The organism is Paraburkholderia rhynchosiae (assembly GCF_002879865.1).
GTDB classification, from domain to species: domain Bacteria; phylum Pseudomonadota; class Gammaproteobacteria; order Burkholderiales; family Burkholderiaceae; genus Paraburkholderia; species Paraburkholderia rhynchosiae.
The window spans coordinates 168,760-224,771 of record NZ_PNXY01000003.1 but is presented as its reverse complement, the minus strand read 5'-3'; the positions used below and the strand labels follow the sequence as shown (position 1 = coordinate 224,771).

Here is a 56,012-nt window from a genome sequence, read left to right as displayed (position 1 = left end):
GCGATATGCCGGGATTATACCGGCCACCCTTCGCGCGAACACCCTGGCCGAACGGCATAGGAACACATAAGACGCGCGAAAAAACGCACGAAAACACCGTTACTTCGCGGCCTCTTCCTCGGGCTGTGCGATGCCGAAGACCTGACGCAGATATGCGAGATACGCCTTGTCCTCGCACATGTTCTTGCCTGGCGAATCCGACAGCTTCGCCACAGGTTGACCGTTGCAGCGGACCATCTTGATCACGATCTGCAGCGGGTTATAGCCGAGGTCGTTGGTCAGATTGGTGCCCACGCCGAACGCCAGCTTGCAGCGGCCGCGGAATCGCTCATACAGTTGCAGCACCTTGGGAATGTCGAGCGCATCGGAGAACACAAGTATCTTCGTGCGCGCATCGCAACGGTTCGCCTCGTAGTGGCTGAGCAGACGCTCGCCCCAGTCAAACGGATCGCCAGAGTCGTGACGCGCGCCGTCGAACAGCTTGCAGAAATACATATCGAAGTCGCGCAAAAACGCCTGCATGCCGTAGACATCAGAGAGTGCGATACCCAGGTCGCCGCGATATTCCTTCGCCCACATTTCGAAGCCGAAAGTCTGCGAATCGCGCAGCCGCGGACCGAGCGCCTGGCAGGCCTGCAGATACTCGTGCGCCATGGTGCCGAGGGGCGTGAGGCTGTGCTTCATCGCGTAAAAGACGTTGCTGGTGCCGGCGAACTGCTCGCCCAGACCGTCCTTCAGCGTGAGGATCACTTCTTCATGCCATTGCTTCGAGAAGCGGCGCCGCGTACCGTAGTCGGCGATCTTGCAGTCGGCGAATTCCGGTCGCGCGCCCAGAAGTTTCATCTTTTCGACGAGGCGTCCGCGCCCTTCGCTGTAGTCCGGTTCCTGCTGCGTATTGCGGAAATACACTTCGTTGACGATCGCGAGCATCGGGATCTCGAACAGGATCGTATGCAGCCACGGACCTTTGATCTCGATGTCGATTTCGCCATTGTTCTTCGGCGACGGCTCGATCGAAATGTACTTTTCGTTGAGATGAAAGAGCGCCAGAAACTCGATGAAATCGCCCTTGATGAAGCGCATGCGCCGCAAGTAGTCGAGTTCGTCCTCGGTGAAGCGCAGCTTGCAGAGCTTGCGCACTTCGGCGCGTATTTCGCCGATGTACGGCACGAGGTCCACGTTCGGCGTGCGGCAACGGAAGCGGTACTCGACGTTGGCCGCAGGAAAATGATGCAGAACCACTTGCATCATCGTGAACTTGTACAGATCGGTGTCGAGCAGCGAAGTAATAATCATGATGGTGCGAACTGGACGGCAGCAAGTACGGAAGGCCTGACTCAACCCATGCATCCGGCGCGCCCCGTGCGCACCGGCTTGACGCATGTTACCCGAATGCGCCCGGCTTAAGCGCGGCCGGCGCCCGTGCCGCGTGCGTCGAAGGAAGTCCCCCTTCAGCACGCAATAAACTAATCACGAAAACATATAAAAGGGCGTTGCGCGATGCTGCATGCGCCTCTTGACGTTACGTTACAATAGCGCTTTTGGCGTTTGCGCCTTCTCTGATTACGCATGCAGGAGCTGCCTGAATGACTCACGTTGTGACCGAAAGCTGCATCAAGTGCCGCTATACCGACTGCGTCGATGTGTGCCCGGTGGACTGCTTTCGCGAAGGTCCCAACTTCCTCGCGATCGACCCCGATGAATGCATCGACTGCGCAGTGTGCGTGGCCGAGTGCCCGGTGAACGCCATTTACGCTGAGGAAGACGTGCCGGGCGACCAGCAGAACTTCATCGAGCTGAATGCCGATCTGGCAAAGAACTGGCCGAGCATCACCAAGACCAAGGCGCCGCTGCCGGAAGCCGAAGAGTTCAAGGACGTGAAGGAAAAGCTCGAGCTGCTCGCGCGCTGAGTGTTGCCAGCCTGTCTTGTGCCCCGCCCGCTCGAATCAAATCGAGATGAGCATGAGGTATTGACAGGCGCGTGAGCTGATTCTACAATTTCGTTTCTCTGCTGTTGTTGTTCTGTTCCTCGATAGCTCAGTCGGTAGAGCGCCGGACTGTTAATCCGTAGGTCCCTGGTTCGAGCCCAGGTCGAGGAGCCAAGAATTGCAAAAGCCCGTTAACCAAGACGGGCTTTTTTATGTAGATCAAGTTGTACTGCTGTTCCTCGATAGCTCAGTCGGTAGAGCGCCGGACTGTTAATCCGTAGGTCCCTGGTTCGAGCCCAGGTCGAGGAGCCAAAATTTTGAAAGGCCCGCATTCGTGCGGGCCTTTTTGTTTTGGCTCGTTTACGGCAGTTTTCGCGGCGCTCATCTGCCAGCGGCATTGTCGATCATCTCCCGAATCCTTCGCCGGTATACGATGACGGCTTTCCGGCGCGCGCACCGCGCGCCCAACGCACCCTGCTCAATCGGGCAATCTTATGAAACCCACCTCATTGCGCCTCGCGCTTGCAGTCTGCGCCGCTCTCCTCGTACCGTGTGCGCACAGCGAAGAAGTCGGCAGCGTCAATACGAACTTTCATATCACGGGTTCCGACCGGGTTGTCGTCGAGGCCTATGACGATCCTCTTGTGCAAGGCGTGACATGCTACGTGTCGCGTGCGCGGACCGGTGGCGTGAAGGGCACGCTGGGAATCGCCGAAGATCCCACCGAGGCGTCGATCGCGTGCCGTCAGGTCGGCGCGATTCATTTCACGGGTCCGCTGAAGCAGCAAGCCGATGTGTTCTCGGTGAGCATGTCGTTGATCTTCAAGGCGTTACACGTGGTGCGCGTGGTCGATACCAAGCGCAATGCGCTCGTGTATCTCACCTACAGCGACCGGGTCGTCAGCGGCAGCGCGAAAAACAGCGTTAGTGCCGTACCGATGCCGGCCGGCACGACCATCCCGGTCAAGTGAGCCGCGTCCTACGAAAAAGCGCATTGAGCAAGGTATTGAACAATGCGCGGACGAGGCGCGCCGATGCGCCCGCAGCCGCCAAGCCGCGCTAAACTGAGTGGCTGTGTCAGAGCGATTCCATGACCGCCGCCCACCGTTTCCACGACTCCGCCCGTTATTGGCGCACGCCGCTTTTGCCCGGCGCGGATCTGCTCACGGCCGAATATCACGATCACGAGTTCGCGCCGCATTGGCACGACGCCTACACGATTCCGGTGATCGTCGCGGGCGCGGAGGGTTATCGGTATCGCGGTTCGGACTATGTCGCGGAAGCCGGCAGCGTGCCGATCATCAACCCCGGCGAGTTGCACACGGGTTCGAAGGCGGTCGAGGCCGGCTGGCGGTATCGCGTGATGTACGCGCCCGTGCAATTCATCCACGAACTCGCCGATGAGGTCGCCGGCAAGCGCCAAGGCTCACCGTGGTTCGCGCCCGGCGTGATTCGCGATCCCGATCTGGCCGCTCGGCTCGCTAACGCACATCGTCTGCTCGAAGCCGGCGGCAACGCGCTCGCCGCCGAAGCCGCCATGCTCGACGCGCTGTCCACGCTGCTCGTGCGCTACGCACAGACACAGCCGGAGCCTTTTCGCCTGGTACCCGACGACGCCCGCGTCGACGTCATGAAAGAACGTCTGACGGGCAATCTGCTCGAGCCAGTTACGCTCGCCGAAGTGGCGCGGGCGGCAGGACTTTCCCCGTTTCACGCAGCGCGCCTTTTCAACCGCGCGACGGGACTGCCGCCTCATGCATGGCGCAATCAGGTGCGCCTGCAACGCGCGCTCGCGCCGTTGCGCGCAGGTGTCCCGGTAACGGACGTCGCGGCCGCCAGCGGCTTCACGGATCAGAGTCATTTCACGCGGCATTTCCGACGCATGTTCGGCGTTCCGCCGGGACGCTGGCAGGGACCTTGACGGTCCGCAAGAACGTACAAGCCGCGCCCAGCTTCGCCCGCTATGCTTCCCCGCTCAAGGAGGCAAGTTTTGACCCACTCACGCACCGGCCAATCCGCCCAGACAGGCCATTTAAAGGAATTCACCGCGGGCGCCCGCGACATCATCTCGATGATGGTCGGCTCAGCGCCCTTCGGTGTCATCTTCGGAACGCTCGTCGCGTCGGGCCCGTTGCACTTGTGGCATGGCCAGTTGATGTCGCTGGTCGTGTTCGCCGGCTCGGCGCAGTTCATCGCGCTCGGGCTGATCGCCGGTCACGCGAGTTTCGCCGTGATATGGGCCACGACGCTCGTCGTCAATCTGCGCCACGTTTTGTACAGCGCGACGCTCGCGCCGCACGTCGCGCATCTGCCGGCGCGCTGGCGCTGGGCGCTCGGCGCGCTGCTCACCGACGAAGTGTTCGCGGTTGCCTGGGAGCACTATCGGAACCGTGAGCCAGGCACCGTCGGCCCGCATTACTTCTTCGGCGCCGGTTTGGCGATGTACATGAACTGGCAGCTCTGGACCGTCGCCGGCTTGCTGTTCGGCGCGGCCTTTCCGGGGCTGCAATCGCTCGGACTCGATTTCGCGATGGTCGCCACCTTCATTGCGATCGTCGTGCCGCAACTCGTGGCCTTGCGCTACATCGCGGCGGCCGCGACCGCCGGCGCGCTGGCCTTTTTCTGGCAGGCCTGGCCGTACAAGCTGGGCTTGCTCGGCGCAGTGTTCGTGGGCGTCGCCGTGGGTGTCCTGCTTTCCACGTCCGGGCTCGGCTTGCGGCGGGCCCGCCAGTCGGCGGAGGGATCGCGATGAACTACGTCGTTCTGATACTCGGCATGGCGCTCATCACGTGGGTGATCCGCGCCGCCGTCTTCGTGCTCGGCGACCGGCTGGTGTTTCCGCCGCTCGTGCGCACCGCCCTCGGCTTCGTGCCGGTCACCGTGCTGACGGCGATCATCGTGCCGATGACCGTCTCGCCGCATGGCGCGGACGTCGGCGCCGAGTTGAGCTGGCGCAACCCGCAACTGGTCGGCGCGCTGGCCGCCGTCGTGACCAGCGCGCTGACGCGACGGCCGCTCGTCACCATCGGGGTCGGCCTGACCGTGTTTTTCGTCTGGCAATGCGTGGTGCTCAGATAAGGGCTCAGGCAGATGCTCACGTAAGGACTCACTCACGCGCTCCACCGCCGCAGCGGCTGCATCCGCGAAGGTTCGGCAGCTGCGGCGTACATCCGCGAGCCCGGCGAGGCACAGCTCTAAAGCCGCGTCCAGGCCGAGAAAACCCTTAAGTTTCCCGTCAATCCGCCGATATGCAGTCGAGGTCCGCTCATCGGGATACGTCCCGCCAATGACGCGGCAACAGGCTGGAATCAGACGCGCAGCCAGCAGGCGTTGAGTCTTCCCAGGTCAACTAGCGGCCGGAGAACACGACGAGGCCGCGCGGCAGGACCAAACGGGATATCACATGGGTCAAATCACCCTCACGCTCAAGGACGAGACCATTGCGACGCTGCGCAAGGACTTCGACGCTTTTCTGCGGGTATCGCTGAAGCTCGATCCGCAGTTCGCAACGCCGTCTTTCGAGGACTTTTTGCGCGCCAAGCTGCTCGACAACATGGTACCGTTGACCGAACACGCGGTTCAGCGGATGTTGCAAGGCGGCCAGTACGCATGGGCGAAACGCACACTGGACAAGGAGTTCCCGGACGTCGTCGCGATTCTGATGCAGCAGGCGGGCGAGTTCGGCTTCGGCTTCGCGGCCCGCTCGGAATGGACGCCGGAAGAGCTGGCCAAGCAATGCCGCGACTGGGCGGCGGCGATCGTCAAGGAAGCGGAAGGCGACGCCGTGCTGGTCGACCCGCTCGCGGCGCAGATCAAGGGCGCGGTGCAAGACATTCAGGCGCTCGAGGAAATCATGCAGACGCCGGCATGGCGGCTCGTCGAATCGCTGCGTCAGCGCGTGTATGAGGCAAAGGTGGCGTGCGAAACGAACGTCGGCAGCATTGCGCGCGAAAAGCTCGGCGAACTGCGCGGGCTGTTGCGCCTGGGCATTTCACACGGCTCGTTCCAGAAGCAGGAAGCGCAACAGATCATGGAATATCTGCGCCTGCTCAAGCCGGAAATTTTCGTCGAAGAACCATACGATGTGTTCTCGCGGATGGCGGCATGGCTGCGCAATTTCTTCGTGCCGCCGCGCCCGGCCCCGCAACAGCAGCAACGGCAGTCGCGCTAGCCGCTTCACAGCGCGCGGCCGGTCGCCTTCTGAGCGGGCCGCGAGCGGCCCGCTCAATCCCACATCTTCCTGAGCCGCGCTCCGATTTCAATCTTCGCCTGCGCTGCCGCGGCTAGCCCCGCCGCCGTCGGCGCACTCGGCACCGGCACGCGCGGCCACGCATAGGCGTCGAACAGCGGCATCAGATGCGCGGGGATAAAGCGCGTGCGCGACGCCCACACGTGACGGTCGCCCATATGCGCCTGGTTATGCACGTAGAAGCGCTGCGGCACGACGATATGCAGGTCTTCCTTCGCGCGCGTCATCGCCACGTAGAGCAGGCGGCGCTCCTCGTCGATTTCCTCTTCGCTGCCCGTGCCCAGATCCGACGGGATGCAGCCGTCGACGCCATTCAGCACGAACACGTTGCGCCACTCCTGTCCCTTCGCCGAATGGATGGTGGACAGGATCAGATAGTCCTCGTCGATGAGCGGGACGCCGGATTCGTCGCTAGTGGCGTCGGGCGGATCGAGCGTCAGCTCGGTCAAAAAGCGCTCGCGCGACGCATACGTACCCGCGATGCTTTCCATCTGCAGCACGTCGGCGTGACGGACGGCGGCGTCTTCATGATTGCGCTCCAGGTGCGGCTCGTACCAGCGCCGCACCATCTCGAACTCGGCGGGCCACGGCGTCTGCCGCCCATACACGCTCGACATCAGCTTGACGAACGGATGCCAGTCCTCCTGCGCGCGAGCCGGCGGCGCAAAGGCGGCGAGCGCGCCGCCTGCGGTATCGGCGGGATTGCCGGCGCCCGCGCGCGCCACGATGTCGTCGAGGACTTTCGCGGCAGTAGCCGGACCGACGCCGGGCAGCAGCTGCACGACGCGAAAACCGGCCACGCGGTCGCGCGGATTCTCGGCCCAGCGCAGCACAGCGAGCACGTCTTTTACGTGGACAGAATCGAGAAACTTCAGGCCGCCGAACTTCACGAACGGAATGTTGCGCCGCGTGAGTTCGATTTCGAGCGCGGCGCTGTGGTGCGCGGCGCGAAACAGCACCGCCTGGGACTTCAGCTTCATGCCCTGCTCGCGCGCTTCGAGCACCTGCTCGACGACGTACCGCGCCTGGTCGGCCTCGTCGGCGACCGTCACGAGACGCGGCCGTTGCGCCGACGCTTTGTCGGTCCACAGATTCTTCGTGTAGCGCTCGCTGGCCAGTTCGATCACCGCGTTCGACGCAGCCAGGATCGGTTCAGTCGAGCGGTAATTGCGTTCCAGCGTGACCTGGGTGGCCGGCGGATCGAATTGCGCGGGAAAGTCGAGAATGTTGCGCACGGTCGCGCCGCGAAACGAATAGATGGACTGCGCGTCGTCGCCGACCACGGTCAGGCCGCGGCCATCCGGCTTCAGCGCGAGCAGGATCGACGCCTGCAAGCGGTTGGTGTCCTGATATTCGTCGACCAGTACGTGATCGAAGCGCCCCGACAGATCGGCCGCGATAGCCGGCTCGGCGCCCATATGCGACCAGTAAAGCAGCAGGTCGTCGTAATCGAGCACGCTCTGCTTCTGCTTGGCGTCGACGTACGCGGCGAACAGCATCCGCAGATCGGCCTCCCACTCGCGGCACCACGGGAACGCGCTATCGAGCACCTGGCCGAGCGACGCGCCGGTGTTCACGACGCGCGAGTAGGTCGCAAAGCATGTGCCTTTTGCCGGAAAGCGCCGCTCTTTCGCGGACAAGCCGAGTTCGTGGCGCACCAGATTCATCAGGTCGGCGGAATCTTCGCGGTCGTTGATCGTGAAGGCGGGCGCGAGGCCGATAAGCTCGGCGTATTCGCGCAACAGCCGCGCGCCGACGCTATGGAAAGTGCCCGACCACGTCAGTCCTTGCGCGAGCGCGGCGCGCGCGCCGAGCGCCGCGCTCGCGATGCGTGTGACGCGACGGGTCATCTCCAGTGCCGCGCGGCGCGAAAACGTCAGCAGGAGAATCCGGCGTGGATCGGCGCCCTTCACTACCAGGTTGGCGACCCGGTGCGCGAGCGTGTTCGTCTTGCCGGAGCCCGCGCCCGCGATGACCAGCAACGCGCCGGGCGGCGCATGAGGCGTGTCGGCACCATATTCGACGGCCTCGCGCTGAGCGTCATTGAGCTTCGCGAGCCAGGCGGCGGCATCGGACGGCGGCGGGGATTCGGCGACGGAAAGCACGGTCGTTGTTCAGGGCGTTGGATGGATCGGGAACGGCGACGCATACTGTATATCCATACAACCCGAGCGCACAAGCGACCCTTTTAACGACAGCATCGGTCGCGTCGCTCGGTACCCAGACCTGCCACCAGTTCGGTAGCCACTCGGTGGCCATACTCAGCCCGTCAAAAACAACGGCCCGTGCGCATTTGCGAACGGGCCGTTGTTGTCGAACAAGACTCGCTTGCTTTGCGCCAGAAGCCTGAGGCTACTGCTTCTTCGCGTCCTTCAGATTGGCCTCGGCGTTCGCCTTGTCGGCTTCGGCCTGGGCCTCGGTTTTTTCTTGTCGGCCTTGGCTTGCGCCACAGCTGCTTTCTTGTCCGCGTTCGCCTGTTCCTTCGCTGCCTTCTTGTCGGCGTGCGTAACAGGCGCAGCGGCGGGATCGGTTGCCTGCGCGAACGCGGCCGACGACAGGCAACCCGCGATCAGCGCCGCGCAAACCCGGCCCGTGGTAGTCGCCATCATGGACTTCGTAGATCGAGTGATACGAGTGACAGTCATGCGATACCTCCTTACGTAAGGCCAAATCGAACCGTCAGCCCGATGGCCCGGGCTTCAAAGCCCGGGCTCGAACCGACGATTAATGCTTGACCTCGCCGTCGGCTTGTTCGCCGGCCTGGCCCTGCATATTCATCTTCATTTCATTGTTGGCGGCCTGCTTATCCGCCTTCCTGTTGATGCTGGCGTCGCGCACCTCCTCCTTGTATTCGGACCTGGCGGCCTTCTGCTGCGCCTTCAGTTCAGCCTTGGATGCCTTCTTCGACGCGCGATACTCGGCGTTGGCCTTCGCATTGGCTTCACGCTTTTGCACCAGCGGATCGGTGGAGCCGGAAGCCGTCAGACGGGCCGGCGCCGGTGTCACAGGCTGCACGCCCTGCGCGGCGGGAGCTGCCGGCGCGACGTCGGCGCCCGGCGTTTGAATTTGCGTCTGGACCTGTGCTTGCGTGCCGGCGCCGACAGCCGGCTGGGCCGTCTGCGGCATCTGCGTGGTTTGCGCCACAGCCGCGGTGGTGGCAAATGCGGTCAAGGCGGTACCGATCAGGAGCGTACGAATATGGGTCATGGCAAATACCTCTCTCTAAAGTTGTTGTGACGCGGTCGGGTCGTCCGGCATCGCGCTGCGGCGCATGGTGGACGCCTATCCGGTCTGCTCACAGCTGAACATGATCCGGCAAGCTTTCCTACAGAGACGGACTTTACGAGTGAAGTCCTTGCGTGGCGACCGGTGTTACGCGACATTTCACTTTCTGACAAGCACATAACAACTGCTTGCATTCGCTTGCGAGGCGTCCGCGAATACCGGAGTGAGACGCCGCGCCTTCTTCGGAGCAAGCTTGTGGCTTATGATGCGAACCCTTTGCCTGAAGGCGCAAACCCCATGCCAAACCTCGATTTCACGCTCACCGGCGACTATGTCGAACTCCACAATCTCCTGAAGATAACGGGGCTCGCGGACAGTGGTGGCTCGGCAAAAATGATGGTGGCCGACGGCGCGGTGACCGTGGATGGCCGCGTCGAAACGCGTAAGACGTGCAAGATCCGCGCGGGGCAGGTGGTGCTGCTCGGCGATACACGGATTGCCGTCCACGAAGCCTGACCCGCGCCGCTCTCCGAACCACGAGAATCCGCAGCAGGAGCGCGCACCAAAAACGTGCTTCTGCCATCGACATTGCCGCGGTCACGCAATAAGCTGTCAGTTCTCCCTGACAAACCATTGGCTGACATCGCCGGCTGCCGGCTCGGCGAGAAATTCGCGCTAAGCGCGCTACCTCGCGCCATCGTGAGGCCCGCGAGCCGCCGCATCGGGCCGCGCCCGCGTCTGTCGCGCCTGGCATGCCTCTCGCGCCTGTCGCAGCGGCCGTCACGATGTCGCCATTCCGTCAACTAGCACGCGCTCCATGACTCAATCCGGCTTCACCCGGGTGGCCACCCGTCCGCCGACTTTATCCCGCCACGCCGCCGACACCGCCCGGCTCGCGGCGCCGCTCGCCATCGCGCAACTGTCGCAAATGGCGATGGGCGTCACCGACACGATCCTGCTCGGCTCCCTCGGCCCCGACGCGCTCGCGGCTGGTGGTCTGGGCGCCAATCTGTTCTTCGTCGTCGTAACGCTGCTTCAGGGCGTGCTGACGTCCGTCAGCGTGAGCGTCTCGCATGCGCGCGGCGCGCAGGACGAAAGCCGCGTGCCGCACATTTACTGGACGGGCTTTGTGCTCTCGGTGCTGCTGTCGGTGCCGGCGTTCGCGCTGCTGTCGTTCGCGACGCCGATCCTGCTTGCGTTCGGCGAACCCGCGCTGCTCGCGCACAACGTCGGCGAATACGCGGCGGTGCTGCGCTGGGGCGCGCTCGGCAGCCTGATCGGCGTGGGCCTGATGCGTTCGTTTCTGCCAGCGATCGGCGCGGCGCGGCGGCTCCTCGGCGTGTCGCTTGCAAGCGTCGGCGTGAACGGCTTTCTGAACTACGGACTGATTCACGGCGCCTACGGCCTGCCGCGGCTCGGCTTTCTGGGCTCCGCGGCCGCGACTTCCATCACCGTTTGGCTCACCGCGCTCGTGCTGATGGCGCTTTTGCACCTGCGGCCGCGCTATCGCCACTTCGTTGTCGCCACGCGCCCCAATGTGCCGTTGATGGGCGAACTGTTCGGCATCGGCTGGCCGGTCGCGATCACCTACGGCGTCGAGTCCACGCTCTTTCTCGCGACCGGCCTGATGGTCGGCCTGCTCGGCGAGTCGCAACTGGCTGCGCATCAGATCGCGCTGAATGTCGCGTCGGTGGCGTTCATGGTGCCGCTCGCGATCGGCCAGGCGGCGAATGTGAGAGTCAGCTTCTGGTCCGGCGCGGGTCAGCCGCTCGCCGCGCGCCACGCGGGCTTCGTCGCGCTCGCGCTCGGCGTGGGCTTCATGACGCTGTCGGGGATCGTGCTGATTGCCGCGCCGCATTGGATCGTCGGCCTGTACTTGCATCTCGACGACCCGGCCAACGCGGCAACCGTGGCGCTCGCCAGTTCGCTGCTCGGCGTGGCCGCGATTTTCCAGATCGTCGACGGCATGCAGACGGTCGGCTCAGGCTGCCTGCGAGGCCTGAAAGACACCCGCATACCGATGATCGCCGCCGCGTTCGGCTACTGGGTGATCGGCTTTCCGACCGGCTATACGCTCGCGTTTCATTTCGGGCTCGGCGCTCGCGGGTTGTGGTGGGGACTCGCGGCTGGCCTCGCGAGTGTCGCGCTGCTGATGACGCTGCGCTTTCACAAGCTGAGCTTGCGGCGCGTGCCGGCGACGGCGGACGCGCCGCCTGCGGCGTCGGTTTGACCGCCGCCGCTCACCTGTCCGGCACTCGCTCCCGAGCGAAACTCGACCCTCGTTTCTCACCATAAACACAACCAGGGACGTTGCCTCATGCTTGCCCGCATCGCCCGTCTGTTCCCATTCTGGGCCGTGTTCGTTTCGGTCGCCGCATACTTCTTGCCGGCTTCGTTTGCCGGCATCGCTCCACACGTCACGACGCTACTCACCATCATCATGCTGGCGATGGGGGTCACGCCGTCCGTCGCTGACTTTCAGCGCGTCTTCACGCGACCCGCGCCCGTGATTGCGGGCATCGTGCTGCATTACCTCGTGATGCCGCTCGCCGCCTGGGTGATCGCGAAGGCGTTGCGCATGCCGCCCGATCTGACTGCCGGCATGGTGCTGGTCGGCAGCGTCGCAAGCGGCACGGCGTCGAACGTGATGATCTATCTGGCGCGCGGCGACGTCGCGTTGTCGGTGACGATCAGTGCGTTGTCCACGCTCGTTGGCGTGTTCGCGACGCCGCTGCTCACGCGTCTTTACGTTGACGCGTCGATTGCCGTCGACGTCCACGGCATGTTGATGAGCATCCTGCAGATCGTCGCGCTACCGATCGTCGTCGGCCTCGTGGTCAATCATGTGTTCGGCAAGGTAGTACGCAAGATCGAACCGGCGCTGCCGCTCGTTTCGATGGTCGCTATTGTGCTGATCATCGGCGCGGTGGTGGGCGGCACGCAAAAGAGCATCGCGTCCGTTGGTCTTGTGGTGATGCTCGGCGTGGTGCTGCATACAGGCATCGGCCTCGTCGGTGGCTATTGGGGCGGCCGTCTGCTCGGTTTCGACGAAGCCGTGTGCCGCACGCTCGCCATCGAAGTCGACATGCAGAACTCTGGGCTCGCCGCGACGCTCGGCAAGGTTGACTTCACGCCGATCGCCGCGTTGCCGGGCGCCTTTTTCGGTCTGGCACAACCTGTCGGGTTCGCTGCTCGCCGGATTCTGGGCCGGACGCCCGCCGAACGGCTCGACCCATGCCGACAGCGAACTTGTGCTGAACACTGAGCGCGTCTGACGGCTTTCGACCGCTCCCAACGGCGTCACGCTGCGGTGATTGCCACGGTGCCGGAACGGCAGCAGCACCTGTTCCATAGCCGACGTACCCGCTTGACGATTCATCGCACGAGAGCCAAGCGAGCCGTAAAACCAGCGACGCCGCCCTCATGCCGCGAGGGAGAGCCCAGCGGCCCGATTCCCCTTAGAATGGATTTCTCGGCAGCGCGCGCGCGAAAGCATCCGCGCTGCCGGGAAGAAGCCTGAACAATAAGGGGAAAGAGCGTGCAGTGGCATAGTAAACATCAGCAGACCGCGACGCAGCGAACGCGGGCAATCCGCTTCGCGAGACAATTCTTCCTGCTGTGCTGCGCCTCAGCACTTATGACCGCCTGCGCGGACAAACCGCCCGCTACCGCGTTCGACCGCCCGGTCACTCACGCGCTGCCCGCCACGGAAAACACGCCGCTTCGCGCGGCCCTTGAACCTCTTCAGGCCGCGCATCCCGGCGAGTCCGGCTTTCGCGTGCTCTCGAGCGGCACCGACGCATTGCAGATGCGCATTGCGCTCGCCCGTGCGGCGACGAAAACGCTCGACATGCAGTACTACATCGCCAACGAGGACACCACCGGCAAACTGCTGCTCGGCGCCGCGCTCTATGCGGCGGATCATGGCGTGCGCGTGCGCATGCTGGTCGACGACCTGAATTTCAAGGACATCGACAGCATCATGGCGGGCCTCAATTCACACAAGAACATCGAGATTCGCGTTTTCAATCCGTTCGGCAGCGCGCACGAAGACGTGTTCGAGCGCACCACGAACCTTTTCACGCAGATCGGCCACTTCACGCGCCGCATGCATAACAAGGCGATGATCGCGGACAACCAGGTGGCGATTATCGGCGGCCGCAATCTCGGCGACGAATACTTCAGCGCGAGCGAAGTGCTGCAATTCCGCGACATCGACGTGCTGGCCGCCGGCCCGATCACCGCCGACATCTCCGCAAGCTTCGACGAGTTCTGGAACAGCAAGGTCGCCTATCCGCTGCGCGCGCTGAACACCCAGAAGTTCGACGCGAAGGAACTCGACCAGACTCGCGACGATTTGCGTCAGCACTGGCGCACGAACGCCGATCCGTACAATGCCAGGCCGCTGAACGCGACACCACTCGCCGCGCAGATCGCGGCGAGGCAACTCGGCCTGACGTGGGCGCACGCGGAGTTCAAGGTGGACGAGCCGGAGAAGATAGAAAATCCGTCGCCGGATTACGTAAGTCCGCCGATGAAGCGGCTCGGCGAACTGATGAAAGATGCGCACAAGGATCTACTGGTCGTTTCGCCCTACTTCGTTCCGCACGATACGGGCGTCAAGGCGCTCGGCGCGCTCACGCACCGAGGCGTGCGCGTAGCTATCCTCACGAATTCGCTTGCCGCCACCGACGCGGTCGCCGTGCAAGCGGGCTATAGCCCGTTTCGCGTGCCGCTGCTGCAACAGGGCGTCGAGTTATATGAGTTCAGGCCGCGGCAGGAGACGCCGCCGGCGGGTTTCGCAGGATCGCGTTCGCGCGCGAGCCTGCATGCCAAGACCTATGTGATCGACCGGCGCATCCTGGTGATCGGCTCGATGAACCTTGATCCGCGCTCGACGCATCTGAATACCGAACTCGCGCTCGTGATTCACAGTCCGCAGCTCGCGGCGCAGGTCGCGGACATTTTCGATCGCGCCACGGCGCCGCAGGAAAGCTATCGCGTCACGCTCGCGGACGCGGCGCAGCTGGCCTATCTTCGTTCGATCGGTGCGCCGCTGTCGCCGCTCGTGTGGACCGATGTCGAAGACGGCACGCGCCGCACCTATATTTTCGATCCGCAGGCAGGGTTATACCGGAACGCCCTAACGGCGCTATTCTCCCTGTTGCCGGTCAACGCACAACTTTAAAGCGGAGTTGAACCATGACTGAAGACGTACGAATGGAGCGCGACACGTTCGGTGAAATCGCCGTGCCGAACGCTCGCCTATGGGGCGCGCAGACGCAGCGCTCGCTGCAGAATTTCCGCATTTCCACCGAGAAGCAATCGCCGGAACTGATCACCGCGCTCGCCGTGATCAAGCGCGCCGCGGCCGAGGTGAACCTGGGTCTCGGCGTGCTGGACGAAACGAAAGCCCGCGCGATCATGCAGGCAGCCGACGAGATCATCGACGGCAAGCATTCCGAAGAATTTCCGCTTGCGGTCTGGCAAACCGGCTCCGGCACGCAGACCAACATGAACCTGAACGAGGTGATCGCGAATCGCGCCAGCGAACTGCTCGGCGGCGAGCGCGGCGAAGCGCGCAAAGTGCATCCGAACGACGACGTGAATCGCGGCCAGTCGTCGAACGACGTGTTTCCCACGGCCATGCATGTGGCCGCCGCGTACGGCATCGTCAAGCATCTGCTGCCCGCGCTGAAGACGCTGCGCGACACGCTCGACGGCAAGGCCAAAGCCTTCGTCGATATCGTCAAGATCGGCCGCACACACTTGCAGGATGCAACGCCGCTCACGCTCGGCCAGGAGTTTTCAGGCTACGTCGCGCAACTCGATCATGGCGTTCGCCATGTGGAGTCGACACTACCGCATCTGTATGAACTCGCGCAGGGCGGCACGGCGGTCGGCACCGGTTTGAACGCGCATCCGCAGTTCGCGGAGAAGGTCGCGGCCGCGATCGCCAAGCTGAGCGGCGTGCCGTTCGTTTCCGCACCCAACAAATTCGAAGTAATGGCCGCGGCCGATGCGCTGGTGTTCGCCCATGGCGCGCTGAAGACGGTGGCTGCGAGCCTGAACAAGATCGCCAACGACATCCGCTGGCTCGCGAGCGGCCCGCGCTGCGGCCTCGGCGAGCTGTCGATTCCGGAGAACGAACCGGGCAGCTCGATCATGCCGGGCAAGGTCAATCCCACGCAGTCCGAAGCCTTGACGATGTTGTGTTCGCAAGTGTTCGGCAACGACGTCGCGGTGAATATCGGCGGCGCGAGCGGTAACTTCGAGCTCAACGTATTCCGGCCGATGATCGCGCACAACGTGCTGCAATCGATCCGCCTGCTCACCGACGGCGTTCATAGTTTCAACGAGAACTGTGCGGTCGGCATCGAGCCGAATCGCGAGCGCATCGACACGCTGCTCAACGAATCGCTCATGCTCGTGACGGCGCTCAATCCGCACATCGGCTATGACAAGGCCGCGCAGATCGCAAAGAAGGCGCACAAGGAAGGCACCACATTGAAGGCCGCGGCGCTTGCGCTCGGCTATGTGACCGAGCAGCAGTTCGACGAATGGGTGCGGCCGAACGACATGGTCGGACACTCGACGCCGTGAACGGCGCTTAGCCGCTCGGACGCTTCGCGACTTTGGGCGACTCGCGGTGAGTCGCCCGGTTTGATCCGATATCGGCAGCCGGGAGAATGCCCTCATCGGCCAGTGCTTCGCGGCGACTGCTTTCTGCGCTCTGCTTCGCGGCCACCGATTCGCCGGCTATGATTCGCCGCCTCCGTTCACCGCGCCCAGGTCAACGCCGGCAAGCGCCGCTCAGACCTTGCCCTGCGCCACTTCTTCGGGCTTCAGTTCGACGATCGCGTCGAGCGCTTCCTTGACGTCCATCGCGTACTTCGCGAGGCGTTTCTGTTCGTCGGTTTCCGGAACGAACGCGGGCACCGGCACCGGGTGCCCGTTCTCGTTGACCGCGACCATCACCACGAGACAATCGGTGGTTTGCAGCAACTCGCCGCCCTTCGGATCGCCGGCCTGCACCGACACATGAATGTGCATGCTGGTGCGGCCCGTCGTCACGACGCGCGCACGCAATTCGACGAGATTGCCGACCAGAATCGGTCGACGGAAACGGATATTGCCGACGCTGACCGTCACGCAATAGCGCCCCGACCACACCGCCGCGCAAGCATAGGCGGTTTCGTCGATCCACTTCATCAGCGCGCCGCCGTGCACCTTGCCGCCGAAGTTGACCGAGCTGGGTTCCGCTAGAAAACGGAAGGTGGTTTCGGAACGGTCCAGCGGCGCTGAGGGATGGGTGCTCATCTTGACTCCGGTCAATCGGATGCATTGAAAGGAGGCAATTATACGAGCGCAATATTGACGGCGTCGGCAATTGTCCGGCATGGCAGCGCGGAATGATTTGTCGGAATGGAGTGATTCTCGGGCGGCGCTGTCGTTCGGCGAGGGAAGTGGACGGCGTAGCAAATCTCGTCCCGTCACGGTGGCGTGCCAGCATTGCTCACCGCGGCGATTCTCCCACGCGCTCCCGTTCAGCGGGCCTGGTAGCCGGCGTCCACCATCGCATGGGCCCCGCTCGCGGACGGCGGCGCGACCGCCGACATGAACCGCTCGCGATAGTCGAGCGGCAGCACGCCGAAGCGCCGCACAAACGCCCGCCGCAAGTTCTGCTCGCTGCCGAAACCGCACTCGAGCGCGATCCGCTTGAGCGGCCGGCGCGATTCGGCCAGCGCCCGCGAAGCCGCTTCGAGCCGCAGCGCCGACACGGTCCTGGCCGGCGTGCGGCCCACTTCGTCGACATAACGGCGCGCGAAGGTCCGCGGCGTCATCCGCGCGCGCTCGGCGAGACGCTCGACCGAAAGGTCGTCGCGTAAATGTGCGGCCATCCAGCTATGCAAGGCCTCGAACGGCCCGCCCGCCGACGCCTGCGCCGCCAACGCCGCGCTGAACTGCGACTGGCCGCCCGGCCGCTTCATGAAGACGACGAGGCGCCGCGCGGCCTGCATCGCGACGGCATGACCGAGGTCTTCTTCGATCAGCGCCAGTGCGAGGTCGATGCCCGCCGTCACGCCTGCTGAAGTCCAGACCACGCCTTCGCCTTCGCCCTCGCTTCTCGCTCTGTCAAGGCTCGCATCGCGGATGAAGATCGGATCGGCATCCACCTGGACGTTGGGGAAACGGCGCGCGAGATGCGGCGCGTCGCGCCAGTGCGTGGTCGCGCGGCGGCCGTCCAGGAGCCCCGCCGCGGCCAGATAGAACGCGCCCGTGCAAACCGAGCACACGCGGCGTGCGCGCGGCGCATTGCGCCTGATCCACGCGACCAGCTCCGGCTGCAGCGTGCAATTCTCATCGACCGGAATGCCGGGCACGATGAGCGTGTCGATCGGCTCGGCGTCCAGCGAGTCGAGCCGTTCTGTCACGACCGGCAGGCCCGGAAAGGTCTGCAAGACACCACCTTCGATCGAGGCAACCGTCGTGCGGTAGGCCACCGGCCGCGTAGACGTAGGAGTAGACGAAGGCGTGGCCGCAGCAGAATCGCTCGCGGCCATCGTCAGTTCGGCGCGCCAGAACGCTTCGAGCGGGCCGCACGCGTCGAGCAATACAAGACCGGGCGCGACGGCAAACACGACATGACGCACGCTCATCACACAAGCCCTCCGGCCGCGCGCCGCTTCAACGACCACGCGTAGGCCAGCGTGGCGAGCGCCGCCGCGCCCAGCAGCGGGAAAATCGCCGCATTGATCGTCGCCCAGCCGAAGCGGGTCAACAATTGCCCGGCGAACAGGGAACCGAGTGCGGAACAGGCAAACGTCGTGAATTCGCTGGTGGCTTGTGTCTTGGCCCGCTCGGACGGCCTGTACGACTGCGCGAGCAGCGTCGAGCCGCCGACGAACATGAAATTCCAGCCGACGCCCAGGCACGCAAGCGCCGCGTAGAAATGCGGCAGATCGGTCGAACGCAACGCGAATACGCCGCACAGCGCCGACAGAACGATCCCCGCGCCGATCACCGGCAGCACGCCGAAGCGTTTGATGAGCCGCGCGGAAAACAGCGACGGCGCGAACATGCCGACCAGGTGCCACTGGATGATCGCCGCGCCGTCGCCGATGCTGTGCCCGCAAGCGACGGCCGCGATCGGCGTCGCCGTCATCACGAACGTCATCACGGCATAGCCGAGCGCGTTATTGGCAAGCGCCGCCGCGAAGATCGGCTGCCGGACGATTTCGCCGAGCGGCCGGGCGGCTTCGTGCGGTCTGGCCGCAGCCACGGCGGGCGTCACGTGGCGATAGAGCAGCATCAACAGAACAATCGACGCGAGTCCGAGTCCGGTGACGAGCGCGTACGACCCGGCAAAGGCCACTGGCGCGAGCCAGTCCTTGCTCCATGCGGCGAGAAGCGGGCCGCACACGGCCGCGACCACGCCGCCCGTGAGCACCGTCGAAATAGCGCGGCTTTTGCCTTCGAGGCCAACGGCGTCCGCCGCGGCGAGCCGGTAGTACTGGGCGAATGCCTGAAACACCCCGACCGTCGATGTGCCCGCACAAAACGCCCAGAAGTCGTGATGGAAGATCGCCCACACGGAAACCGCGCCGCCCAGCGCGCCGACGCCCGCGCCGAGCATGAAACCCGCGCGACGGCCGATGCGCGCCATCAGGAACGACGCGAAGATCGTCGTCAGCGCGGCGGCCACTGTGATCAGCGAGAAGGGCAGCGTCGCGAGCGCCTTGTCGTCGGCGAGCGTGTAGCCGACCAGACCAGTCAGCGTGAGATCGATCGACACCGACGACGTATACAGCGCCTGGCATACGGCGAGCACCCGCGCGGCGCGGCGGCTGTGAGGATCGGAGCCGTGCAGGTCTGACGGACGAGCTGAGAGCGTGGAAGCAGCGGCGGGAACGGAAGGCGCAGCGCCGGTAGAAACGCTGGAGATAGCGGTGGAGAAAGCGGCAGGCGGCATGCAATGTTCCGGGCGGCGAAAGTGGCGACGGCTTTATCGTCACATGGGTGCGCGTGGCAGCAATGCCAATGATGCATCGCTTTCTGCCAGTTGCCACTCTTCTTGTGAACCGCTCGACCGTCGAGTCGACGCGCTTACTTGTGGAACGTGACCCCTTCGTCGATCGTGCCGTACATGGTGATGCTGCCGGCGCCCGACGCGGAGCCGGCACCGCCCTGTGCGCAAGCGCCGAATAACAGGACAGATGCAAGGACGGCAAAAACAGTTTTCATGACTGCGTTTCCTGCGAAGACAGGCGTCGATTCTAGCCTGGCGTCGCAAGCGCACACAGAACCGACGCCCCGGGCCTGCGCGCCGGTTGGCGCCGCCTTCGCCGGACTTTCGTAGCTGCTGCAATCGACTGTTCACGCTAAGCTGAAACATCGAATGCATCTGCCACGTACAGTGGAATACATGACTCGGTGCGCGGCTCGCGCATCGGGGACGATCAGAACCTTGGGAGACGCCCGATGCCCGCCATCCTCGCAGACGAACACAATCATTTCCCCGGCTTGAGCCGGATCGGGGCGCTGCTCGCCGATCCGGGCCGCGCCGCCATGCTGTGGGCGCTGATGGACGGTAGCGCCCGCCCCGCCGGCGAGTTGACGATGATCGCGGGGCTCTCGCCGTCCGCAGCCAGCGCTCATCTCGCGCGTCTCACCGACGGCGGCCTGCTCGCGCTCGAAGTGCGCGGCCGGCATCGCTATTTCCGGATTGCGTCGGCGGATATTGCGGCGTCGATCGAAGCGCTCGCCAACGTCGCGCAAGTCAGTGCGCCGCAGCGTCCAGTGCCGCGCCCGGTGCGCACGGTGCCGACGGAGATGCGCTACGCGCGCACCTGTTATGACCATATGGCCGGCGAACTGTCGGTGCGGGTCTTCGAGCGGCTCGTCCAGCGCGGGCTGCTGACGCTGCAAGGCGCGTCGCTCGAAGCCACGTCCGACGGCGCCGCCCGCTTTGCCGACTGGGGCATCGACCTGTCCGCGCAGCGCACGCGCCGGCGCCGCTTTGCTTGCACATGTCCGGACTGGAGCGAGCGGCGCCCGCATCTTGGCGGGGCGCTCGGCGCGGCCTTGCTGGATTCGTGGACGACCCACGGCTGGATCGAACGCACTGAGCGCCCGCGGATCTTGCGCATCACGCCGGCCGGCCATCAGCATTTCGACGCGTTTCTCGCCGGGTGAACGACGGCGAAAGCCGCGTGCAACGGCCGGTTTCAGCCACGGCGCAACCTGTCGCCAGCTCACGAGAAACCTGGTCGAGACCTTTTGTTACCGGTCGTGAGCCGGCCTTACAAAAGTGAGGGCCTTGAAACAAACGGTACAGGTACAGTGGTTCACGGATGCTGCACGTGCATCGTCCGTCGGAGAATGAATCATGAAAACCATGACGCCACACCTACCGTCAAGACATCGCACCATCGGCTACACGCTGATCGCCACGGCGGCTTTTCTGTTCGCAACGCAAGCCGCGCTCGCACAGCAAGCCGCCCCCGCGCCCCAAGGCCTCGCCACACAGAATACCGATCCGCCCGGGCGCGTCGCGCGCCTGAACTACATGGCCGGAACCGTAACCACCGAGCCCGCCGGCGCTAGCGACTGGTCATACGCGCAGATCAACCGGCCGCTCACCACGGGCGACCAGTTGTGGACCGATCAGAACGCGCGCTCGGAGTTGCATATCGGCTCGACGGCCGTGCGTCTCGGGCAGTCCACAAGCCTGGACCTTCTCAATCTCGACGACAACAGCGCGCAGTTGAAGGTCGCGCAGGGCACCTTGTCGGCGCACGTGCGCGAACTGCCGCCGGGCTCGTCGTATGAAATCGATACGCCGAATCTCGCGCTCGGCCTGAACGGTCCAGGCGACTACCGCGTCGACGTCGCGCCGGACGGCAGCAGCACTACCGTCACCGTGCGCAGCGGCAGCGCGACAGCGTATGGCGACGGCGGCCAGGTGCCGGTCGCGGCCGGTCAGCAGATGCGCTTTGCCGGGACCAACCTGCAAGCACTCGCGGACGATGGCGCGCCGGGCCTCGACGGCTTCGATCAATGGGCCGCGAGCCGCGACGCCGCGGAAGACCGCTCGGTGTCGGCGCGGTATGTGTCACGCGAAATTCCTGGCTATCAGGACCTCGACGCCAACGGTACGTGGCGCAGCAGTCCGCAATATGGCGAAGTGTGGGTGCCGCGCGCGACGCCCGCAGGCTGGGCGCCCTATCACGACGGCCATTGGGTATGGCAGGCGCCGTGGGGCTGGACCTGGGTCGACGACGCGCCGTGGGGCTTCGCGCCTTACCACTATGGCCGCTGGGCTTACGTCGACGATTCGTGGGCGTGGGTGCCCGGCCCGGTGGTGGTCAGCGCACCGCCGGTTTATGCACCGGCGCTGGTGGCTTTCGTCGGCGGTGGGGGCGGCGGAGTCGACTGGGGCGTGAACCTTGCGATCGGGGGCGCGGTGGCGGCGGGAGTCGCATGGTTCCCGCTCGGCCCCGGCGAGCGGTGGCAACCGCACTGGGGCGGCCGCGATCACTGGAGCCCGCGCTACTACGAACGCGTCAACCAGACGACGGTGATCAACAACTACAACCGCAACGTCACCAACATTCACAACACGTACGTGAACTATCGCGCGCCGCGCGCCCTGACCGCAGTGCCGGCGACGGCGTTCGTGCACGGCCAGCCGGTCGGGCGTTTCGCGCAGAAGGTTGATCCGGCGCAGTGGCGCAACGCGCGGATCAATCCGGGCGGTCCGGGTATCGCACCGGTGCGTGAGAGCTTCGGACCGGGTCAGCGCAACGCGAATTACCGGCCGCCGGCGGGCGTGATGACGCGTCCGGTGGTCGCGACGCGCAGTCCGTCGATGCCGCCCGCTTACCGCGACAACCTCGCGCAGCGTTTTGCGCAAAACGGCGGACGGGTGCCGGGCGCGGGTCAGCCTATCGTGAGGACGTCCGTCCCGGCGCGCATGGCGGGGGGACCGGGCGCGTTGCCAGTGCAGAACGTGCGCGTCGTGCAGTCTCATCTACCGGGGCGGATGCCGGGGGCGGCGGCGGGAGCGCCGGTTCTGCAGACGGGGCCCGGCGGCCAGACCGCGCTGGGGGGTCCGAATGGTGCTCCGAACGGTGGGCAGCAGGCGGGGCGTCGTCTGAATGAAGCGCCGATTACCGGTCAAGCGCAGCGCGGGGGCGAACCTCAGGCGCGACCCGGCATGCCGCCGCAGATGGCGCACGCTCAGCAGCAACCCGGTGCGGCAGGCCGTCCGTCAAACGGTGTGCCTCGTCCGCCGCTGGCGAATGGCGGCAACGCGGCGTTCGTGCAACAGCGCGGCATGGCCCAGCAGCCAGGGCAGCAGCCGGGCGCGGATCAAGGCCAGCAAGCCGCCATGAATGGGCGCCACGAGCCGGCATGGACGCAACCGCATACTCCGATGGCCCAGCAAGCGCCGCACAGCCCACAGCGCGGAGTTGAAGCGCCGCAGGCGCCACGGCCCGGGGCGGCGCAGCAACCAGGCGGTCAGCCGGATGCAGCGATGCAACAACGCGGCGTGCCGCGTCCTGCGGAGAATCCGGCGATGACGCAGCAACAGGTGCGTCAACAGGAAGGTCAGCCGCAGCAGCCGCGTGAAGCGGGAGTTCAGGCGCAACTGCAAGGTCGTCAGGAGTATCGGCCGCAGCAGGGTCAGCAACCGCTGCAGGCCCTGCAGCAGCCGCGCCAGGAGCTTCAGGCGCAGCCCGCGCCGCAGCCGCGTCCCGAACCGCGCCCGCAACCACAGGCCCAACAGGCGCCGCGTCAGGAGTTTCATCCTCAGCCCGCGCCGCAGCCGCGTCCCGAACCGCGTCCGCAACCGCAGGCCCAACAGGCGCCGCGTCAGGAGTTTCATCCTCAGCCCGCGCCGCAGCCGCGTCCCGAACCGCGTCCGCAACCGCAGGCCCAACAGCCGCCGCGCCAGGAGTTTCATCCGCAGCCCGCACCGCCGCCGCGCCCGGAACCGCGCCCCCAGGCGCAACAGCCGCACGCGCAGCCTCAGCCGCAGCACGGCGAGCAGCATTCGGGCGGTGGCCGCGACGAGCATCACAAGGGCTGAGCACCCTTCCGTTTCTCACCGGCGCTTCCTGACGAGCATAAACAAAAACCCCCCGGGATTCTCATCGCGGGGGGTTTACCAGACGCGTCAAACGGCCATGGGCGCCGTCAGCGGCTCGTGATGCCGGTAGCCCACGAGCGAGAAATCCGACGGCTCGATCTTCTCGAGCCACTCCGGTTCATACACGCCGGTTTTCGCATAGTCCGGTACGCGCTCGGAAATGGCGAACGCCGGGCTCTCGTACGGCTCACGCGTTAGCTGCCGTTGCAGCATGTCGAGCTGATTTTCGTAGATGTGCGCGTCGCCGATAAAGTAGGTAAACCAGCGCGGCGTGTAGCCCGTCAAGCGACCAACGAGGTGCAGCAAGGCCGCGCCCTCAGTCAGATTGAACGGCGTGCCAAGCCCGACGTCGTTGCTGCGAATATAGAGGCACAGGGAGATTTCGCGACGCGCGACATTTGGCAGGAACTGGTAAAGCAGATGACAAGCCGGTAGCGCGATCTGATCCAGCACCGCAGGGTTCCATGCATGAAACAGAATGCGGCGGTCCGATGGATTCTCCATAATCGTGTCGAGACACTGGCGCAACTGATCGATTGCCTTATACAGCAGCACCTTGCGGCTGCCGTTTTCGTCGAATTCCGTCACCACCCGGAAACCGCGCGCCGTCGCGTCGGCGAGCTGGGCGCTCGCGTGCGCATCGAGAACCTTGTAGGCGGGCCACTGGCGCCACTGCACGCCATAGACATCGCCGAGATCGTCCGGGCCTTCTCGATACGGATTCGCGAGCCATTGCGGATTCTCGTTGGCGTTGGCGTCCCACACCTTGCAGCCGAGATCGCGAAAATCCGCCGCGCTGCGTGAGGCGCGCAGAAAGCCGACCAGTTCGCCCACGGCCGATTTGAACGCCAGCTTTTTCGTCGTGACCGCGGGAAAACCCTGCTGGAGATCGAAGCGCAACATGGCGCCCGGCATGCTGATCGTGCGAATGCCGGTGCGGTTTTCCTGCCACGTGCCCGTGTCGAGAATCGTGCGGACGAGGTCCAGGTATTGTTTCATGCGGGTTCCTTCGACGAAGCGCGAGCCCGGAACGGTGCGCGACGAAAATGAGCGGAAAACCCGATTTTACCAAGCGCGGACAGCTGACGCCGACACCGCGCGCGCGGAGAAATATCAAAGAGGAAATCGCGACGGAGCCAACGCGCACCGCAGCGCCCGACGCGGGCCACCCCGGCGCTCAGGATGTGCCGGCGCTCCGAACCGCCGCGAGACGCGCCGCCAGTCAGAGATGCGGGACCGACGCCGGCAACACCCCATGCGGCGCCGACAATGGCTCGCTTTCCATGTGACGCATGCCGTGCGAACACAGCAGCCGGTACAGCGTGACTCGCGAGATGCCGAGTTCCTGCGCCGCGTCACCGAGACGCCCGCGATGACGCAACAGCGCGAGTTCGATCGCCTGACGTTCGGCCGCTTCGCGGGCCTGCGCGAGCGATACCGGCACGATTTCGACGTACTCGGCCAGTTCCAGATCGCGCGCCGTGATCGCCCGTCCTTCGGACATCACGATGGCTCTGCGCACGCGGTTGATCAGTTCCCGGACGTTGCCCGGCCAGCCGTAGTTGTGCAGCGCGGCGATCGCGTCGGGCGCGAACCCCCGCAGCCGCCGGCTTGCATCTTTTTTGAAACGTTCCAGCATGTGGCGCGCGAGCAGTTCGATGTCCTTGCCCCGCGCACGCAGCGGCGGTTCGTCGATTTGCAGTACGCAAAGACGGTGATAGAGGTCGGAGCGGAAACGTCCTTCGATCATTGCGGCCGTCATATCAACGTGCGTCGCGGAAATGATCCGCACGTCGACGTCGATCGCACCGTGGCCGCCCAGCCGCTCGACCTTGCGCTCCTGCAGGAAGCGCAGCAGGCTCGCCTGGCTTTCGAGCGGCAGATCGCCGATCTCGTCGAGGAATAGCGTGCCGCCGTTGGCCGCTTCCACGCGGCCGATCTTGCGCTGGTTCGCGCCGGTGAAGGCGCCGCGTTCGTAGCCGAATAGCTCAGACTGCAGCAAATGCGGCGGAATCGCGCCGCAGTTGATCGGCACGAATGGCGCGTTGCGCCGTGAAGAGCGTTCATGAATCGCGATCGCCGTCAGTTCCTTGCCGGTGCCGGATTCGCCGGAGATGAAGACCGGCGCGTCGGTCATCGCGACTTTGCGGATCGAACGGAACAGCGCGAGCATCGCGTCGCACGAGCCGACCATTTCGCCTTCAGCGCCTTGCGATGCGTCGTTCGAAGCGGGTTCGCCAAGCGAAATCATTCCGTACGCATGGCCGACGGAATCGACGATCCGGTCGCCGGAATAAGGGACGGTCACATAGTCGAAACAATAGTCGCGCACGAGGCGGCGCAAAGCCGCATCCTGAAGCTGCCCAGGCATCGTCGCGGCGACCCAGCCGACGTTCGGCATGGTCAGACACGATTCGAAGGCGGCAATTTCGTGTGGCTGGAAATGGCTGGAGAGATCGAGCAGGCCACCCGCTGCCGAACCGGCGCGTACAGCCCGGCGCGCGTCGCGCGCCGATGCCACCACTTCCACGTGCCAGCCGCGCTGGTGGAAGCGGGTGTTCAGTTCCGCGCTCGGCTCTCGCGAAACGTAAATCAGTTGCCGCGTTGCGGGTTCCATTATTCAGATCCTCTCGTCAACGAACGTTAAGGATGATGCACGCACCTGAACCGCAATTCAGACACGCTGACACATTCGGGATTCGCAAATAGCAAAAACCGAACGGCCATTCCATTCCGTGCGGACAGCTGATCCCCAGAAAGCGGCGTGTGTGTTTGAGACGGCCCGTTAGCGGGCTTTTTTAAAAATCGAACCTCTTTCCGAGAGCTTACTATACGCGCGCCGCTTGGAAAACAATTATGCGAATTTAATCCGTTCACCCTTGTCCAGCAAGGCTGGAGGGGCGATAAACAAGTAATCAGCTTACGAATAACGCATTCGTGGAAGCGCTTCTCTCATACATGGAGCGCGAGGTAGTTCGTACCGCCGCAATTAACAAATATTAGGTATTTTCTGCCTATCGTTTCAGACCTGAAACGTTCTGCTCCGCTTTCTTTAATCCGAATTCGCGACGCATGAGTTGCCTCCAGATGCATCAATGGATTGCGACCGATGGCACAGCTTTCGCTAATTGCCATGCACCACGGAGACTCATCATGCGGCCAGCTTTATTTCGCGTCGATCAGGACGGCATTGCGTCATGCGCCGCGCTTTTTTGCGCGTGTGCTTTAATTTCACTCCCCGGCGCGCTTCACGCCCAGGCGACCTTGACCGCGGCATCCAACGCGCTGGCAAGCGGGGCTGACGCAACGCAGACGCGAATCGCCGCGCCGGCCGGGGCCGCGTCGCCGCATAGGTCGCCGCGCGCCATCTCAGCCAAGGATTTTTCGCTCTGCGATCAGGCGATCGCGCGGCGAGGCGGAAGCGCATTCGGGCTCGTGATGATGGCCACGCCGCCACGACTGACGCGTGCCAGAACCGCCACTGTGACGTTGTGGGACGAAATTGCGCCGCCGTTGCCATTGCCGGCTCCGGTCGACGCTGCTCATGCCATGCAAGGTGGCGTCGTCAGTTATAGGTACAAATAGCCCGACCGCCAGGAAAGAGACGAACAGGCGTGCGCGGAACAACTGGTGCGGGCAGGGGCGACAAAGCGGCCACGCGAGCCGCAACCGGCGCCGTATTGACAGCGGCGGCTCCGGTCGACGCGGCGGTTCGGGCGCGCGCGTCAGGTAGAATCGATCTGGTTACGTTCCCCCTTCCATTCGATGACGACGCTCACCCTGATCGTCGCTCGCGCCAACAATGGCGTGATCGGCCGCGACAACCAGTTGCCCTGGCGACTTCCCGAAGACCTCGCGTTCTTCAAGCGCACCACCATGGGCGCGCCCATCATCATGGGCCGCAAAACGCACGAATCGATCGGCCGGCCGTTGCCGGGACGCCGCAACATCGTCGTGACTCGGGAGGCAACACGGCGCATCCAGGGCTGCGACGTGGCCACTACGCTCCATGAAGCGCTCAAGCTCGCGGCGCGCGATCAGGCGCCCGAAGCGTTTCTGATCGGCGGCGCGCAGTTATATGTGGAAGGGCTGCGTCTGGCGGACAAGCTGATCGTCACCGAAATTTCCGCCGATTTCGAAGGCGACGCGACCTTCCCGGCAGTCGATCCGAACGAGTGGGAAGAAGTCGCGCACGAAACGCATCGCGCGGATGCGCCGAACGATTTCGACTACGCGTTCGTCACCTACCAACGCAAAAGCCGCTGACGCTCGGCGCCGTCAAATGGAAAACGCCACACAAGCTTGCGTGGCGTTTTCGTCTGCAATACCGCTTGCGGCGCTGAGCAACCGTTACTGCCCGGCGATCGTCATCCGTTCGATCAGCACCGAGCCGGTCTCTTTGGTGCCTCGCGTGATCGTATCCGCGCCGATTGCAACGATGTGGCGGAACATCTCCTGCAACGTACTCGCGACAGTGATCTCCTCGACCGGGTACTGGATCTTGCCGTTCTCCACCCAGAAGCCCGACGCGCCGCGCGAATAGTCGCCCGTCACGTAGTTCACGCCCTGCCCCATCAGTTCGGTCAGCAACAGGCCAGTGCCGAGCTTCCTCAGCATTTCTTCGAAGTCGTCGCCGGCACGGGTGGTCGAACTGCGCAGCGACAGGTTGTGCGAGCCGCCCGCGTTACCGGTGGTCTGCATGCCGAGCTTGCGCGCCGAATAGGTGGACAGAAAATAGCCTTCCACGACGCCGTCCTTCACGACCGAACGCTGCCGCGTGCGCACGCCTTCTTCGTCGAACGGCGCGCTGCCCATTGCGCGCGGCACATGCGGATCTTCGACGATCTGCACGTGCGGCGCGAACACCGGCTTGCCGAGACTGTCGACGAGAAACGACGTCTTGCGATACAGCGCGCCGCCGCTCGTGGCCTGCACGAAGGCGCCGAGTATCCCGGCGGCGAGCGGCGCTTCGAACAGAACCGGCACCTTTCGCGTATCGAGGCCGCGCGCACCGATGCGCGCGAGCGCCCGCTGCGCCGCGTAACGGCCCACTGCTTCGGGGTCGGCCAGTTGCTCGGCGCTGCGGGTGGACGTGTACCAGTCGTCGCGCTGCATATTGCGGCCGCTGCCGGCAATCGGCGCACACGCGACGTAGTGGCGCGAATACGGATAGCCCGCCAGAAAACCGCGCGACGTGGCAAGCACGAACTGCGAGTGCTGCGCCGACACGCTCGCGCCTTCGGAGTTCTTGATCTGCGGATCGGTTGCGAACGCGGCGTCTTCCGCACGACGGGCGATTTCCACCGCTTCGTCCGCGGACAGATTCCACGGATGATAGAGATCGAGATCGCGCGGCTCGGTTTCGAGCAATTCGGCTTCGGCGAGGCCCGCGCAATCGTCTTCCGCCGTGAAGCGGGCGATGTTGTACGCCGCCGCGACCGTGTCCTTCAGCGCTTGCGGCGAAAAGTCGGAGGTGCTCGCGTTGCCGCGCTTGTTGCCGATGAACACCGTCACGCCGACCATCTTGTCGCGGTTGTGCTCGATCGTCTCGACTTCGCCGCGCCGCACGGAGACGGACAGGCCGTCGCCTTCGGAAATTTCGGTCGCCGCGTCGGTGCCGCCGAGCGACTTCGCGTGACGAAGGATGTCCGAGGCGATTTCCTTCAGTTCATCCTGGGTATGCGGAAAAAAGCGCTGCTTGACGTCCATGTCTGCTGCCATTGTCGTTGCCGTCCTGTTCGGGGCCGAGCGGCCCTTGGGTGTTCGCACATGCCGCGCGACTGCGTGCGCCTGGTATGCGGCTCCTCTGCGCCTCCTCCGCGCTTCGGTATGCGCTTGAGTGTACGTTTGAGTGTGCGTTGGCGTGTCATTAACGCATCCCGCGATCATAGCAAGCTAAGCGCTGCCGTACCTGGCATTCGCTGCCCGCTTTGCGTCACGTCCGCTCGTGTGCGCGGCGGCGCAGCGGGCCCGGCACGCTACAATATCGGCATGACACGCAAAACCCGCATTCAACCCATCGAATCCGCCGAACCGGAAGTCGACGAGAACGGTTACGACCGTCCCAGCAAGTCCCAGCTCAAGCGCGAAATGCACGAGTTGCAGGAACTGGGCTCGGCGCTGATCGCGCTGCCCAAGGACGCCCTCAAGCGCATGCCGATGCCCGAAAAGCTCGACGACGCCGTGCGCGAAGCGCGCCGCATCACCGACCATGAAGGCAAGCGCCGTCAGGTGCAATACGTCGGCCGCGTGATGCGCTCGCTGCTGGACGACGAAACCGCCGCGCTGCGCACCGCGCTCGACACCTATAACGGCGTGAACAAGGCGGAAACGGCCAAGCTGCACTGGATCGAGCGCACTCGCGAAAAACTGCTTGCCGACGACGCCGCGCTGACCGATTTCATCCGCCAGCATCCGAACGCCGATCCGCAGCAAGGCCGCACGCTGATCCGCAACGCCCGCAAGGAAGCGGAGCAGAACAAGCCGCCGCGTTACTTCCGCGAGTTGTTCCAGTGGATCAAAAACGCGGACGGACCCGCAGCCGCGACCGATTCCGATGCCGACGACGCCCAGGAAGACGACGATGACGACCGCGACGCCTGACTCCGCGCTCAAGCTCAAGCGCAATGACGCGGACGAGATCCTGATCGGCCTCGTGTCGATCAGCGACCGCGCATCCACTGGCGTCTACGAGGACAAAGGCATTCCGGCCTTGCAGGAGTGGCTCCGCGCGGCTTTGAGTTCGCCGTGGCAAGTGGTCACGCGCCTGATCCAGGACGACGCGGCCACCATCTCGGCAACGCTTACGGAACTCGTCGATGAAGTCGGTTGTGACCTCGTGCTGACCACGGGCGGCACCGGCCCGTCGCGGCGCGACGTGACACCCGAAGCTACGCTCGCGGTCGCCACGAAGGAAATGCCGGGGTTCGGCGAACAGATGCGGCAGATCAGCCTGAATTTCGTGCCGACCGCGATTCTGTCGCGCCAGGTCGCGGTGATTCGTGAGACAGCGGATCACGCCGCGCTGATCATCAATCTGCCGGGTCAGCCGAAGTCGATCAGGGAAACACTCGAAGGCTTGCGCGATGCCGAAGCTGGCGGCGCGGTGAAAGTGCCGGGCATCTTCGCCGCGGTGCCGTACTGCATCGATCTGATCGGCGGGCCGTACGTGGAGACCAACGCCGAAGTCGTGAAGGCGTTCCGGCCGAAGAACGCGGTGCGCGCCCCCCGGCAGGCCTAGCTTATTCCGCGTTGAGGGAGGCGTCCGGCGCCGGCGGAATCAGGAAGTGCTCGCGGTAGTACTTCAGCTCGTCGATCGACTCGTGGATGTCGGCAAGCGCCGTGTGCAGCGCGCGCTTGTGAAAGCCCCTATAGATGACCGGTTGCCAGCGTCGGCAAAGCTCCTTGAGCGTGCTGACGTCGAGGTTGCGGTAATGGAAGAAGCTTTCGAGCTCCGGCATCCAGCGCGCCATGAAGCGGCGGTCCTGGCAGATGGAGTTGCCGCACATCGGCGATTTGCCCGGCGGCACGTACTGCGCGAGAAATTCGCGAATCTGCCCGGTGGCATCGGCTTCGCTTACCGTGGAAGCCTTCACGCGGTCGATCAGTCCCGACCGGCCGTGTGTGTTCTGATTCCACTGGTCCATTTTTGCGAGCGTTTCGTCGCTCTGGTGAATGGCCAGAACCGGGCCTTCGACCATTCTGTCGAGCGTGGAGTTCGTCACCACGACCGCGATTTCAATGATGCGGTCGGAATCGGGGTCGAGCCCGGTCATTTCCATGTCCAGCCAGACGAGATTCATGTCGCTGCGCACGAGCGGCAGTTGTTCGGCGGATTCGAGGATGTCAGTCATGAAGGCAGCCCTGATAGCCGCGCAGGAGGCGTCTTTAAAAGCACCGTTGCTGCGGCGATTGTTCGTTAAAGATGGTTTGAGCATGTCCCCGCTGCGAGGCGGGAAGAAACATATAATTCTCGCATAGATACCACGGAATCCACGGATGCCTACCCTGTACTTCACCGTTCTGTTCGTCGTCGCCGTCCTGGCGATGGTCGGCACCAAACTGTGGCTCGCGTCGCGGCAGATCCGCTTTGTCGCCGGCCATCGCGAGCAGGTGCCGAGCCAGTTTGCCGGCACCATCGCGCTCACCGCGCACCAGCGCGCTGCCGACTACACCGTCGAGCGCACCCGTCTCACCATGATTGAGATCGTCGTCGGCGCAGCAGTGCTGATCGGCCTGACGCTGCTCGGCGGCGTACAGGCGCTGGACCTTGCGATCTCGGACTGGCTTGGCCGCGGCTACGTCGGGCAGATCGCACTCGTCGCCGCCGTGATCGCGATTACCAGCGCAATCGATCTGCCGTTCGACTACTACCGACAATTCGTGATCGAGCAGCGCTTCGGCTTTAACCGGATGAGCAAGCGTATTTTCATCGTCGACCGGCTGAAGGGCGTGCTGCTCGGCGCCGCGTTCGGCCTGCCGCTGCTGTTCGTCGTGCTGTGGCTGATGAACCAGGCCGGCAGCTTCTGGTGGTTGTGGACGTGGATCGTCTGGGTCGTCTTCCAGATGCTGGTGCTGGTGCTCTATCCGTCGTTTATCGCGCCGCTTTTCAACAAGTTCGAACCGCTCAAGGATGAAGCGCTAAAAAACCGCATCGAGGCGCTGATGAAGCGCTGCGGCTTCGCGGCCAAGGGCCTCTTCGTGATGGACGGCAGCCGCCGTTCGGCGCATGGCAACGCGTACTTCACCGGCTTCGGCGCGGCCAAGCGCATCGTGTTCTTCGACACGCTGCTCGCGCGCCTGTCGGGCAGTGAGATCGAAGCCGTGCTCGCGCACGAACTCGGCCACTTCAAGCGGCGGCACGTGATCAAGCGGATGCTCGTCACCTTCGCGATCAGCCTCGCGATGCTCGCGCTGCTCGGCTGGCTCTCGCAGCGCGTGTGGTTCTACGAAGGGCTGGGCGTCAGGCCGTCGCTCGTCGGTGGGAACAGCGGGCTTGCGCTTGTGCTGTTCTTCCTCGCGATGCCGGTGTTCATATTTTTTGTGACGCCGCTCGGCAGCCTCAGCTCGCGCAAGCATGAGTTCGAGGCCGACGCGTTCGCCGCCACGCAAACCGACGCGCAAGACCTCGTCAACGCGCTCGTCAAACTGTACGAAGACAATGCGTCCACGCTGACGCCCGATCCGCTCTACACGGCGTTTTACTACTCGCATCCGCCAGCGTCGCAGCGGATCGACCGACTGTTGCGGCACGCATGAGCGGCCGCCCCCCCAAAGCACCGCGCGCGACGTCCAGCACGCGCGTAGGCGGCCTCGTGGTAGCGGCGCATGGCCGCCACTATCTGGTCGCACCGGAAGACGGCGGCCCGATGCTGCAATGCTTCCCGCGCGGCAAGCGCAGCGAAGTGGCGGTCGGAGATCGCGTGATTTACGAACCCACTTCCGCTGACCAGGGCGTGATCGTCGAGATTGGCGAGCGGCGCAATCTGCTCTATCGCTCGGATCAGTACAAGTCGAAGCTGTTCGCCGCGAATCTCGACCAATTGCTGATCGTGCTCGCGACCGAACCGCACTTCAGCGAAGACCTGCTCGGACGCGCGCTCGTCGCCGCCGAAGCCAACGAGCTGAAACCGTTGATCGTGCTGAACAAGATCGACGTGACCGATTCGCTCGAAGGCGCGCGCAAACGGCTCGAGCCATATCGTGAGCTCGGCTATACCGTCGTGGAAGTGTCGATCAAAGCGCAACCCGAAGCCGCCCGCCCGGCGTTGACCGAGCACTTGCGCGGTCACTCGACGCTCCTGCTCGGCCAGTCCGGCATGGGCAAATCGACGCTGGTGAACCTGCTGATTCCGGATGCCGAAGTCGCCACGCGCGAGATATCAACCGCGTTGAATAGCGGACGCCATACCACGACGTTCACGCGTCTCTATCCGCTGCCGAGTGGCAGACACAGTGGCATACATAGTGACATATGCAGCGACACATATAGCGACACGCGCAGCGCAGACGGCGCAAGCGGCGCGCTGATCGACTCGCCCGGCTTCCAGGAATTCGGCTTGCATCATTTGACCGAAGGCCGGCTTGAACGCGCGTTTCCGGAGTTCCGCCCGCTGCTGCCGAACTGCCGCTTCTACAATTGCCATCACCTGCACGAGCCCGGCTGCGCGATCCTCGAAGCGGTCGCCGACGGCCGCATTCGTCGCGAACGCCATGCGCTGTACGCGCAACTCGTGCACGAAGCCAGCCAGATCGTGCGCTGACATGAAACTGATGCGCGCCCCGAATGTGATTATTGGACAGCACTGGGTCAATGTGCTGGCGGCGGCGGGCATTGCCTGCGAGTTGCACAACCGGTATCTGAACGGTGCGCTCGGCGATATCCCGGCGGATCAGTGCGCACCCGAGTTGTGGCTCGTGGATGACCGCGACGAGGCGATGGCGCGGCGTCTGATTGATGCGGCTTCGCAAGGTCCGGCGGCGGGTTCGCCTTGCTGGCGATGCAGCCACTGCGGGGAGACGCTGGAAGCGCAGTTCACCGTGTGCTGGCAATGCGGCACGGCGCGCGATCCTTTGGATGGGTGAAGCGGCTTCCTACTGCAACTCTGCCGAGAGCGTCCAAAAGAAAAAACGGGCGGTGCCTCACAAGCACTGCCCGTTTTTTGGCGCTCTGTGCGCTGGGTGCGAGTGACGTCAGGCCAGCCACACGGCGATGGTCAGCATGAGCAAGAGGATCATCCAGAGCACAACCGCGCGCCATACCAGCCCGACCGCTGATTGCAGCGTGCGCGGCGTGCAGTCGTCGCCGACCTGCATCGGACCGCCGTCGCCCGTGGCAAGTGCGTCGAGACTCGATGGCTCCGCAAGCGGCCCGCTCAGTCGCGCGCCGAGCGCCCCACTGCCGGCGGCGAGCAACACGCCGTCATTCGCGTCCGGCCACTGACGCGAATGATTGCGCCATGCATAAATCGCATCTTCGAAATTACCGACGATCGCAAAGCCCAGCGACGTCAGCCGCGCCGGCACCCAGTCGATCACGAAGAACGCGCGCTGCGCAAAACTCGAAAACGCGATGGTTCTGTCGTCGACCGGGCGTGCCCACGTGCGCGACAGATATTCGGCGATGCGATACAACACCGCGCCCGCCGGCCCGACCGGAATCAGAAACCAGAAGAACACGCCGAACACATGACGATGCGACGCGACCACCGCGTGAATCAGCGTATGGCGCACGATCTCGCTAACGGGCATGTCGATCGTGTCGAGCCCGGTCCATTCGTTCAGGATTTCTCGCGCGCGCGGCACGTCGTCGTTATTGAGCGCGAGATGGATGTCCGTGAAGTAATGGCTGAACTGGCGAAAGCCGAGCGTGAAGTACAGCACCGCGACGTTCCACAGGAACGCCAGCGCGAAGTGAATGTTGTAGAGGACGTAGTAGACGAGCGCGACGGCCAGAGTCCACGGTAGCACCACCACGAGCCATGCAAGCAGGCCATGCTTGGGCTTGCCCGCATCGAATCCGTGCGCCGCCGACTCCGCATGGTATTGAAGCAGCGCGGATACCGGATTATTCGGCGACAGCGCGCGCACCTGTTCAATGATCAGAGCCAGCAATACGGAAAAAAAAGTCATGCGATGCGCCGTGCTTTTTGAGTTTTACGATTGGTTCATAACGATAGCACAGGGTCGGATGCCGCTGAGCGAGGACGCGGCCAAACATCCGGGGACTGCACGCAAGAACTCGCCTAAGCCGCGAGGAAACGATAAAAATTGCGCAGCATCGCCGCCGTCGCACCCCAGATGAAATAGTGGCTGCCCGTGCCGCGCACGCCTTTCCCGGCCGCTTCGAGCGATGCACCTCGTGGATACGGCATCGCGAAAAAGCGGCGCTCGCCGCCTTCGTAGCGGAACACGCGCTCTTCGTGATGCGCCGGGTTCATCAGGAAAGCGAGTGGCACTTCGAAGACTTCTGCCACTTCCAGCGCGTCGGCCTTCAATGCGAACGGCGGATGCACGAGGCCGATCACCGGCGTCACGCGAAAGCCGGTGCCCGTCAGATAGTCAGGCAAAGCACCTAGCACTTCGACGCGCGACGGCGCGAGGCCGACTTCCTCATGCGCTTCACGCAACGCAGTGGCGGTGGCATCGGCATCGAACGGTTCTTGACGGCCGCCCGGGAAACTGACCTGGCCGGCGTGGTCGTTAAGGTGATCCGCGCGCTGGGTCAGCAGCACGGTCAGGCCATTCGCGCGAATCACGAGCGGCACCAGTACCGAGGCCACACGCGGATCGGCGTGTATATCGCGCCACGGGGCTTCGATGATCGGTTCGGGAGTCCACGAGAGACGCTGCTTGAAACGGCCGCGCAGGCCATCGGGCGTAAGACGCTCCGCGGCCACTGGCGGCAGATGGGCGCCCGTCGCTTCGACGGGCAGAACTTCAGGCTCAAAGACGGGGCGGATCAACGGGTCTCTCGAATAAGCGGATAGAGGAGATGCCGCTATTTTGACCTGGCCAACAAAAAAGCACCCGCGAGGGGTGCTTTTTCTTACAGCATTTACGCCTTGGAAGCAGCGCGGTCTTTCGAGACCAGCTTTTCCTTGATCCGAGCCGACTTGCCCGAACGGTCGCGCAGGTAGTACAGCTTCGCACGACGCACATCGCCACGACGCTTCACGACGATGCTTGCCAGCAGCGGCGAGTACGTCTGGAACGTACGCTCGACGCCTTCGCCCGACGAAATCTTGCGGACGATGAACGACGAATTCAGACCACGGTTACGCTTGGCGATCACGACGCCTTCGTAAGCCTGAACACGCTTACGCGTACCTTCAACCACGTTCACGCTGACAATCACCGTGTCGCCGGGAGCGAATTCGGGGATGGTCTTTTCGCCGAGGGCGCGCGCGATTTCTTCCTGCTCGAGTTTTGCAATCAGATTCATCACTGACTCCTAAGTCCATCTTGTCGGCGTTCGTACCTGCCTCGCGCTGGATTTCCCTTGCGTCTGGCTACGGCCCCGATAGAGGATGGGTTCACATCAGGCGCCGTACACGCATGTCCGGCGCCGCCTGGTGTCCGCTCGAAAGACCGGAGCTTTACGCCTTCGGCTCTTCCTTTGCGAGACTTGCAAGCCATGCCTCGTCGGCACGGCTCAACATCTTGTTCTTTCTGGCCTTGACGATCAGGTCGGGCCGCTTGTTCAACGTATTGCGCAACGCCTCGCGCCGACGCCACGCTTCAATCTCTGCATGATGGCCGCCGAGCAGCACGTCGGGCACGCGCACGCCATGATATTCCTCGGGCCGCGTGTAATGCGGACAATCGAGCAGCACGTCGACAAAACTGTCCTGTACCGCCGACTGGGAATCGTTGAGCACGCCGGGCAACTGGCGCACGACTGCATCCATCAAAGCCATTGCGGGCAACTCACCACCCGACAGTACGAAGTCGCCAAGACTGACTTCTTCGTCGACAACACGATCGAGCAGGCGCTGGTCGATCGCTTCATAGCGCCCGCACAGCAGAATCAGGCCGGGCTCCGCGGCGAACTTCATGACACGCTCGTGATTCAACGTTGCGCCTTGCGGCGACATCATCACGACGCGCGACGGGCCGATGCCCTGTTCCGCCTGCGCAGCTTTCGCCGCGCCGATCGCGTCTTCAAGCGGCCTCGCCAGCATGACCATGCCGGGGCCGCCGCCGTACGGGCGATCGTCGATTGTGCGGTAGTTGTCTGTCGTGAAATCGCGAGGATTCCACGTACGCAACCCATAGCGCTCCTGCTTCGCCGCCCGGCTGGTGATGCCCCAGTCGGTCAGCGCACGAAACATTTCGGGAAAGAGCGTGACGACATCGAACTGCATCGCTCTCTCCGTTGTAGCGAACTCGATTTGCTGAACTATCAATAATCAGCTTCCCAGTCGACGATGATCTGCCTCGCCGCCTGGTCCACCGTTTTGACAAACACACCGACGAACGGGATCAAACGCTCGGCAGTGACCGGCTTGCCGGTTTTGTCGGCGGCCGGATATTCGATACGCAACACCGAGTGCGCACCGTTGTCGATCATGTCTGCAACCTTGCCCAGATTGACGCCGGCAAGGTTCACCACATCCAGGCCGAGCAGGTCGACCCAGTAGAATTCGTCGGCTTCGAGGGCCGGAAATTCGCTGCGGCTGATATAGACGCGAGAGCCGCGCAGTGCCAGCGCCACATCGCGGTCAGTGACGCCGCCCAGTTGGGCCACCACGCTGTCGCTATGCGTTTTTGCCTGCAATGACGGCGCCGACTTCCGCTCGTGGCCTTTCATCAGCCACCAGCGCTTCGCGCTTAGCAAAGCGTCGCCGCCGTGCCCGGCATCCGCATGAGCGGCCACCTTGACCCAGCCTTTGAGGCCGTAGGCGTCGACGATTGCGCCGACCTCGACTGCATCGGCCGGCCAGCTTTCCGCCGTTTCCGCGCGCATTGCTGCTGCTTCGGAACCGGCGTTTGGAACATTGGCTTTCGCCTTGCCTTCGGCTCGCTCGACCGGCTTGCGGACGAATGCACCGAATGGCGCCTGATCAGACGTCTTTGCGCGCGGACCTGCCTTCGCGCGACCTGAACTGCCGGAATCACGCTCGGACATAATTGAACCTCGCTACGAACTTCGACGCCTGCTTGGGCAACACTTCTTGCGCATCGGGCTGCTCACGCAAGCTGCGCGAGCCGCCGGCCGAACCGACGACGATACGCATGCGAGCTACCATTAAGCAGCCGGCTGCGCCTTTTGCGCTTCTTTCACGAGACGCTCGACGGTCGGCGACAGTTGTGCGCCAACGCCTTGCCAGTACGTCAGGCGGTCTTGAGCGATACGCAGTGCTTCACCCTTCGTTGCGACCGGGTTGTAGAAGCCAACGCGCTCAATAAAGCGGCCGTCACGACGGTTACGCGAGTCGGTTGCGACGATGTTGTAGAACGGGCGCTTCTTGGAGCCGCCACGAGCCAAGCGGATGATGACCATACTAGAATCCTTGAAAACCGGGGTTCGGAACGACTGAAACACGCGATTATAGCGGGAAACTGACGCCATAACAAACACTTACCGGGATAAACTCGGCAGCCGGGCTGCGCCGGCCGCACGGTGCGGGCCCGAAAGCTTGCCGAAACGCCTGAAGAACCTGACGGAGCGCCTGTGAAATGTCTGCCGAGAATCGCTCTTCTGCTCCTTTTTTTCGCCCGCCGCAAAGGGTCCGCCGGTCAACGCCATTGCCGCGGCGGCGTGCAAGCCGCGACGGCAATCGCGCTAGCGCTGATGCTGACCGGCATTGCCTGGCCCGCCTTGGCGGCACCGCCCGTTGAGCGAATCAAGCTGCCGCCTGGCTTTCACATCGAGGTTCTGTCGGACGCCGTGCCGAGTGCGCGCGCCATGACGCTGTCGCCTAAAGGCATTCTCTATATAGGTAGCCTCGACGGCCACGTCTACGCGCTCGAATTGCAAAACGGACGGGCCGCCGCGCGCCATGTCGTCGCTTCGGGCCTCGACACGCCGATAGGCGTGGCCTGGCACGACGGCGCGCTTTACGTGTCCGCAGTGTCGAAGATCCTACGCTTCGATTCAATCGACACCCGCCTGAACGCGCCGCCCAAGCCCGCCGTGGTCATCGACAAATTGCCCAGCGAAACCCACCACGGCGCCAAATTCATTGCTTTCGGACCCGACGGCAAGCTGTATGTGCCGCAAGGCGCGCCCTGCAACGTCTGCCAGAAAGACCGCGACCGTTACGCGATGATCGGCCGCATGGATCCGGACGGCAGCCATTACGAAGTCGTGGCGCGCGGCGTACGCAACACGGTCGGCTTTGCATGGCATCCCGTGACGCATGAGCTGTGGTTCACCGACAACGGCCGCGACCTGATGGGCGACGACGTGCCGGACGACGAGCTCAACCGCGCCCCGCGCGTCGGCATGGATTTCGGCTTTCCGTACTGCCACGGCGGCGACACGCCCGATCCGGAATTCGGCGCGGGTCACCCATGCAGCGCATTTACGCCGCCGGTCGCCAAACTAAGCGCGCACGTCGCCGCACTCGGTATGCGCTTTTATAACGGCTCGATGTTTCCGCCCGACTACCGGAACAACATCTTCATTGCCGAGCACGGTTCGTGGAATCGCAGCAGGAAGGCCGGCTATCGGGTCGTGCGGGTGATTGCGGAACCTGACGGCAGTCATGCACGGCAGGAAGTGTTTGCCGCGGGATGGCTCCAGTCAGGAGAGACAACCTGGGGCCGGCCGGCCGATGTGCTGCCGCTGCCGGACGGATCGCTGCTGATCAGCGACGACTACGCCGGCGCCATCTATCGCGTCACGTACTCAGCACCTTGATTAGCCCGTTACCGGACGATTGAACAGCGTTGCGACGAACCGGGGACTGACCGTGCCGGCACGCGGACGCCGCCAGAAGAAGCGCTAGAACGCACGATGCGGGCTCTTCCGCTTTTGCCTTAGGCCGTTCGCCACATGACCGGCCGCAAGCGGGCGGCGTAGAATGCGCGACGGTCCGCGCCCAACGGTGCGCCGCTCCCTTCGACCGCCGGTTACTCTGCTCTCGCCTACATGTCTACACCCGTTTCGACCTCGACGTACTTCCGATCCAAAACGATTACCGCCGCGCTGGCTTTGTTCCTGGGCAGCCTCGGCGCCCACCGCTTTTACCTCTATGGCCTGCGCGATATTTACGGTTGGGCGCATCTGATCGGCACGCTGCTCGGCATTCCGGGCGCGATGTTGCTGGTGGCCAGCGAACGGTCTTCGATGCTCGGCTGGTTGCTCGCGTTCCCCGGCGCCGTTTCCCTTCTGGCCGCGTTTCTCGCCGCGATCGTCTACGGCCTGCGCCTCGACGACAAGTGGGACAGACAATTCAACGCGCAAGTCCGGCGCAAAAGCCGCTCGGGTTGGACGGTCATCTTCGTGGTGATCTTTTCGCTGCTGATCGGTGCGTTCCTGTTGATGACTGGTCTCGCCATTTCCTTCCAGACTTACTTCGAAGGGCAAGTGCAGGCGGCCAAGGCGCTTTCGCAATAGCAATAGCAATAGCAATAGCAATAGCAATAGCAATAGCAATAGCAACAGCAGCAACAACGCGCCGCGCGACTGCGCTAAAAAAGATCGAGTTGCGGATTGTCGCGGGGCGCGGCCACGGATCGCGGCGCCTCGTTACGCTGAAAATGGGACATATCGAGAATGCCGCGGTCGCGCTGGTTAAGTCCTAAACGGCGCACGGCTTTGTCGAATCGCTGCTTGAGCAGGTCGGCCCATAGCCCCTCTCCCTTCATTCGGGCGGAAAAAGAGGAGTCGTAGACTTTGCCGCCTCGCATATCGCGCACGCGCGCCATGACGCGTTCAGCACGATCCGGAAAGTGCGCCGCGAGCCAGTCTTTGAACAGCGGCGCAACCTCCCACGGCAGACGCAGCACGATATAGCTCGCATTACATGCACCGGCCTCCGCGCATGCCTCCAGCAGACGCTCCATGTCCGGCTCAGTGACAAACGGAATAACCGGCGCGATGCTCACGCCGACCGGAATGCCCGCCTCGCTCAATGTGCGAATTGTGCGCAGCCGACGCGATGGCGTGGCCGCGCGCGGTTCGAGGGTGCGGGCGATATCGGCGTCTAGTGTGGTGATGGTGATGGCCGCCATGAATTGACCACGAGCCGCCATGGGCGCGAGCAGGTCCAGATCGCGCTCGATCAGCGACGACTTCGTGATTGCCGCGAACGGATGGTTGCGCTCGCTGAGCACCTCGACGACGCGCCGCGTGAGCCGCCAGTCCCGCTCGACAGGCTGCCAGGCGTCGGTATTGACGCCCAGTGCAATCGGCTCCGGCTCGTAAGACTTCTTCGAGAGCTCGCGCTCCAGCAATTCGGGCGCATTGACCTTCGCGTAGATCCGGCTTTCGAAGTCGAGCCCCGGCGAGAGCCCGAGATAACTATGCGTGGGCCGCGCGAAGCAATAGATACAGCCGTGTTCGCAACCGCGATATGGATTCAGGGACACGCCGAACGGAATATCCGGCGACGTATTGCGCGTCAGAATGGTCTTTGCCCGTTCCTCGAATACCTGCGTGCGCAAAACCTTCGGGGCTTCGTCTTCATCCGGGACCGCAAGCCAGCCGTCGTCCACCGCTTCACGCTGGTCCACTTCGTAGCGGCCTTGCAAGTTCGTCACCGCCCCGCGCCCCTTGCGAGGCGCTGGCGGTGCGATGGGAAACTCGGCGGCGGAGTGGATATCGGGTTCGGTCACGGCTAAAGAGAACAAACGACAGGCAAGACGAAACAAACAGAAACGGCGTAACACCTGTATAAATATACAGTGTTTACGCCGTTTGTCGAGCCCCCTGAGCGTCTAGCGCATGGCCTCATCGCCTACTGGAATCGTCAGCGTTTCCTTGATTTCTTCCATCACCACATAGCTTTTCGACTGCACCGCGCCGGGCAACTGAAGCAGGATGTCGCCGAGCAGCTTGCGGTAATCGGCCATTTCGCCGATACGCGCCTTGATCAGGTAATCGAAGTCGCCCGACACGAGGTGGCATTCAAGCACCTCGGGGATTTTTTGCACTTCACGGCGGAACTGGTCAAACATGTTGCCGCTTTTGTGATCGAGTGTGATTTCGACGAAAACCAGCAGCGCCGCGCCCAGTTCGGCCGGATTGACGCGCGCGTGGTAGCCCGTGATCACGCCGTCGCGCTCCATTCGCTTGACGCGCTCGATGCACGGTGTCACGGACAGCCCGACCTGTTCGGCAAGGTCTTTCATGGCCATTCGGCCGTCCTGTTGCAGTAGACGAAGAATCTTGTGATCGAGCTTGTCCAGCGATCGGACCGGCTGGCGCTGCGTACGCATGGTGTTTCTTCTGAAAATCGGGAAAATACAATAACAAAACCTACATGAGTGCCAATAGTATAGCCGTTAACACTGGGCGTCTCGCGTTACACCTCGTTAATCGAATGTATTCAAGCGAATTGACGAGCGCATCGCCCTCGAATCTTGCCGAATTTTCTGGAGCAGCTATGCGAGTCGTCGTTTTGGGCAGTGGCGTGGTCGGCGTGACAAGCGCGTATTACTTGGCGCGCGCGGGTCATGAAGTAACCGTTATCGACCGGGAAGCCGGCCCGGCGCTCGCAACCAGTTTCGCCAATGCCGGCCAGATTTCACCGGGCTATGCATCGCCGTGGGCCGCGCCCGGCGTGCCGTTGAAAGCCGTCAAGTGGATGTTCCAGAAGCACGCGCCGCTCGCCATCCGCCTCGACGGCACGCAGTTCCAGCTGCAATGGATGTGGCAGATGCTGCAGAACTGCACGGCTTCGCGTTACGCAGTGAACAAAGGCCGCATGGTCCGGCTCGCCGAATACAGCCGCGATTGTCTGCAAGCGCTGCGCGCGGAGACCGGCATCCACTACGAAGGCCGCACCGGCGGCACGCTGCAGGTATTCCGCACGCAGCAGCAATTCGACGGCGCGGCGAAAGACATCGCCGTGCTGCGCGAAGCCAACGTGCCGTATGAACTGCTGTCGGCGGCCGAGCTGGCTCAAGCAGAACCGGCGCTCGCCGCTGTTTCTCACAAGCTGACGGGCGGCCTGCGCCTGCCCGGCGACGAAACCGGCGACTGTCAGATGTTCACCACGCGCCTAGCCGCGCTGGCCGAGCAGTTGGGCGTCAAATTCCGCTACAACACGCCGATCGACGCCCTCGCCATGGCCGGCGACCGCGTTGCCGGCGTTCAATGCGGCAATGAGCTTGTGCGTGCGGACTCGTTCGTCGTCGCGCTCGGCTCTTACTCGACCGGATTCCTGTCCGGCCTGGTGAAAATTCCCGTGTACCCGCTGAAGGGCTACTCGATCACTGCGCCAATCGTCAACGAGGCCGCAGCGCCCGTTTCCACCGTGCTCGACGAAACCTACAAGATCGCGATCACCCGCTTCGACAACCGGATTCGGGTCGGCGGCATGGCCGAGATCGTCGGCTTCGACAAATCGTTGCGCCAGGCTCGCCGCGAAACGCTGGAACTGTGCGTGAACGACCTGTTCCCGGGCGGCGGCGACACGTCGAAGGCGACTTTCTGGACCGGTCTGCGGCCTATGACGCCGGACGGCACGCCTATCGTCGGCCGCACGCCGGTGGCGAATCTGTTCCTGAACACGGGCCACGGCACACTCGGCTGGACGATGTCGTGCGGTTCGGGGCAATTGCTGGCCGACGTGATGTCCGGCAAGCAGCCCGCCATCAAGGCGGACGATCTGTCGGTGCATCGCTATCTCGGCGAGACCGGCGGCGCACATCGTCCGGCTTATGCGTGAAGCTGACGCCTAGCGCATCACTAGCCGGTTTGCGATTGCACGAACCGGTTCGCAAAAACAAACGGCGCCTTGCTACAAGGCGCCGTTTGCATTCAGACCGCAGCCTCGGGCCGCGTCAGAATTGATCCGCCGACAAAGCCAGCACACTCTCACCGCCCTTCGCGCTGACAATCGACGCTTCGAGCGCCGACGCCATGGGCAACACATGTTCCGCATAGAATTGCGCAGTCGCGATCTTGGCGCCGTAGAACGCAGGGTCTTCGTCTCGCTTCTGAGCGGCCACGAGCAGTGCACGCGCCATTTGCCAGCCGCCGAGCACGATGCCTGCGAGCTTCAGATACGGCACGCTGCCGACAAACACCGCATTCGGATCGCCCTTCGCGTTCGCCACCACAAAGTCGACCGCCGCGCTCAATGAGCGTTCGCCCTGGGCCAGATACTTCTTCATCGAGTCGAACGCCGGGCCTTGCGGCACACCAAGTGCCTCGACCGTTTCAGCGACTTCCGCGAGCAGCGACTTCGCGACCTTGCCGCCATCGCGCACGGTTTTGCGGCCGATCAGGTCGTTCGCCTGAATCGCGGTCGTGCCTTCGTAGATCGGCAGGATGCGGGCATCGCGGTAATACTGCGCGGCACCCGTTTCTTCGATGAAGCCCATGCCGCCGTGCACCTGCACGCCAAGGCTCGTCACGTCGATCGACAGCTCGGTGCTCCAGCCCTTCACGATCGGCACCAGGAATTCGTAGATCGCCTGATGCCTGGCACGCTTCGCCTCGTCCGGATGACGATGCGCGATGGCGCAGTGCCCGGCCGCGACATAAGCGAGCGCGCGCGACGCTTCGGTGAGGCCGCGCATCGTCGACAGCATGCGGCGCACGTCCGGGTGCTCGATGATTGCGACCGGCTGTTTCGCGGAGCCGTCGACGGGACGGCTTTGCACGCGCTCCTTCGCATAGGCGGCCGCCTTCTGATACGCGCGATCCGATACGCCGACGCCCTGCATGCCCACGGCAAAACGCGCGGCGTTCATCATGATGAACATGTACTCGAGGCCGCGATTTTCTTCGCCGATCAGCTGACCGATCGCGCCGCCGTGGTCGCCGAATTGAAGCACCGCGGTCGGGCTCGCCTTGATGCCAAGCTTGTGTTCGATCGACACACAATGCACGTCGTTACGCGCGCCAAGCGAACCGTCTTCATTGACAAGAAACTTCGGCACGATAAAGAGCGAGATGCCCTTCACGCCTTCGGGCGCGTTCGGCGTGCGCGCCAGTACGAGATGGACGATGTTCTTCGCCATGTCGTGCTCGCCCCACGTGATGAAAATTTTCGTGCCGAACAGCTTGAACGAACCATCGCCTTGCGGCTCGGCGCGCGTGCGCACGAGCGCCAGATCGGAGCCGGCCTGCGGCTCGGTGAGGTTCATCGTGCCGGTCCATTCGCCCGCGATCAGCTTGGGCACATAGGTCTGTTTTTGCGCGTCGGTGCCGGCGGTCAACAGCGCTTCAATTGCGCCGTCGGTGAGCAACGGACAGAGCGCAAACGACAGATTCGACGCGTTCAGCATTTCGATGCATCCGGTCGCGATCAGCTTGGGCAGCCCCTGGCCTTCGTAGTCGACGGGATGCTGCACGCCTTGCCAGCCGCCCTCGGAGAACTGGCGGAACGCTTCCCTGAAGCCCGGCGTCGCGGTAACGACACCGTCTTTCCAGCTACTCGGACTGCGATCGCCTTCGACGTTCAGCGGAGCCAGCACTTCGCCGCACAGTTTCGCCGACTCTTCCAGCACGGCTTGAGCGGTCTCGAGATTCGCGTCCTCGAAGCCCGGCAGCGTCGCGATCTGCTCCAGATCCGCCAGTTCCTTCATCACGAACAGCATGTCCTTGATGGGCGCCGTATAGCTCATTTCAGTTCTCCTCCTGCCTTGATGGAAAAAGGGCGCAGGACTTGTTGGGTCCCGCGCCCTTCGTATGCTGCCAAACGCCTTTAGTGGCTTTTATGTGGCGCTCACACGCTTAGCCGAGTTCACTCACCAGTTCCGGCACGAGCGTGAACAGATCGCCCACGAGACCGTAATCGGCCACGCTGAAAATCGGCGCTTCGGGATCCTTGTTAATCGCGACGATGACCTTGCTGTCCTTCATGCCCGCGAGATGCTGGATCGCGCCCGAGATACCGACCGCGACATACAGTTGCGGCGCGACGATCTTGCCGGTCTGGCCGACCTGGTAGTCATTCGGCACAAAGCCTGCATCGACGGCGGCGCGCGATGCGCCCAGCGCCGCGTTCAGCTTGTCGGCCAGCGGTTCGAGAATTTTGGTGTAGTTTTCGCCATTGCCGAGACCCCGGCCGCCCGAGACGATGATCTTCGCCGACGTCAGTTCCGGACGGTCGAGCTTCGTCACTTCACGGTTCACAAACTGCGAGATGCCTGAGTCCGCGGCAGCTTCGATCTTCTCCACCGATGCGCTGCCGCCTTCCGCTGCAACGGCATCAAAACCGGTCGTGCGCACCGTGATAACCTTGATCGGATCAGCCGATTGCACCGTTGCGATCGCATTGCCCGCGTAAATCGGACGCTCGAACGTGTCCGGGGAATCGACTGCGGTGATATCGCTGATCTGCGCCACATCCAGCTTCGCAGCGATGCGCGGCGCGATGTTCTTGCCGTAAGCGGTCGCAGGCGCGAGGATGTGCGAGTAGTCCTTCGCAATGTTCAGCACCGTCGCTTCGACATTCTCCGCGAGACCTGCTTCGAGTTGCGGCGCATCAGCCAGCAGCACTTTCGATACACCCGCGATCTTCGCCGCGGCATCCGCCGCAGCGTGTGCGTTGTGACCGGCCACCAGCACGTGAACATCACCGCCAATTTTCTGCGCCGCTGCAATCGTGTTCAGCGTCGCGGCCTTGATCGACGCGTTGTCGTGTTCTGCTATTACCAGATTCGTCATTTGCCCTGTCTCCGCGTTTTACTTAAAGCACCTTGGCTTCGGTCTTCAGCTTCTCGACCAGCGTCTTCACATCCGGCACCATCACGCCGGCGGAGCGCTTCGGCGGCTCGGCAACTTTCAGCGTCTTCAGACGCGGCGTGACATCAACGCCGAGGTCTTCGGGCCTGATCGTTTCCATCGGCTTTTTCTTCGCCTTCATGATGTTCGGCAGCGTGACGTAACGCGGCTCGTTCAGGCGCAGATCGGTCGTCACCACGGCGGGCAGTGTCAGCGACAGCGTTTCAGCGCCGCCGTCCACTTCGCGCGACACGGTCGCCTTGCCGTCGGCCACCACCACCTTCGACGCGAACGTTGCCTGCGGCAGGCCAGCCAAAGCGGCGAGCATCTGGCCGGTCTGGTTCGAATCGTCGTCGATGGCCTGCTTGCCGAGAATCACCAGTTGCGGCTGTTCCTTGTCGACCAGCGCTTTCAAGAGCTTCGCAACCGCCAGCGGCTGCAGCTCTTCATTCGATTCGATCAGGATCGCGCGATCCGCGCCGATCGCGAGCGCCGTGCGCAGCGTTTCCTGCGCCTGCGTCACGCCCGCCGACACCGCGATCACCTCCGTCGCCACGCCCGCTTCCCTTAGACGCACCGCCTCTTCAACCGCGATTTCGTCGAACGGGTTCATCGACATCTTCACGTTCGCGATGTCCACGCCCGTGCCGTCCGACTTGACCCGGACCTTCACGTTGTAATCGACCACTCTCTTGACTGGCACCAGGATTTTCATGCACACGCTCCAAAGTTACGAATACGTCAACCCAACGGACATTATAGCGACTGCCTCATGGCAGCCTTGTCGCGGGCGCTTAGCAGGAGGATATCGCTCCCCAGCGGCGTGACGGCAATATCGAACGGTCGTTCTATTTTAATCTCGAAAAAACCCGGGCGACAACCCCGGGTCCCGACTCACGACTCTAATTTTCATATCGCCGACGTGTCTTGCTGTATCTGAAGCCGGCGAAATCACCAGGCTGTGATCACCGAGCCGCCGAACTTGCTCTCGACAAACTGCTTCACTTCTGGCGAGTGGTAGGCCGCCACCAGCTTCGCGACCCACGGCTTGTTCTTATCGGCCTCGCGGATCGCGATGATGTTCACATACGGACCCTTCGGGTCTTCGATCGCAATCGCGTCCTGCTTCGGCTTCAGACCGGCTTCCATCGCGAAGTTCGTGTTGATCGCGGCAGCGTCCACATCGTTCAGCGAGCGCGGAATTTGGGCGGCGTCGAGTTCGACGACCTTCAGCTTCTTCGGGTTGTCGATGATGTCGAGCGGCGTCGCCTTCAGACCGGCGTCGGCGCGCAGCTTCAAGAGCCCTTGCTTTTGCAGCAGCAACAGCGCGCGGCCACCGTTGGTCGGATCGTTCGGCACGGCGATCTTCGCGCCCGGCTGCAGTTCGGCCAGCGCCTTAACTTTCTTCGAATAGATGCCCATCGGATAGGTGACCGTCTCGGCGACACGGATCAGCTTGTAGCCGCGGTCCTTGACCTGAGCTTGCAAGTACGGCTCGTGCTGATAGCTGTTCGCGTCCAGATCGCCGCCCGCGAGCGCCGCGTTCGGCTGCACGTAATCGGAGAATTCGACGATCTTGATGTTCAGACCGTTCTTTGCCGCGACCGTCTTCACGACTTCCATGATCTGTGCGTGCGGACCGCCGGTGACGCCGACCTTGATCGTGTCTTCAGCGTGAGCCGCGTTGACGGCGAACAGCGACGCGGCCCCGAGTGCCGCGGCCAGCTTGAGAATGAAACGACGTTGCATGATGGACCTTTTGATTTATTTATGGCTCAGACGACGCACGAGCCAATCCCCGAACGACTGCACCAACTGCACGAAGACGATCAGAATCACGACGACCGTCAACATCACTTCCGGCAGGAAACGCTGATACCCATAGCGAATGCCCAGGTCGCCGAGACCGCCGCCGCCGATTGCGCCGGCCATCGCCGAATAGCCGACCAGCGAGACGAATGTGATCGTCAATCCGGCGACCACGCCCGGCAGCGATTCCGGCAACAACACCTTGAACACGATCTGGCTGGTGGTCGCACCCATCGCCTGCGCCGCTTCGATCAGACCGCGATCGACCTCGCGCAGCGCGGTTTCGACCAGACGCGCGATGAACGGCGCGGCCGCGATTGTCAGCGGCACCACGGCCGCAGCCGTGCCGATCGACGAGCCCACCACGAGGCGCGTGAACGGAATCACCGCCACGAGCAGGATGATGAACGGCGTCGAGCGCACGGCATTCACGACCCCACCCATCGCACGATTCACCGCGACGTTCTGCAATACGCCCTGACGGTCAGTCAGATACAGCAGGACGCCGAGCGGCAAGCCCACCAACGCACCGACCAGTCCGGAAATGCCTACCATGACGAGCGTTTCCCAGAACGACTGGACGAACATGTCCAACATTTCACTCAACATACGAGAGCTCCTCCACCACCACACCCTGTTCGCGGAAATAGGCGAGCGCCTGCGCCACCTTGGCCGGTTCGCCGCCCGCGAGCACCGCGAGGGAGCCGAACGCCTGCCCTTGAATCTCGTCGATCTGGCCGTGCAGGATGTTGAAGTCGAGTTCGTAGCGGCGAATCGTCTCCGAGAGAATCGGCTGATCGACGCCAGAACCGGTGAACGCAAGGCGCAGCAAATGACCGCTGCCGGTTTTCAGACGCTCGGCGACGCGCGCCTTCATCGCGGGCGGCAGTTCCTGCGCGATCACGTCGCCGATCAGCGCGCGCGTGACTTCGTGATGCGGTTGCAGGAACACGTCGATCACCTTGCCCTCCTCGACCACGCGGCCCGCGTCGAGCACCGCGACGCGGTCGCAGACCTGTTTGATCACGTCCATCTGATGCGTGATGAGTACGATGGTCAGGTTCAGTTCGCGATTGATGCGCTTGAGCAGTTCGAGGATCGCTCGCGTGGTTTCTGGGTCGAGGGCGGAAGTCGCTTCGTCGGAGAGCAGCACCTTCGGCTTGCTGGCCAAAGCTCGCGCGATGCCGACGCGCTGCTTCTGGCCGCCGCTGATCTGCGCCGGATAGCGATCTTTCTGGGCCGACAAGCCGACCAGGTCCAGCAGCGGCACCACGTTGGCTTCGATTTCGTCGCGCTTCATTCCGGCGAGTTCGAGCGGCAACGCGACGTTCTCGAACACCGTGCGCGACGACAGCAGGTTGAAGTGCTGGAAGATCATGCCGATCTCGCGGCGCGCCTCGCGCAATTGCGCGGCGGGCAGCGTGGTCAGATCGCGGCCGTCGACGACGATATTGCCTTCGGTCGGACGCGTCAGCAGGTTGATGGTGCGCACGAGCGTGCTCTTGCCCGCGCCGCTGCGGCCGATGATGCCGAACACTTGGCCCGCCGGAATCGACAGATTGACGTTGTGCAGCGCTTCGACCCAGCCCCGGGGTCCGGCGAACCGCTGGGAAATATTGCGTATTTCGATCATGGAAAAAACGAAACGGCGGAGTCTGCCGGCGAGCGCGGTGCGCTCCCGACAAGCGGCCGCCGTTGCTTTTTATTAGGATTTGAGCCCGCGATTCTACCGCAGCGGGCGTCATTCGCTTTAATAATCAATTACGATCTTTTCATAACCGCAGGGAATTAGAGGTTGACCTACAAGCGCTGTGTGGGCGCATGTGAGGTTGCAGTCTATGATCTGGCGGAATGAAAACTACGGACATACCGCGATGGAGACCCCGCAAGACAGAATGACCCTCGCTGATGAGCGCGGTACAGACGACGCGGAGCCACTGCGCGCATCAGTCGCCACAGCGGACGGCCTGGAACTGCCGCTGTACCGCTGGCCCGCGACAGGCACGCTGCGAGCCACCGTCGCGCTGATCCACGGACTCGCCGAACACGCCGGCCGCTATGCGGCGCTGGCCGCGCGGCTCAACGCTGCAGGCATCGAACTGCTGGCAATCGATTTACGCGGCCACGGCCGGGCGCCGGGCAAACGGGCGTATGTCGAACGATTCGACGATTACCTGCTCGACGCGCAAGCTCTACTTGATGCCGCCGCGCAAACTCATGCTCCGCTATTTCTGATGGGCCACAGCATGGGCGGCGCGGTGGCCGCGCTGTACGCTATCGAGCGTCTCGGCGCCAGCCGCGAGCAGCTGAGTGGCCACCTGGACAGCCACACGGACAGCCAGATGCCCCGTCACGCGAGCGGCCTGGTGAGCGGCCTGATCCTATCGAGCCCCGCGCTTGCGCCGGGCCTCGACGTGCCTCGCTGGATGCTCAAGTTGAGCCAGGTAATCAGCCGCACCTGGCCAGGCTTCCCTGCGATGAAAATCGACGCGTCGCTGCTGTCGCGGCTTGAGTCCGTGGTGGACGCCAATCGCAACGATCCGCTCGTGCATCACGGCCCGATTCCCGCGCGCACCGGCGCCGAGTTGTTGCTGGCGATGGCGCGCATCGAACGCGGCCGCTCGGGGCTGCGCATGCCGCTCTTCGTGTACCACGGCACCGCCGACAAGCTCACCGAACCGGAAGGCAGTCGCGACTTCGGCCAGCACGCCGGTTCGTCCGACAAGACGGTCAGACTGCACGAAGGCAGCTATCACGAGACGATGAACGATTCCGACCGCGACAGGGTTATCGGCGAACTGATCGCGTGGATCGATGAGCGAGCGCGCTAGCGCTTCCAGTCGGGCGGGCGTTTGTCGATGAACGCCTGCACGCCTTCGAGCGCGGAGTCGTCCATCATATTGCAGGCCATGGTCTGGCCCGCGAGCTGGTACGCGGCCTCGATGCCCATTTCGAGCTGCCGGTAGAAGAGGCCCTTGCCGGCGATCACTGCTTCGACCGGTTTCGCGCAGATGCTGGTAGCAAGCCTGGCCACTTCGGCGTCGAGCGAGTCAGTCGGCACCACACGATTGACGAGGCCCTGCTGCTTCGCCTCGGCGGCATCGATGAAATCGCCGGTCAGCAGCATTTCGAGCGCCGCCTTGCGTGACAGATTGCGCGACAGCGGCACCGACGGCGTCGCGCAGAACAGCCCCAGATTGACGCCCGACACGGCGAACCGCGCGGTATCCGCGGCCACTGCCAGATCGCACATGGCGACCAGTTGGCAGCCGGCCGCCGTCGCGATGCCGTGCACGCGCGCGATCACCGGCTGCGGCAAGCGCTGGATCGTCATCATCAGTTTCGTGCACCGGGCGAACAGCGCCTGGTAATACGCGAGCGACGGCGCCGCGCGCATTTCCTTCAGATCGTGTCCCGCACAGAACGCGCGGCCCGCGCCGGCTATTACGACCACGCGTGCGTCGGACCCAGCGATCCGGCTCAACGCTTCCTGCAACGCATCGAGCAAGGCCTCGGAAAGCGCATTGAACGCGCCGGGCCGGTTCATCGTCAGACGGACTACGCCCGGCACGCCATACGCGTCGTTGTCGATCTCGATCAGTGAAACGCTGCGCTCGTCGGCATTCATGGCTCGCTCCTCATTGCGTGACCGCAGCGTGCGACGCGGCCGCTCAGATTCCGGCTAGCGCCCGCACGTGAGCCACCACGCTGCGTCCGAGCGCGGACAGGTTGTAGCCGCCTTCGAGGCAGCTCACAATGCGCCCGCCCGCGTAGCGTTTCGCGACGTCGCGCATCTGCTCGGTGATCCAGATGTAGTCGTCCTCAACGAGGCCCATATTGCCCAGATCGTCCTCGCGATGCGCGTCAAAGCCCGCGGAGATGAACAGCATCTCGGGCTTGAATTCATTCAGACGCGGCAGCCACACCATGTCCACCGCCTCGCGCACGGCCATGCCTTTCGAGCGCGCCGGCATCGGCACGTTGCACATGTTGGGCGCCTGGTTGTCCGCGCCGGTGAACGGATAGAAAGGATGCTGGAAGATGCTGCACATCAGCACGCGCGAGTCTCCGGAAAAAGCCGCCTCTGTGCCGTTGCCGTGATGCACGTCGAAATCGATGATCGCCACGCGCTGCAAGCCATGCACTTCGAGCGCATGACGCGCGGCGATCGCGACGTTGTTGAAGAAGCAGAAGCCCATCGCGCGCGCTGGCTCCGCATGATGACCGGGCGGGCGCACGCTGCAGAACGCGTTGTCGAACCGGCCTTCGATCACTGCGTCGGTCGCGGCCACCGCGGCGCCGGCTGCACGCAACGCGGCCTGCAGCGTATGCGGATTCATCGACGTGTCCGGGTCGATTTCAGCCATGCCCTCGACGGGCGAACGGCTGCGAATGTAATCGACGTGCGCTTGCGTATGCACGCGCAACAGCGCCGCTTCGTCGGCAAGCGGCGGCGACTCGCGCTCGATCAATGCATCGATGCGGCTCGCGATCAATTGATCTTCGATTGCCTGAAGCCGTGCGGGGCATTCGGGATGCCATTGCCCCATGTCGTGCAGCAGACAGTCGGCGTGGGAATAAAAGCCTGTTGCCATGATTCTCTTCTGCGGCGCGCGCCTTGAAGCGTACGCGGCGTGTCTCCATCCAAGGGCGCGCGCCCACGGCGCGCCAACATTCATCAAGTTACCACACGATGCGGCTGTGACGCGTCCAGCACAGTTTTGCGGGAAGCCTCGGGTATACTGCCCCGATCCATTTTCGTCCCGTCTTCGTCCTTTAGCACCGCGCCCCTAACTCACTATGACCGTCAAGCTTGCTCTGTCTGCACGAAACCGGCTCAGCATTCGAACCATCGCCGCCGCACTCTCCGTCGCATCGTGCATGTTCATGGCAACGACTCCGGCTCTCGCACAGAGCGTCGGCAAAAAACCGCCGGCGCTGCTCGCTCAAAGCCAGCCGCAAACAGCGGTCCCGCAAGGGCAGACTTTCGAAGAAGAGATCATTCCGCAGCGCTATGCGAACAACGCGAATGTCGACGCGTTCATCAACGACCTCGTTGCGCGCTACGACTTCGACGCATCCTCGCTGCATTCGCTCTTTGCCGGCGTGAGTTATTCGGCGACCGCGGTGAAGCTGGTGACGCCGTCGCCTTCGCCGTCGGTGAAGAACTGGCGCGTGTATCAGTCGCGGTTTCTCGATCAGGTCCGCATCAACGCGGGCATCCGCTTCTGGCGCGCCAATCAGGCCACGCTGCAACGCGCGTATGAACAATTCGGCGTGCCGCCGGAGGTGATCGTCGGCATTCTCGGCGTTGAAACGATTTACGGCCGTTTCATGGGCAACTTCCGCGTGCTGGATGCGCTGACCACGCTCAGTTTCGACTATCCGAACACGCCCAATCGCGCGGACCGCCAGGCGACCTTCCGCAAGAATCTCGAAGACTACCTGGTTTGGACGCGCGATTCGCAGATCGATCCGACCACGGTCCTCGGTTCGTATACCGGTGCAATCGGCATTCCGCAGTTCCTGCCGAGCAGCATCATGCAGTATGCGGTGAGCTACGACGGCAACAAGGAAATCGACCTGCGCACGAGCCAGGCCGATGCGATCGGCAGCGTGGCGAATTATCTGCGTCAGAACGGTTGGGAAAACGGCCGGCCGGTCGTGTGGAAAATCGGTGCGGACGCAGGCAGCCTGGGCGTCGCGCAAGCCGCCGCCGACGGTGCGCCGGAGCCGCATTGGCCGCTCGCCCAGTTGTTGCGCGCGGGGCTGCTGCTTAATGAGCCGGATGTAAATATCGCGTCGGAACTGGGAACGCCAGTCACGGTGGTCGACCTGCCGTCACCGGGACGCGGCACTGAATATATGCTGGGCCTGAAGAACTTCTATGTGCTCACACGCTATAACCGCAGCTTCTTTTATGCGCTCGCGGTTTATCAGTTGGGGGAGCGCGTCAAGGCGCAGATGCAAGCGAGCGACGCCACCAACGCCGTGAACAACGCGGCGCCGCCGGATGCGGCTTCGCAGTAAATTGCTCGCGAGCAGGCGCGGGCTGCGTCCGCTTACGCGGGAAACACGCCGGTGGACAGATACCGATCGCCGCGATCGCAGACGATAAATACGATGGTCGCGTTCTCAACCTGGCGCGCGACGCGCAGCGCCACCTCGCATGCGCCGCCCGACGAGATTCCGGCGAAAATGCCTTCGACCGAGGCCAAACGGCGCGCCATCGCTTCGGCTGCGGCCTGGCTCACGTTCTCGACACGGTCCACGCGGCTGCGATCGAAAATCTTCGGCATATACGCCTCGGGCCATTTGCGGATGCCCGGAATGCGCGAACCCTCTTCCGGCTGCGCGCCGATGATTTCAATCGCCTGATTCTGCTGCTTCAGATAAGTGGACACACCCATGATCGTGCCCGTCGTACCCATCGACGACACGAAGTGCGTGATGCGCCCTTCCGTATCGCGCCAGATTTCCGGGCCGGTGCCTTCGATGTGCGACGCCGGATTGTCCGGATTCCCGAACTGATCGAGGATGATACCTTTGCCGTCGCGCTGCATCTGTTCGGCCAGATCGCGCGCGTATTCCATGCCGCCCGTGACCGGCGTCAGGATGATCTGCGCGCCGTAGGCGGCCATGCTTTGACGGCGTTCCACCGACAAATCTTCCGGCATGATCAAAACCATCTTGTAGCCGCGGATCGCGGCCGCCATGGCGAGCGCGATGCCGGTATTGCCGCTCGTCGATTCGATCAGCGTGTCGCCCGGTTTGATACGGCCGCGCGCTTCCGCTTTCTTGATCATCGACAATGCCGGGCGATCCTTCACCGAACCGGCAGGATTGTTGCCCTCGAGCTTGGCGAGGACCACATTATTCCGGCTGCGGATCTCGTCGTCGGGGAGCCGGACGAGTTGCACGAGCGGCGTATTGCCGATCGTGTCTTCAATCGTTTTGTAAGCCATATCGGTTTTATTGCTGTCGATGCGCGGAGTCTTCAATCCATCGATTCTAAACCACCGTGCCCGCGGCTGCCGCACGGCCCTTCTGCCCGCATGGATGCAGCCCTCTCACCGCGCAAAAAGCCCGCGGCTGAGTACCGCGGGAGCCAGTCATGCGAATGACAGCTTAAGGAGCGCTGTTGCCGGCTCCGACCATGAAGGACCACAATGGCGAATCACGCGCGCGGCGTGAGCGGCGCCGCGCGCGTGAGCCGCGTCAGACTATTTCTTCACTGCCACCGTGCCGCCGCCTTTCGGCGTATTGGCCGGAACGGCCGCGCCTTTGGTCTGTGAA

General features: G+C 63.5%; 52 protein-coding genes, 2 tRNA genes and 2 pseudogenes (1 of these 56 running past the window's edge). 26 read left to right on the top strand and 30 right to left on the bottom strand.

Going from position 1 to position 56,012, the window contains the following annotated elements:
- Positions 1-99: 99 nt before the first annotated feature.
- Positions 100-1,296, bottom strand: coding sequence for a nicotinate phosphoribosyltransferase (pncB, locus tag C0Z16_RS05705; protein WP_102631210.1), 1,197 nt, complete (start codon positions 1,294-1,296; stop codon positions 100-102).
- A gap of 290 nt (positions 1,297-1,586) precedes the next feature.
- On the opposite strand from pncB, the gene fdxA reads away from it, so the two are divergent.
- The 8 genes from fdxA (at position 1,587) to C0Z16_RS05665 (ending at position 6,099) form a co-directional block, all read left to right on the top strand.
- On the top strand, positions 1,587-1,910 hold the full coding sequence (gene fdxA / locus C0Z16_RS05700; protein WP_102631209.1) for a ferredoxin FdxA: 324 nt from the start codon (positions 1,587-1,589) through the stop codon (positions 1,908-1,910).
- Positions 1,911-2,026: 116 nt separating this feature from the next.
- A tRNA-Asn gene (locus C0Z16_RS05695) sits at positions 2,027-2,102 on the top strand.
- A 62-nt stretch (positions 2,103-2,164) separates the two neighbouring features.
- A tRNA-Asn gene (locus tag C0Z16_RS05690) sits at positions 2,165-2,240 on the top strand.
- A gap of 182 nt (positions 2,241-2,422) precedes the next feature.
- On the top strand, positions 2,423-2,899 hold the full coding sequence (locus C0Z16_RS05685; protein ID WP_102631208.1) for a CreA family protein: 477 nt from the start codon (positions 2,423-2,425) through the stop codon (positions 2,897-2,899).
- Positions 2,900-3,018: 119 nt separating this feature from the next.
- A complete protein-coding gene (locus C0Z16_RS05680; RefSeq protein WP_102631207.1) occupies positions 3,019-3,849 on the top strand; it encodes a helix-turn-helix transcriptional regulator in 831 nt (276 codons plus the stop codon).
- Positions 3,850-3,918: 69 nt separating this feature from the next.
- A complete protein-coding gene (locus C0Z16_RS05675) occupies positions 3,919-4,680 on the top strand; it encodes an AzlC family ABC transporter permease (protein WP_102631206.1) in 762 nt (253 codons plus the stop codon).
- Entirely contained in the window at positions 4,677-5,006 is a 330-nt protein-coding gene (locus C0Z16_RS05670) for an AzlD domain-containing protein (RefSeq protein ID WP_102631205.1), read from the top strand. The genes C0Z16_RS05675 and C0Z16_RS05670 overlap by 4 nt, the downstream gene beginning before the upstream one ends.
- Before the next feature lie 325 nt (positions 5,007-5,331).
- The gene (locus C0Z16_RS05665; protein WP_102631204.1) at positions 5,332-6,099 is read left to right on the top strand and encodes a DUF4088 family protein; all 768 of its coding nucleotides are present in this window, start codon (positions 5,332-5,334) and stop codon (positions 6,097-6,099) included.
- A 53-nt stretch (positions 6,100-6,152) separates the two neighbouring features.
- Here the strand turns inward: C0Z16_RS05665 and C0Z16_RS05660 are convergent, their stop codons facing one another.
- The 3 genes and pseudogenes from C0Z16_RS05660 to C0Z16_RS05650 all read right to left on the bottom strand — a co-directional run bounded on the left by C0Z16_RS05660 (position 6,153) and on the right by C0Z16_RS05650 (position 9,384).
- Positions 6,153-8,282 (bottom strand): ATP-dependent helicase, encoded by a 2,130-nt coding sequence (locus C0Z16_RS05660; RefSeq protein ID WP_102631203.1) that lies wholly within the window; start codon positions 8,280-8,282, stop codon positions 6,153-6,155.
- 247 nt (positions 8,283-8,529) lie between these two features.
- Positions 8,530-8,783: pseudogene (locus C0Z16_RS05655) on the bottom strand (hypothetical protein).
- Positions 8,784-8,901: 118 nt separating this feature from the next.
- Positions 8,902-9,384: a hypothetical protein gene (locus C0Z16_RS05650; RefSeq protein WP_102631202.1), complete on the bottom strand. Its 483-nt coding sequence runs from the start codon at positions 9,382-9,384 to the stop codon at positions 8,902-8,904.
- A 315-nt stretch (positions 9,385-9,699) separates the two neighbouring features.
- Between C0Z16_RS05650 and C0Z16_RS05645 the strand changes: the two genes are divergently transcribed.
- From C0Z16_RS05645 to fumC, 5 genes and pseudogenes are all read left to right on the top strand, one after another.
- Positions 9,700-9,918: an RNA-binding S4 domain-containing protein gene (locus C0Z16_RS05645; RefSeq protein WP_011489423.1), complete on the top strand. Its 219-nt coding sequence runs from the start codon at positions 9,700-9,702 to the stop codon at positions 9,916-9,918.
- Between the two features lie 301 nt (positions 9,919-10,219).
- Positions 10,220-11,632, top strand: a complete 1,413-nt coding sequence (locus C0Z16_RS05640; RefSeq protein WP_102631201.1) for an MATE family efflux transporter — start codon at positions 10,220-10,222, stop codon at positions 11,630-11,632.
- An 87-nt stretch (positions 11,633-11,719) separates the two neighbouring features.
- Positions 11,720-12,677: pseudogene (panS, locus tag C0Z16_RS05635) on the top strand (ketopantoate/pantoate/pantothenate transporter PanS).
- Positions 12,678-13,039: 362 nt separating this feature from the next.
- Positions 13,040-14,590: a phospholipase D family protein gene (locus C0Z16_RS05630; protein WP_102631200.1), complete on the top strand. Its 1,551-nt coding sequence runs from the start codon at positions 13,040-13,042 to the stop codon at positions 14,588-14,590.
- A 14-nt stretch (positions 14,591-14,604) separates the two neighbouring features.
- Positions 14,605-16,005 carry a class II fumarate hydratase gene (gene fumC, locus C0Z16_RS05625; protein ID WP_102631199.1) on the top strand — a complete coding sequence of 467 codons (1,401 nt, stop codon included), beginning with the start codon at positions 14,605-14,607 and terminating at the stop codon, positions 16,003-16,005.
- Positions 16,006-16,215: 210 nt separating this feature from the next.
- On the opposite strand, the gene C0Z16_RS05620 is transcribed toward fumC, so the two are convergent.
- The 4 genes from C0Z16_RS05620 to C0Z16_RS38075 all read right to left on the bottom strand — a co-directional run bounded on the left by C0Z16_RS05620 (position 16,216) and on the right by C0Z16_RS38075 (position 19,647).
- On the bottom strand, positions 16,216-16,722 hold the full coding sequence (locus C0Z16_RS05620; protein ID WP_102631198.1) for an acyl-CoA thioesterase: 507 nt from the start codon (positions 16,720-16,722) through the stop codon (positions 16,216-16,218).
- Positions 16,723-16,949: 227 nt separating this feature from the next.
- Positions 16,950-18,062 carry a GlxA family transcriptional regulator gene (locus tag C0Z16_RS05615; RefSeq protein WP_102631197.1) on the bottom strand — a complete coding sequence of 371 codons (1,113 nt, stop codon included), beginning with the start codon at positions 18,060-18,062 and terminating at the stop codon, positions 16,950-16,952.
- Entirely contained in the window at positions 18,062-19,375 is a 1,314-nt protein-coding gene (locus tag C0Z16_RS05610; protein ID WP_244201185.1) for an MFS transporter, read from the bottom strand. The genes C0Z16_RS05615 and C0Z16_RS05610 overlap by 1 nt, the downstream gene beginning before the upstream one ends.
- A 134-nt stretch (positions 19,376-19,509) precedes the next feature.
- Positions 19,510-19,647, bottom strand: coding sequence for a hypothetical protein (locus C0Z16_RS38075; RefSeq protein WP_167403486.1), 138 nt, complete (start codon positions 19,645-19,647; stop codon positions 19,510-19,512).
- A 237-nt stretch (positions 19,648-19,884) separates the two neighbouring features.
- Here C0Z16_RS38075 and C0Z16_RS05605 point away from each other — a divergent pair, with 237 nt between their 5' ends.
- Both C0Z16_RS05605 and C0Z16_RS05600 read left to right on the top strand, forming a co-directional pair.
- On the top strand, positions 19,885-20,598 hold the full coding sequence (locus C0Z16_RS05605; protein WP_102631196.1) for an ArsR/SmtB family transcription factor: 714 nt from the start codon (positions 19,885-19,887) through the stop codon (positions 20,596-20,598).
- Positions 20,599-20,791: 193 nt separating this feature from the next.
- Positions 20,792-23,497 (top strand): DUF6600 domain-containing protein, encoded by a 2,706-nt coding sequence (locus tag C0Z16_RS05600; RefSeq protein WP_102631195.1) that lies wholly within the window; start codon positions 20,792-20,794, stop codon positions 23,495-23,497.
- A gap of 87 nt (positions 23,498-23,584) precedes the next feature.
- Here C0Z16_RS05600 and C0Z16_RS05595 read toward each other — a convergent pair whose 3' ends face one another.
- On the bottom strand, positions 23,585-24,556 hold the full coding sequence (locus C0Z16_RS05595; RefSeq protein ID WP_102631194.1) for a thymidylate synthase: 972 nt from the start codon (positions 24,554-24,556) through the stop codon (positions 23,585-23,587).
- Between the two features lie 223 nt (positions 24,557-24,779).
- Positions 24,780-26,174, bottom strand: coding sequence for a sigma-54 dependent transcriptional regulator (locus tag C0Z16_RS05590; protein WP_102631193.1), 1,395 nt, complete (start codon positions 26,172-26,174; stop codon positions 24,780-24,782).
- A gap of 1,148 nt (positions 26,175-27,322) precedes the next feature.
- Here C0Z16_RS05590 and C0Z16_RS05580 point away from each other — a divergent pair.
- A complete protein-coding gene (locus C0Z16_RS05580) occupies positions 27,323-27,823 on the top strand; it encodes a dihydrofolate reductase (protein WP_102631191.1) in 501 nt (166 codons plus the stop codon).
- An 84-nt stretch (positions 27,824-27,907) separates the two neighbouring features.
- On the opposite strand, the gene pmbA is transcribed toward C0Z16_RS05580, so the two are convergent.
- Positions 27,908-29,278 (bottom strand): metalloprotease PmbA, encoded by a 1,371-nt coding sequence (pmbA, locus tag C0Z16_RS05575; protein WP_102631190.1) that lies wholly within the window; start codon positions 29,276-29,278, stop codon positions 27,908-27,910.
- A gap of 270 nt (positions 29,279-29,548) precedes the next feature.
- On the opposite strand from pmbA, the gene yjgA reads away from it, so the two are divergent.
- Positions 29,549-30,160 carry a ribosome biogenesis factor YjgA gene (gene yjgA / locus C0Z16_RS05570; protein ID WP_102631350.1) on the top strand — a complete coding sequence of 204 codons (612 nt, stop codon included), beginning with the start codon at positions 29,549-29,551 and terminating at the stop codon, positions 30,158-30,160.
- Complete coding sequence (gene mog / locus C0Z16_RS05565) at positions 30,141-30,797, top strand: molybdopterin adenylyltransferase (RefSeq protein WP_102631189.1); 657 nt, start codon at positions 30,141-30,143, stop codon at positions 30,795-30,797. The genes yjgA and mog overlap by 20 nt, the downstream gene beginning before the upstream one ends.
- Before the next feature lies 1 nt (position 30,798).
- On the opposite strand, the gene orn is transcribed toward mog, so the two are convergent.
- Entirely contained in the window at positions 30,799-31,410 is a 612-nt protein-coding gene (orn, locus tag C0Z16_RS05560) for an oligoribonuclease (protein WP_102631188.1), read from the bottom strand.
- A gap of 145 nt (positions 31,411-31,555) precedes the next feature.
- Between orn and C0Z16_RS05555 the strand changes: the two genes are divergently transcribed.
- From C0Z16_RS05555 to C0Z16_RS05545, 3 genes are read left to right on the top strand one after another with little or no spacing between them, the layout of a single operon-like run.
- The gene (locus C0Z16_RS05555; RefSeq protein ID WP_102631187.1) at positions 31,556-32,815 is read left to right on the top strand and encodes a M48 family metallopeptidase; all 1,260 of its coding nucleotides are present in this window, start codon (positions 31,556-31,558) and stop codon (positions 32,813-32,815) included.
- The gene (rsgA, locus tag C0Z16_RS05550) at positions 32,812-33,819 is read left to right on the top strand and encodes a ribosome small subunit-dependent GTPase A (RefSeq protein WP_102631186.1); all 1,008 of its coding nucleotides are present in this window, start codon (positions 32,812-32,814) and stop codon (positions 33,817-33,819) included. Before C0Z16_RS05555 ends, rsgA begins: the two co-directional genes overlap by 4 nt.
- A gap of 1 nt (position 33,820) precedes the next feature.
- Complete coding sequence (locus tag C0Z16_RS05545) at positions 33,821-34,141, top strand: putative signal transducing protein (RefSeq protein WP_102631185.1); 321 nt, start codon at positions 33,821-33,823, stop codon at positions 34,139-34,141.
- Positions 34,142-34,249: 108 nt separating this feature from the next.
- Here C0Z16_RS05545 and C0Z16_RS05540 read toward each other — a convergent pair whose 3' ends face one another.
- The 6 genes from C0Z16_RS05540 to rpsP all read right to left on the bottom strand — a co-directional run bounded on the left by C0Z16_RS05540 (position 34,250) and on the right by rpsP (position 38,561).
- Positions 34,250-35,188: a CobD/CbiB family protein gene (locus C0Z16_RS05540; protein ID WP_102631184.1), complete on the bottom strand. Its 939-nt coding sequence runs from the start codon at positions 35,186-35,188 to the stop codon at positions 34,250-34,252.
- Between the two features lie 113 nt (positions 35,189-35,301).
- Positions 35,302-36,021 (bottom strand): NUDIX hydrolase, encoded by a 720-nt coding sequence (locus C0Z16_RS05535; protein ID WP_102631183.1) that lies wholly within the window; start codon positions 36,019-36,021, stop codon positions 35,302-35,304.
- Positions 36,022-36,113: 92 nt separating this feature from the next.
- A complete protein-coding gene (gene rplS / locus C0Z16_RS05530) occupies positions 36,114-36,500 on the bottom strand; it encodes a 50S ribosomal protein L19 (protein ID WP_102631182.1) in 387 nt (128 codons plus the stop codon).
- 154 nt (positions 36,501-36,654) lie between these two features.
- Positions 36,655-37,422 carry a tRNA (guanosine(37)-N1)-methyltransferase TrmD gene (trmD, locus tag C0Z16_RS05525; RefSeq protein ID WP_102631181.1) on the bottom strand — a complete coding sequence of 256 codons (768 nt, stop codon included), beginning with the start codon at positions 37,420-37,422 and terminating at the stop codon, positions 36,655-36,657.
- Between the two features lie 38 nt (positions 37,423-37,460).
- Complete coding sequence (rimM, locus tag C0Z16_RS05520; protein WP_102631180.1) at positions 37,461-38,186, bottom strand: ribosome maturation factor RimM; 726 nt, start codon at positions 38,184-38,186, stop codon at positions 37,461-37,463.
- A 120-nt stretch (positions 38,187-38,306) separates the two neighbouring features.
- Positions 38,307-38,561, bottom strand: a complete 255-nt coding sequence (gene rpsP / locus C0Z16_RS05515) for a 30S ribosomal protein S16 (RefSeq protein WP_025600315.1) — start codon at positions 38,559-38,561, stop codon at positions 38,307-38,309.
- A gap of 291 nt (positions 38,562-38,852) precedes the next feature.
- Here rpsP and C0Z16_RS05510 point away from each other — a divergent pair, with 291 nt between their 5' ends.
- Both C0Z16_RS05510 and C0Z16_RS05505 read left to right on the top strand, forming a co-directional pair.
- A complete protein-coding gene (locus C0Z16_RS05510) occupies positions 38,853-39,923 on the top strand; it encodes a PQQ-dependent sugar dehydrogenase (protein WP_102631349.1) in 1,071 nt (356 codons plus the stop codon).
- A 231-nt stretch (positions 39,924-40,154) separates the two neighbouring features.
- Positions 40,155-40,622, top strand: a complete 468-nt coding sequence (locus C0Z16_RS05505) for a TM2 domain-containing protein (RefSeq protein WP_102631179.1) — start codon at positions 40,155-40,157, stop codon at positions 40,620-40,622.
- A 74-nt stretch (positions 40,623-40,696) separates the two neighbouring features.
- Here the strand turns inward: C0Z16_RS05505 and C0Z16_RS05500 are convergent, their stop codons facing one another.
- Together C0Z16_RS05500 and C0Z16_RS05495 are read right to left on the bottom strand one after the other, a co-directional pair.
- A complete protein-coding gene (locus C0Z16_RS05500; protein ID WP_407070655.1) occupies positions 40,697-41,827 on the bottom strand; it encodes a PA0069 family radical SAM protein in 1,131 nt (376 codons plus the stop codon).
- A gap of 117 nt (positions 41,828-41,944) precedes the next feature.
- Positions 41,945-42,445, bottom strand: a complete 501-nt coding sequence (locus C0Z16_RS05495) for an Lrp/AsnC ligand binding domain-containing protein (RefSeq protein WP_102631177.1) — start codon at positions 42,443-42,445, stop codon at positions 41,945-41,947.
- Positions 42,446-42,612: 167 nt separating this feature from the next.
- On the opposite strand from C0Z16_RS05495, the gene C0Z16_RS05490 reads away from it, so the two are divergent.
- Positions 42,613-43,899, top strand: a complete 1,287-nt coding sequence (locus C0Z16_RS05490; protein ID WP_102631176.1) for a D-amino acid dehydrogenase — start codon at positions 42,613-42,615, stop codon at positions 43,897-43,899.
- A gap of 115 nt (positions 43,900-44,014) precedes the next feature.
- On the opposite strand, the gene C0Z16_RS05485 is transcribed toward C0Z16_RS05490, so the two are convergent.
- The 6 genes from C0Z16_RS05485 to C0Z16_RS05460 all read right to left on the bottom strand — a co-directional run bounded on the left by C0Z16_RS05485 (position 44,015) and on the right by C0Z16_RS05460 (position 50,349).
- Entirely contained in the window at positions 44,015-45,805 is a 1,791-nt protein-coding gene (locus C0Z16_RS05485) for an acyl-CoA dehydrogenase (RefSeq protein WP_102631175.1), read from the bottom strand.
- Between the two features lie 109 nt (positions 45,806-45,914).
- Positions 45,915-46,850, bottom strand: coding sequence for an electron transfer flavoprotein subunit alpha/FixB family protein (locus tag C0Z16_RS05480; protein WP_102631174.1), 936 nt, complete (start codon positions 46,848-46,850; stop codon positions 45,915-45,917).
- 22 nt (positions 46,851-46,872) lie between these two features.
- Positions 46,873-47,622, bottom strand: a complete 750-nt coding sequence (locus C0Z16_RS05475) for an electron transfer flavoprotein subunit beta/FixA family protein (RefSeq protein WP_102631173.1) — start codon at positions 47,620-47,622, stop codon at positions 46,873-46,875.
- Positions 47,623-47,858: 236 nt separating this feature from the next.
- Positions 47,859-48,656, bottom strand: a complete 798-nt coding sequence (locus C0Z16_RS05470; protein WP_102631172.1) for a MetQ/NlpA family ABC transporter substrate-binding protein — start codon at positions 48,654-48,656, stop codon at positions 47,859-47,861.
- Positions 48,657-48,671: 15 nt separating this feature from the next.
- Positions 48,672-49,325, bottom strand: coding sequence for a methionine ABC transporter permease (locus C0Z16_RS05465; protein ID WP_102631348.1), 654 nt, complete (start codon positions 49,323-49,325; stop codon positions 48,672-48,674).
- Entirely contained in the window at positions 49,315-50,349 is a 1,035-nt protein-coding gene (locus C0Z16_RS05460) for a methionine ABC transporter ATP-binding protein (protein WP_102631171.1), read from the bottom strand. Before C0Z16_RS05460 ends, C0Z16_RS05465 begins: the two co-directional genes overlap by 11 nt.
- A gap of 262 nt (positions 50,350-50,611) precedes the next feature.
- On the opposite strand from C0Z16_RS05460, the gene C0Z16_RS05455 reads away from it, so the two are divergent.
- Positions 50,612-51,547 carry an alpha/beta hydrolase gene (locus tag C0Z16_RS05455; protein ID WP_102631170.1) on the top strand — a complete coding sequence of 312 codons (936 nt, stop codon included), beginning with the start codon at positions 50,612-50,614 and terminating at the stop codon, positions 51,545-51,547.
- On the opposite strand, the gene C0Z16_RS05450 is transcribed toward C0Z16_RS05455, so the two are convergent.
- Together C0Z16_RS05450 and C0Z16_RS05445 are read right to left on the bottom strand one after the other, a co-directional pair.
- Positions 51,544-52,344, bottom strand: a complete 801-nt coding sequence (locus C0Z16_RS05450) for an enoyl-CoA hydratase (protein ID WP_102631169.1) — start codon at positions 52,342-52,344, stop codon at positions 51,544-51,546. The genes C0Z16_RS05455 and C0Z16_RS05450 overlap by 4 nt on opposite strands.
- A gap of 43 nt (positions 52,345-52,387) precedes the next feature.
- A complete protein-coding gene (locus C0Z16_RS05445) occupies positions 52,388-53,311 on the bottom strand; it encodes a histone deacetylase family protein (protein WP_102631168.1) in 924 nt (307 codons plus the stop codon).
- Between the two features lie 286 nt (positions 53,312-53,597).
- Here C0Z16_RS05445 and mltB point away from each other — a divergent pair, with 286 nt between their 5' ends.
- Positions 53,598-54,746 (top strand): lytic murein transglycosylase B, encoded by a 1,149-nt coding sequence (mltB, locus tag C0Z16_RS05440; RefSeq protein ID WP_175130617.1) that lies wholly within the window; start codon positions 53,598-53,600, stop codon positions 54,744-54,746.
- A 32-nt stretch (positions 54,747-54,778) separates the two neighbouring features.
- On the opposite strand, the gene cysM is transcribed toward mltB, so the two are convergent.
- Together cysM and C0Z16_RS05430 are read right to left on the bottom strand one after the other, a co-directional pair.
- Positions 54,779-55,681 (bottom strand): cysteine synthase CysM, encoded by a 903-nt coding sequence (cysM, locus tag C0Z16_RS05435; RefSeq protein WP_102631166.1) that lies wholly within the window; start codon positions 55,679-55,681, stop codon positions 54,779-54,781.
- A gap of 258 nt (positions 55,682-55,939) precedes the next feature.
- Positions 55,940-56,012 carry the 3' portion of a ComEA family DNA-binding protein gene (locus C0Z16_RS05430; RefSeq protein WP_102631165.1) on the bottom strand. Its footprint extends 293 nt past the window's final position, so 73 of the gene's 366 nt are visible here — the last part of the coding sequence; the start codon falls outside the window, past its right edge — the gene reads right to left on this strand; its stop codon occupies positions 55,940-55,942.

What these genes read in the sequence shown, in the direction of transcription:
- pncB (WP_102631210.1), bottom strand. Translation starts at nt 1,296, where the DNA reads ATGATTATTACTTCGCTGCTCGACACCGATCTGTACAAGTTCACGATG.
- fdxA (WP_102631209.1), top strand. Translation starts at nt 1,587, where the DNA reads ATGACTCACGTTGTGACCGAAAGCTGCATCAAGTGCCGCTATACCGAC.
- C0Z16_RS05685 (WP_102631208.1), top strand. Translation starts at nt 2,423, where the DNA reads ATGAAACCCACCTCATTGCGCCTCGCGCTTGCAGTCTGCGCCGCTCTC.
- C0Z16_RS05680 (WP_102631207.1), top strand. Translation starts at nt 3,019, where the DNA reads ATGACCGCCGCCCACCGTTTCCACGACTCCGCCCGTTATTGGCGCACG.
- C0Z16_RS05670 (WP_102631205.1), top strand. Translation starts at nt 4,677, where the DNA reads ATGAACTACGTCGTTCTGATACTCGGCATGGCGCTCATCACGTGGGTG.
- C0Z16_RS05665 (WP_102631204.1), top strand. Translation starts at nt 5,332, where the DNA reads ATGGGTCAAATCACCCTCACGCTCAAGGACGAGACCATTGCGACGCTG.
- C0Z16_RS05650 (WP_102631202.1), bottom strand. Translation starts at nt 9,384, where the DNA reads ATGACCCATATTCGTACGCTCCTGATCGGTACCGCCTTGACCGCATTT.
- C0Z16_RS05645 (WP_011489423.1), top strand. Translation starts at nt 9,700, where the DNA reads ATGCCAAACCTCGATTTCACGCTCACCGGCGACTATGTCGAACTCCAC.
- C0Z16_RS05640 (WP_102631201.1), top strand. Translation starts at nt 10,220, where the DNA reads ATGACTCAATCCGGCTTCACCCGGGTGGCCACCCGTCCGCCGACTTTA.
- C0Z16_RS05630 (WP_102631200.1), top strand. Translation starts at nt 13,040, where the DNA reads ATGACCGCCTGCGCGGACAAACCGCCCGCTACCGCGTTCGACCGCCCG.
- fumC (WP_102631199.1), top strand. Translation starts at nt 14,605, where the DNA reads ATGACTGAAGACGTACGAATGGAGCGCGACACGTTCGGTGAAATCGCC.
- C0Z16_RS05620 (WP_102631198.1), bottom strand. Translation starts at nt 16,722, where the DNA reads ATGAGCACCCATCCCTCAGCGCCGCTGGACCGTTCCGAAACCACCTTC.
- C0Z16_RS05615 (WP_102631197.1), bottom strand. Translation starts at nt 18,062, where the DNA reads ATGAGCGTGCGTCATGTCGTGTTTGCCGTCGCGCCCGGTCTTGTATTG.
- C0Z16_RS05610 (WP_244201185.1), bottom strand. Translation starts at nt 19,375, where the DNA reads ATGCCGCCTGCCGCTTTCTCCACCGCTATCTCCAGCGTTTCTACCGGC.
- C0Z16_RS38075 (WP_167403486.1), bottom strand. Translation starts at nt 19,647, where the DNA reads ATGAAAACTGTTTTTGCCGTCCTTGCATCTGTCCTGTTATTCGGCGCT.
- C0Z16_RS05605 (WP_102631196.1), top strand. Translation starts at nt 19,885, where the DNA reads ATGCCCGCCATCCTCGCAGACGAACACAATCATTTCCCCGGCTTGAGC.
- C0Z16_RS05600 (WP_102631195.1), top strand. Translation starts at nt 20,792, where the DNA reads ATGAAAACCATGACGCCACACCTACCGTCAAGACATCGCACCATCGGC.
- C0Z16_RS05595 (WP_102631194.1), bottom strand. Translation starts at nt 24,556, where the DNA reads ATGAAACAATACCTGGACCTCGTCCGCACGATTCTCGACACGGGCACG.
- C0Z16_RS05590 (WP_102631193.1), bottom strand. Translation starts at nt 26,174, where the DNA reads ATGGAACCCGCAACGCGGCAACTGATTTACGTTTCGCGAGAGCCGAGC.
- C0Z16_RS05580 (WP_102631191.1), top strand. Translation starts at nt 27,323, where the DNA reads ATGACGACGCTCACCCTGATCGTCGCTCGCGCCAACAATGGCGTGATC.
- pmbA (WP_102631190.1), bottom strand. Translation starts at nt 29,278, where the DNA reads ATGGCAGCAGACATGGACGTCAAGCAGCGCTTTTTTCCGCATACCCAG.
- yjgA (WP_102631350.1), top strand. Translation starts at nt 29,549, where the DNA reads ATGACACGCAAAACCCGCATTCAACCCATCGAATCCGCCGAACCGGAA.
- mog (WP_102631189.1), top strand. Translation starts at nt 30,141, where the DNA reads ATGACGACCGCGACGCCTGACTCCGCGCTCAAGCTCAAGCGCAATGAC.
- orn (WP_102631188.1), bottom strand. Translation starts at nt 31,410, where the DNA reads ATGACTGACATCCTCGAATCCGCCGAACAACTGCCGCTCGTGCGCAGC.
- C0Z16_RS05555 (WP_102631187.1), top strand. Translation starts at nt 31,556, where the DNA reads ATGCCTACCCTGTACTTCACCGTTCTGTTCGTCGTCGCCGTCCTGGCG.
- rsgA (WP_102631186.1), top strand. Translation starts at nt 32,812, where the DNA reads ATGAGCGGCCGCCCCCCCAAAGCACCGCGCGCGACGTCCAGCACGCGC.
- C0Z16_RS05545 (WP_102631185.1), top strand. Translation starts at nt 33,821, where the DNA reads ATGAAACTGATGCGCGCCCCGAATGTGATTATTGGACAGCACTGGGTC.
- C0Z16_RS05540 (WP_102631184.1), bottom strand. Translation starts at nt 35,188, where the DNA reads ATGACTTTTTTTTCCGTATTGCTGGCTCTGATCATTGAACAGGTGCGC.
- rplS (WP_102631182.1), bottom strand. Translation starts at nt 36,500, where the DNA reads ATGAATCTGATTGCAAAACTCGAGCAGGAAGAAATCGCGCGCGCCCTC.
- trmD (WP_102631181.1), bottom strand. Translation starts at nt 37,422, where the DNA reads ATGCAGTTCGATGTCGTCACGCTCTTTCCCGAAATGTTTCGTGCGCTG.
- rimM (WP_102631180.1), bottom strand. Translation starts at nt 38,186, where the DNA reads ATGTCCGAGCGTGATTCCGGCAGTTCAGGTCGCGCGAAGGCAGGTCCG.
- rpsP (WP_025600315.1), bottom strand. Translation starts at nt 38,561, where the DNA reads ATGGTCATCATCCGCTTGGCTCGTGGCGGCTCCAAGAAGCGCCCGTTC.
- C0Z16_RS05510 (WP_102631349.1), top strand. Translation starts at nt 38,853, where the DNA reads ATGCTGACCGGCATTGCCTGGCCCGCCTTGGCGGCACCGCCCGTTGAG.
- C0Z16_RS05505 (WP_102631179.1), top strand. Translation starts at nt 40,155, where the DNA reads ATGTCTACACCCGTTTCGACCTCGACGTACTTCCGATCCAAAACGATT.
- C0Z16_RS05495 (WP_102631177.1), bottom strand. Translation starts at nt 42,445, where the DNA reads ATGCGTACGCAGCGCCAGCCGGTCCGATCGCTGGACAAGCTCGATCAC.
- C0Z16_RS05490 (WP_102631176.1), top strand. Translation starts at nt 42,613, where the DNA reads ATGCGAGTCGTCGTTTTGGGCAGTGGCGTGGTCGGCGTGACAAGCGCG.
- C0Z16_RS05485 (WP_102631175.1), bottom strand. Translation starts at nt 45,805, where the DNA reads ATGAGCTATACGGCGCCCATCAAGGACATGCTGTTCGTGATGAAGGAA.
- C0Z16_RS05480 (WP_102631174.1), bottom strand. Translation starts at nt 46,850, where the DNA reads ATGACGAATCTGGTAATAGCAGAACACGACAACGCGTCGATCAAGGCC.
- C0Z16_RS05475 (WP_102631173.1), bottom strand. Translation starts at nt 47,622, where the DNA reads ATGAAAATCCTGGTGCCAGTCAAGAGAGTGGTCGATTACAACGTGAAG.
- C0Z16_RS05470 (WP_102631172.1), bottom strand. Translation starts at nt 48,656, where the DNA reads ATGCAACGTCGTTTCATTCTCAAGCTGGCCGCGGCACTCGGGGCCGCG.
- C0Z16_RS05465 (WP_102631348.1), bottom strand. Translation starts at nt 49,325, where the DNA reads ATGTTGAGTGAAATGTTGGACATGTTCGTCCAGTCGTTCTGGGAAACG.
- C0Z16_RS05460 (WP_102631171.1), bottom strand. Translation starts at nt 50,349, where the DNA reads ATGATCGAAATACGCAATATTTCCCAGCGGTTCGCCGGACCCCGGGGC.
- C0Z16_RS05455 (WP_102631170.1), top strand. Translation starts at nt 50,612, where the DNA reads ATGACCCTCGCTGATGAGCGCGGTACAGACGACGCGGAGCCACTGCGC.
- C0Z16_RS05450 (WP_102631169.1), bottom strand. Translation starts at nt 52,344, where the DNA reads ATGAATGCCGACGAGCGCAGCGTTTCACTGATCGAGATCGACAACGAC.
- C0Z16_RS05445 (WP_102631168.1), bottom strand. Translation starts at nt 53,311, where the DNA reads ATGGCAACAGGCTTTTATTCCCACGCCGACTGTCTGCTGCACGACATG.
- mltB (WP_175130617.1), top strand. Translation starts at nt 53,598, where the DNA reads ATGTTCATGGCAACGACTCCGGCTCTCGCACAGAGCGTCGGCAAAAAA.
- cysM (WP_102631166.1), bottom strand. Translation starts at nt 55,681, where the DNA reads ATGGCTTACAAAACGATTGAAGACACGATCGGCAATACGCCGCTCGTG.